This window comes from Nitratireductor sp. XY-223 (assembly GCF_004959855.1).
GTDB lineage: Bacteria > Pseudomonadota > Alphaproteobacteria > Rhizobiales > Rhizobiaceae > Hoeflea_A.
The window spans coordinates 115343-171982 of sequence record NZ_SPNT01000006.1 but is presented as its reverse complement, the minus strand read 5'-3'; the positions used below and the strand labels follow the sequence as shown (position 1 = coordinate 171982).

Here is a 56640-nt window from a genome sequence, read left to right as displayed (position 1 = left end):
TCGGCGCCGGCGGGCCGGCCGGGCATTTCGATCCGCGCCGGGCCGGCAGCCGCCTGGCCGTCGATGACGGTCTCAGCCTCAAGCGCGCAACGATTGCCGGCGCCGGCATTTCGATCAACTCCATCTGGAGCGTGCATGCCGAACTCTCCGACGGATCGCTGGTCCGCGTCCTGCCGGACTACGAGGTCGGCGATCAATCGGTCCTGTGGCTGCTTTATCCAAAATCCAACGTGCTGACCGCCAAGGTCAGGGTCTTCATGGACTACCTGCTGGACAGGATCGGCAAGGAACCGGTCTGGAGCCGGTGATCAGAGTTTCTTGAAATAGCGGGCGACCGGCCAACGGTCGTACCCCGCCGCCTCGTAGGCGGCGCGCGCCGGCTGGTGTCCGGTGTCTCCGCCTGTTTCGACCATGACCATGCCCATGCCCGCTTCGCGGATCTGCCGCTCGGCGAACGCCATCAGCATCGCGCCGATGCCCTGGCGCTGATGATCGGGATCGACCGCAAGGATGAAGATCTCGCCCATCCTGTCCTCGGGATGGAGCCGCAGGCCGACATAGCCGAGGACCGTCGCCGCGCGGACCGCCACCCACGTCTGCACATCGTCGATGTCCAGATAGGCTTCTACATCGGCCCTTTGCCGCACCTGCCAGCCGTCCGGGTAAAAGGCCTCGTAAACATAGGCTTGCACGTCCGGCTTCATCTTCCGGAAGACCGGTTCCCATGTCCGCATGGAAAGCGCCAGGATGTCCGGTTTCATGGCGGCCGCGTAGGGCACGATCTCAAGATCAGCTTTGTCGGTCATCCTTATTCGCCCCGCATGCCGGCACTTGCACTTGTCCGGTCATATCAGTTCAAGCTGGCTGTCGACAATCAATCGAGGGTAGTGGGAAAGTCCCAGAGGGTGGTGCCGGGTTCGTTGTAAACGCCGTTGCAGATCGCCCTTGCGCTCAAGGCTTGCCGGTCCCGATCCGGAGGCTATAAGAGTGGGCCGGATTGCCGGTCACCTTTCGGTCCACATGATCCCCTGCCGGAGCAATAAGCACGTGAAAGCCATCACCTACACGAGATACGGGCCGCCCGAAGTCCTGCAAGTGAACGACGTCGACAAGCCGGCACCGGGCGACGACGAGGTGCTCATCCGGGTCCGGGCGGCGGAGGCGACCAAGTCCGACTGCGAGCTGCGCGGCTTCCGCTTCTCGGTCAACTGGTTCTGGCTTCCACTGCGGATCGCCGTCGGGGTGACCCGGCCGAGGCGAGAAATCCTCGGCGGCTATTTCTCAGGCGAGATCGCGGCGGTCGGTAAAGACGTCACCCGCTTTGCCGTCGGCGATGCGGTGTTCGGCACGGCGGGCCTGCGCATGGGCGCCTATGGCGAATTTGCCGCGCTGCCGGCGGCCTACACCATTGCCGCGAAACCGGCGAATATGAGCTTCGCCGAGGCGGCGGCGGTGCCGCTCGGTGGCCTCAACGCCCTGCATTTCATGCGCCTTGCAAAGATAAGCCCAGGCGACCGGGTGCTGATCAACGGCGCCGGCGGCAGCATCGGCACACACGGCCTGCAGATCGCCAAGAGCATGGGCGCCGAGGTCACGGCGGTCGACAAGGCGGAAAAGGCGGCGATGCTGGAGCGCCTCGGCGCCGACCGTTTCATCGACTATCAACAGGAAGACTTCGCGCGCGCGGGCCGGACCTTTGATGTCGTCTTCGACATGGTCGCCCGCAGCTCCTACAGGGCCTGCCTGTCGGTGCTCAAGCCCGGCGGCCGCTATTTTAGCGGCAACCCGCGCCTCTCGGTCATGCTGCGCACGGCGCTGACCAACCGCTTCACCGACAAGAGCGCGAGCTTCGCCTTCGCGAAGGAAACCATGGAGGAGTTGGAAACGCTCAGGGAAATGATCGAGGAAGGCCGGATCGTGTCGATCGTCGACCGGACACTCCCGATGAGCGAAGCGCCAGAAGCCCACCGCCTTGTCGAGACCGAGAAACGCAACGGGGCGATCGTACTGCTGATCGGAGAGCCGGACGAGGCGGGTGAAGAAAGCAAATAGATTGGGGAGCCGACATCCGAATCTTGAAGGCTGACCCTCATTACGCGCCTGGCCGATCAAGCCGAATGACGGCTAAGAGCCCTTCCATGCCGCTCGGATGGTGCCGCAATCCGAGCAGCCAGATAATTCTTCAATTACCGAAGATGACCCATAGCCGACATTCAATAAGCCAGCCGTTCTGATTGTTCGCTATAGTTGGGTCTCAAGTTCACATCAGTTTTGTTCATATCTCGTTTTGAGCTATTGTTTGTTCCATCGGGAGATTTTGGACAACACTGGTCAATGCCTCCCTTCGGGGCCGGAGGGAACGAATTGTCAGATATTGAGGGTTGGCTCGCGGAGCTTGGATTGGACAAGTACGTCTCTGCTTTTGCGGAGGCCGAAATAGAGTTTGCCGATCTAGCGCATCTTACCGATGAAGACTTGAAGGAACTCGGGTTGCCCCTTGGTCCTCGCCGCCGTGTGAATGAGGCAATCAAGAGCCTTAATGCCGGCTCTGAATCACCTACCCAAGCACCAAGGAATATCGAACCCAAACAAAGGGATTCTGCCGCAACGCCCTCTGCATCGTCCTCCGAGGCTGAACGACGTCATCTGACGGTAATGTTCGTCGATCTTGTGGGATCCACGGAAATCGCAAGCAAGACCGATCCTGAGGACATGCGCACTGTCATTACGAGTTATCAAGATACTGTTGCCGGGATTGTCTCTCGCTTTGAAGGGTTCGTTGCCAAGTTCATGGGCGATGGAGTTCTGTGCTATTTCGGATGGCCTCGGGCCAATGAAGACGATGCTGAACGAGCTGCTCGTGCGGGCCTGGCGATGATTGATGCAGTCAAGCGGATAGTTGGTCCGGATGGCACACCACTTTCAACCCGCGTGGGTATTGCAACCGGTGTGGTTATTGTCGGCGATCTGATCGGCCGTGGAGCAACACAAGAGGCGGCAGTTGTGGGTGAGACCCCCAACCTGGCCGCGCGCTTGCAGGCGATTGCGGAACCGAACCAGTTGGTTTTACCAAAGGAAACGCAGCGTTTGCTGGGTAACGCCTTTGATTTGATATCCATCGGCGCCCAGGAGCTGAAAGGTGTCGCTGCGCCGGTCGAGGCTTTTGTCGTCAAGGGTGAGATATCTGTCGAGAGCAGGTTCGCCGCGCACCAGTCGGGAACGCTGACGCCCATCGTTGGCCGGGACCGGGAGATCGAGTTGATGCTCGAACGCTGGGCGCTAGCCCGTTCTGGTCATGGGCAGATAGTCCTTGTGAGCGGTGAGGCCGGCATCGGCAAGTCTCGCATCACCCGCGCTGTGATCGACGAGATTGCGCAGGATGATCTTACCCGCATCACGTATCAATGTTCGCCCTATCACACTGACTCTGCATTCTATCCTGTCATTCAGCAGCTGTCATTTGCAGCCGGGTTTACGCCAGCGGACAGTTCGGATGCCCGATTGGACAAGCTGGAGGCTCTGCTTGGTGCAGAGAACGACACGCTGAAACTAGTCGCGCCCATGATGGGATATGGAGCCGAGCGGTACGGCGAACTTGACCTGACACCTGCACAGCAAAGAGCGCAAACGATGCAGGCGTTGACCAGATTGCTTGTACAACAAGCTCAGAATCGACCCGTTCTGCTGGTCTACGAAGACCTGCACTGGATCGATCCGACATCTCTGGAGCTCGTTGACCTCTTGCTGGACGCGATTGCCGACCAGCAAATTATGATCCTTGCCACGGCACGTCCCAGCTTTGACTACGGCTTTGGCGGACACCCCATCGTCACGCGATTTGCGTTGAACCGGTTGGGCAAGGAAATGATCGGGGCCATTACCTCCAAACTGGCTGGGGGCAAGGCATTACCCGATGAGATCATGGAGGTTATCGCCCAGCGCACCGATGGCGTACCACTGTTTGTCGAGGAACTCACCAAGACGATCCTTGAATCCGGTGCCCTTAAGGAGGACGGCAACCGTCTCGTTTTGAACGGCCCGCTGAGTACAATCGCCATCCCCACCACGCTGCATGACAGTCTTATGGCGCGGCTGGATCGGCTTCAGCCTATCAAGGAGGTGGCGCAGACTGCCGCATGTATCGGACGCGAGTTCAGCCACGGCCTGCTGGCTCAAATCTCCGGTTTGCCAGACACCGAACTGGCCGCGGCTCTGGACGGTCTGATCGAAGCGGAACTGATCTACCGGCGCGGCCTGCCGCCAGAAGCGACCTATCTCTTCAAACACGCGCTGGTGCGGGATGCGGCTTATGAAAGCCTGCTGAAGGAAAAGCGCAGGGCGGTCCACACCCGGATACTTGCGGCACTGGAAACAGACACTGATATTGCACCAGAAGTCCTGGCCGTTCACGCCGAGGCCGCAAACCTTACCGACCGGGCTATTGATCTGTGGGAAGCGGCCAGCAAGGCAGCCCTCGCACGGCCTGCGTATGACGAAGCCATCTCGCATCTAGGACACGCCATAGCGTTGATCTCCCCCCAGCTGGAGGACGACGCCTCCCTGTCAACTGAACGTGCGTTGTCATTGCAGGTCCCGCTGGGCATGGCGTTGCTTGCCCGAAAAGGTTACGGCGCAGATGAAACCGTGGCCGCGTTCCAAAAGGCGCTCGCTCTGGCGGACAGGATCGGCGAAACTCCGATGCGATACTCAATCCTTTATGGCCTATGGGTCAGCACCGCAATCAGGGGCCAGCACGCCGACGCTTTGCGGATCGCAAGAGCGCTTGTTGAGCAGTCGGACAAGTCGCCGGATTCTGTGTCTCTTGTCGTCGCCAATCGTGTTACCGGCCTTTCGCACTGGTTCATAGGCGATTTCATGGAGGCAGATCGATATCTCGATGCCGCGCTGGCACACTTTGACCCGGTCGCGCATGCGGGCCTCGCCCATCGGTTTGGGCAGGATATCGGCGTCGCGATTCACATTTTCAAGGCATGCACCTTGTTGGTACTTGGCGAAACGAAACGCGCCTTGGAGCACGCAGAGGAATGCGAGCGTCTCGCTAAATCGACAGGCCATGGCCAGACGGTTTGCTATGCGTTTGTCGTGCGGGCCGTTTTCGATCTGACGGCCGGTGACCAGGCCGGTGTCCGGCGTTGTTTGTCCGAAATTGCACCAATTGCCCAAGAGCATAGTCTTACACTCTGGCTCGCCTATGTATCGGTGGTCACCGAGATCACCACGGCTCAAGATGGTGATAGAACCAGCGTACAGAGATACAAAATCGCCGATGCAGCCATAGTCGCGGAAAAGTGCACGTTCTTCGTATCTCAGTTTCGCATCAATGTCGGACGGTCGGCCTTGGCCATGGGGCTCAAGGAGGAAGCGGCTGAACTAGCCAGCATGGCTCACGACATCATCGAGCAGACGGGTGAGACTTACGCGTTGGCGGATCTACACCGTTTGAATGCGGCTTTGGCACATGCGGATGGCGACAGTGTGGCCGCCGAAAGTCACCTCAGTTCCGCGCTTGACGTCGCCCGAAAGCAGGGTGCCAAACTCTGGGAATTGCGCGCGGCCATTGACCTTGCGCGCCTTTGGCAGGAACAGGGCCGCACAGATGAGGCCATAGCGTTGCTGGATCCAGTTCATGACAGCATCACAGACGGCGGCTGCCCCGATGATCGGGCCGCTGCCAAAGATTTGCTTGCAGTTTTGAAGGGTTGAACGAAGCGCCAAATAACCGGGAGCCGAAGGGCCCATTGCGCCACTCTAATCGCGTCGTTTGCGGAACAACACACTGAGCAAACTGATGTCGGTTTGTCCGCATAGCGGATTTATCCCAAAGCCCGGGACCGATCCATCACAACTCTGGATCATGGCGTCTAAAGCTTGTTGATCGGCACCTTCAGGAAGACGTCGCCGTCCTCGTCCTTCGGCGGCAGCTTGCCGGCGCGCATGTTCACCTGCAGCGAGGGAATGATCAGCTTCGGCATGGCGAGCGTCTTGTCGCGCGCCTCGCGCATTTCGACGAATGTGTCCTCGTCGATGCCGTCGCGCACGTGGATGTTGTTGGCCCGTTCCTCGGCGACCGTCGTCACCCAGCGGATCTCGCGGCCGTTCGGCCCGTAGTCGTGGCACATGAAGAGCCGAGTCTGCGGCGGCAGATCCAGCACCCGTCGCACCGACCGGTATAAGATGCGCGTCACCGCCCGGAAAATCGGCCCGCGCGGAGCCGCCGTCCGGCATGAACAGCGTATCGCCCACGAAAGCCGCGTCGCGGATGACATGGGTCATGCAGGCGGGCGATACGGTTGCATCCCTTCCACTTCGATCAACTCCTCAGCGGTTCATCTGGACTTACCTGATCGACAGAGTCGGATTATCGATCATTTTTTGCTACGATCACCGCAACTACCGGTGCAAGAGCTTGACATGAATTCCGGACGCATGCCGCGGGAGCCGCTCCTTTGACAAGCCATTCGCAGTCTCGGTAACGCGGCCTTTGTAAAGGTAGGAGGCAACCGATGGAGAGAGCGCCAGGAGCAGCCTTGGCAGTCCTCTATCTCGTTATGATGTGGATGCCCATTCTTCTTGGTGCCGCGTACGGTAATGCGGTGGGCGCAAGATTGGCGGGAGACCGGTCAATCGGTAATACGATCAATCTGATCTTCAGCGGGATCGTGCTCGTAGCCATATTAGCCGTGACGCTCGTCTACAATGCGGCACCACGCGGTTTGGACCTTACGCAACTCGACGATGCCGGCGACGCGACGCTCGCGGTCGTGCTATCGGTCGTTGCCTGCATCATAGCGGCGTCCATACGAGCAAAGACAGGCGGCCGATCGTACATGGCCATGGCACTCGCACTTTGGTTTGCCTTCACGATCATCTATTTGTTCACCACAGCGGACAATTGGTCAGCACAGGCCCTCGACGCCGCGACGCGCAGCATGTTCGAAGGCGGTGAAAACGTAAACCTGACGCACGAGCAAAGGCTGCAGGGAGTGACTTACCAGATGCCCGGAAGCACGGCGCTCTTTTATCTGTTTGGATCCATTGTCTCTTTTTGCGTCGGATGGGCAATTGCACTTGCCGGCGACGATCCGTAATGCCGCCGCCTCGGTTGCAGCTGGGCCGGCGTTGATCGGTGACCCGGACGAAGCGGGTGAATAATACAAATGGATTGGGGAGCCGCCGTCCGAACGTTGAAGGCTGACCGCATTGCGCGCCTGTCCGATGCCGAATGACGGCTTAGAGCCCTTTATGACCGCGACGACCTGCCGACAATCCGCTCTGCAACCTTTGTCATGTATTCTCGTCAACGAGAGGTCGCGACTTCCGATGTCATCCGAAATTACATTTACCAGACTACCGACGATATCGACCGATGAGATTCTGTCCCATATGTCGGATCCTCGTGTGGCCGAGCACATGCCCCTCCTGACTTCTCGTTGGGGCAAGGCGGAGGTCTCCAGTTTTATCGCGACGAAAGAAGCATGCTGGAGGCGCGACGGACTTGGCCATTGGGCCATTTTGTTAGACAAAAGCTATGTCGGCTGGGGCGGCTTCCAAAAGGAAGGCGACGAATGGGACTTTGGCCTGGTCCTCAAGCCGGAATTCTTCGGATTGGGCCGCCGTATTTCGCAAAAGGCAATCGAATTCGCGATTGCAGATGACCGGATACCCTTCTTCACCTTCCTCCTCCCGCCGTCTCGCAGGAGCCTTGGGGCTCTTGACAGGATCGGAGCGACATTCGTGAGCGATGTGGAATATGACGGCGCGCGCTTTCTCAAATACCGTCTTGAGACTCCGTAGAGCTATCGCGCGTCCGTGGCAGCAAAGCAGACGCGGATTGGACGAAGGCCTACGATCGCTTTGTCCGCCCAGCGGCCCCATCCATCGCAGCCCCCGTCCGCAACCTAAAGCTTGTTGATCGGCACCTTCAGGAATACGTCGCCGTCCTCGTCCTTCGGCGGCAGTTTGCCGGCGCGCATGTTCACCTGCAGCGAGGGGATGATCAGCTTCGGCATGGCGAGCGTCTTGTCGCGCGCCTCGCGCATTTCGACGAAAGTGTCCTCGTCGACCCCGTCGCGCACGTGGATGTTGTTGGCCCGCTCCTCGGCGACCGTCGTCTCCCAACGGATCTCGCGGCCGTTCGGCCCGTAGTCGTGGCACATGAAGAGCCGTGTCTGCGGCGGCAGATCAAGCACCCGTCGCACCGACCGGTATAAGATGCGCGCGTCGCCGCCCGGGAAATCGGCCCGCGCGGAGCCGCCGTCCGGCATGAACAGCGTATCGCCCACGAAGGCCGCGTCGCCGATGACATGGGTCATGCAGGCGGGCGTGTGGCCGGGCGTGTGCATGACATGGGCCGTCATGGTGCCGATTTCATAGCTGTCGCCGTCGGAAAACAGCCGGTCAAACTGCGAGCCGTCGCGCTCGAACCCCGTACCCTCGTTGAAGATCTTGCCGAACGTGTCCTGCACCACGGTGACCTGGTCGCCAATGCCGATCCGGCCGCCGAGCTTTTCCTGGATATAGGGCGCCCCGGACAGGTGATCGGCATGGATGTGGGTCTCGATCAGCCACTCCAGCGTCCAGCCCTCGTCCTCGATCCGCTTGATGATGGTATCCGCGCCGTTGAAGGTGAGCCGCCCGGCTGCGTAATCGATCTCCATCACCGCATCGACGACGGCGCAGGCCGTGGAATCCGGATCGCGGACGATATAGGAAATCGTGTTGGAATCCGCGTCGAAGAAGGCGATGACTTGCGGTTTAACGGAAAGGTCGGGCGTAAACGGTAGCGTCATGATGCGATCCTCGAAGTGCTCTTGGCCAAGACTGCATCCTTGAAATATATTCCGTTTCCCCCGCATTTTCGAGACATGCCGCCGCCAAATACATTGGCTTGCGATACCGCTACGACTTGATCCATTCCTTCGCGGCGTCGAGATCGCTGCTGTCGAACACATGCAGCTGCGCCGGGATGAGCGGCCCGAAGATCCTGCAGCCATGGCGAATCCAGTCGATGTCCGACACGACCGCCAGCTTCGAGAAGGCCGCGATGTGGCCCAGCCCCAGCCAGGCGTCGTCCCACAGGGCCGAAGCCGTCGCGCCATCGAACGCATCGCCGAACACGGCCAGGATCTTGACCTTGTCGTGTGTCTTGAGCTTTTCCTCGACCAGCGGCGTGAGCACGTCCTTGTAGTCGTGCGAGGACAGCGTTCCGACCACTTCATAGGCAATGACGTCCGCCGGCATCCCGTCGATCATCTTGATTGCGCTGGTGTAGTCGTCGACGGTCTCTGCCCACTCGACCGCCTTGTTCATGTCTTCCTGGGGAAAATGGCGGACCTTGGCCTTGACGAAATGGTCCACCAGCGAGGGCATGATCGACAGGGCCGTGCTGTCGCTGACCAGCGCCACTTTCGGCAGGACGTTCTGATGATCGCGGACCAGCTTGAAATGGGCGAACAGCGCGGCCGCGTTCTTCCAGTGCGGGAGGTCTTCGGCGTTGAGGACGATGCCGGGCGCCCGGTCGGTGCTGTTGATATAGTCATTGATCGTATCGGAGAGATTTTCGAAATCAGCCTCCGAGAGCGTATCGCGGGCCGTTGCGATGATCAGATTGTTTTCCCTGTCGATCGTGGTTTCAATCATCGCGTGTCCTCCCGAATACATAAAAAAATCGCCATGCCGGTAAAGCCGGACCCGGCCCGTCCACCGCGTAGCGGCCGCCGTGAATTCGGCCGGCCCCGGGGGTGACCGGCGACACGCTAACAGAAAAACAGGGACAAAACATGTTGATAGTTGTAATTTTCGCCCGGACACGCACATGGATATCAACCGGAAACGCCATCAGTCATTACGGGTGATCATGAGGAAACTGCCACTATTTGCCGCCGCATTTCTGTGGGTGGCCGGATCAGCGGGCAGCGCGAAAAGCGCCGATCTCGACGATCTGGTGGGATGCTGGGTGACACCGGACCCCAGCCCGGTTTCGCGCCTGACGGACGGTACGGACCCGAACAGTGCCGCGACCGCCGAAACCATGTCGCTGCTGCTCTTCAACCGTATCAGGGACACGGATTACCTGGTTTTCGGCTCGCTGTTCGAATGGAGCGAGGATTCCCGGTCCGTCAGCGGACCGGTGTTCAAGAACGGCGTCTTTGACCCGCTGTCCGAAACGTTGACGTTCGGCTCGCCGGGCGGCGGTTTCGCCCGCGCCCATCTGACCGAGGACGACACGTTGATCTACACCTGGACCGTCTCTTCGGCCGAAATGTCGGTCATGTCGGTGCGCGAGATGGAACGCGTCGAATGCGACGACGCCCGGCAGCTTTCCGAGGCGTTGCTGGAGCGCCAGCGGGTCAGCGCCGACTAGAGCTGGATACGTTTATGCCTCGACCGGCTCGATCGCCGGATTTGACGGCCGCCGGGCCGCATGCGGGGCTGTTTCCGGCATGAATAATGCGAATGTCAGCAATCCGACGACACCGACCGATGCCAGGAACAGGAACCCGGTCGAATATCCGGCGAGTTGAACCACCTCCTCCGCCACGAGGTTGCTGCAGGCGGCGCCGATTCCCAGCAAAGTGGCAAGCGCGCCCTGCACGAGATTGAACCGCCCCGTGCCGGCTGTGACATCGGCGAGTATCAACAAGAACAGCATCGCGAATATGCCATTGGCAACACCGTCGAGCGCCTGCACGGCAACGAGATAGACGGAATGGTCCGACAGCGTGAACAGCACGCCGCGAATGGGCAGCATCGCGAACGCGATCAGGAACAGCGGTTTGCGACCCCAGCTGTCGGCTTTCCAGCCGCAGAACAAAGCCATCGCCACCATCACGATCTGGGCGGCAACGATACAGGCGGATGTGAAGGCGATCCCGTGCGCGGCGTCACTGTTGGATGCAAGTTTCTGGCCGACCAGCGGCAGCATCGCCGCGTTGGCGAAATGAAACAGCACCACGCAAACTGCGAAAACCAGCAATCGCCTGTCTTCAATCAGCAATTTGAACCCGGAGGGTTTTGGCCGTCCCGGACGGATCTCGGATCCGGCGTCCAGACCGCGCGCGACCTCATGATCGATTTCATCGGGCCGCAGCATCGCGACGCACGCAAGCATGCCGACGGCCATCGCGGCCACCAGCCAGAAGACACCGAGACTGGAAACCCAAAGCGCAAGCCCCGCCGCCGCAAGCGCCGCGACAACGTTGCCGGCATGGTTCCACGCCTGGTTTGCACTGGTCTGGGCGGTGAAGTTTTCACGGCCGACAATGCCGAGCGTCAGAGCCGCGATGCTCGGGCCCATGAAGGCCATGGCCACGCCCAATGCGATCTGTGCCGCGTAGATCGCGGTCGCAGACTTGAAAAGGATGATGGAGACGGCACCGAGGGCGATTGTGACAATGCACAGCGCGAGCACCGCACGCTTGAAGCGCGTTGCATCGATAATCGCGCCCGCCGGCGTTTGCGCAAGGACCGTCGCGATGCCGCCGACCGCCAGAACCGGACCGATTTGTCCGGGCGACCATTTCAGCATCGTGAGCAGATAGATGGCGAGATAGGGTCCGAGCCCTGCCGCAACATCGCCGGCGAAAAAGTTCATGCCCAGGAGTGGTCTATGCAACCGCACACTGTTTCTCACTATCAGACGTCGCCGGCTCCAAAAGACACGCTGGAAATTAACAAACAATTATCGGGTTCGAATGTAGTTGAACCAGGGGCGATTTTATTGGGATTTTCGACATGACCGTGAGCCTGGCGGTAGCGATCGCAATATTCTTCGTCATCTCAATTCGCCAATGGCTGCCTTCCTGGGTCCGCATCTGGCAGGTCATGCTGGCCGGGGCGGTCGTGCTTGTCGCCACCGGCCGGATAGCGCCGCTGGATGCGTTCAAGGCCATCGACTGGAACGTCATCGGCTACCTGTTCGGCGTGTTCTCGATTGCCTCCGCGCTCTACGATTCCGGTTTTCCGCACACCGTCAGCGAGAAGATCGCGGGCTCCCGTGCGTCCCTGCCGCGCGCCCTGCTTCTCTTTGTGGTGCTGGTCAGCCTTATCTCGATCGTCCTCACCAACGACGCCGGTGCGGTGATCGGAACGCCCATCGCCCTGTCGCTTGCGATCGCCTACCGCATCCGCCCGGCCGTGCCGCTGGTCGCGCTGTGCGTCATCGTCACCGTCGCCAGCATGATGTCCCCGGTCGGAAACCCACAGAACATCCTCATCGTCGCCGACGGGCATTTCTCCAATCCCATTGGCACATTCGCGCTTTGGTTGACCGTGCCGACTCTCGTTTCCCTGGCCTTCGCCTACATTTGGCTGCTTTGGTGCCTGAACCGCGAGACGCCGGAGCAGCAAGGCAATGGGGACCTTCCCGCACCGACGCGGCGGCTTGCCTGGCCCGCCTATCTTGGCGCCGGCCTGCTGGCGGTCCTCGTGGTCGGCGACAGCCTACTGCAGGAACGTTTTCCGGCGCTGGACGTTCCGCTCGGCTATCTCAGCCTCGTCGCCTGCCTGCCCGTCTTCGTGTTTTCACCGCACCGCATCAGCCTATTCCGCGCGGTAGACTGGCACACGCTGATCTTCTTTGTCGCCATGTTCGTCGTCACCGGCGCTGTGCTGCAGTCCGGCGCCCTGCAATCGATGCTCGGCTCCTGGCAAACGCGCCTTGACGAACCGCTGGTGGTCACCCTGATCGGCTTCTGGGCGAGCCAGCTGTTTTCGAACGTGCCGGTCGTCGAGATTTATCTCAACCTGCTGACCTCGAGCGATGCGCGCACGCTGATGCTTCTGTCGGCCATGAGCACGCTGGCCGGCAACCTGTTCATCATCAGCGCCGCGAGCAACGTGATCGTCGTGCAGCAGGCGGAGAAATTCGGCGCCACGCCGTTCAGCTTCTGGCAGTTCACGCGGCTCGTCATTCCCGTGACGATCGTCTCCGTCGCGGTCAGCTATGCCTGGATCGTGTGGGTGATGCCCGGCTAGCAGCAGGCTTTCGCTCAGGGCCCTTTCAGGACGGGAAGAACAGCGAGCGCAATGCATAACCGACGACCGCGATCGTCACGACACCCGCGCCCCACAAAAGGACGAACCACAGGAGCCGGTTCCATAGCGGCGGCCTCGGGTCGGGGCTGTCCATCAGTGATGGTAGCCGCCGTGCCGGACCTTGCCGCGGAAGATCCAGTAGGCCGCCGCGGTGTAGACCAGGATTAGCGGCACGAGGACGACCGCTCCGACCAGCAGGAAGCCGAGGCTCTTGTCGGGCGCGGCGGCCTCCTGAAGGGTGATGGCGGTGGGCACGATGTCCGGCCATACCGAAATGCCGAGACCTATATAACAAAGCAGGAACAGGATCTCCGTCGCCAGGAATGCCCGCAGCGCCCAGCCCTGTTTCAAAGCCTGCCACAGCGCAAACACGGTCAGAGCGACCAGCACCGGCACCGGTATAGCGTAGATCATGGTCGGGAAGGTGAACCAGCGCACCCAGTACCGCTCGTTGAGAAGCGGTGTCCACAGGCTGACGACGACGATGAAAGCCACGGTCGCGGCGGCGAGCGGAATAATGAAGCTCTGAGCCCGCTCATTCAGCGCGCCTTCCGTTTTCAGGTTGATCCATCCGGCGCCCAGCATTGCGTAGCCGAAGACGAGCGCCAGGCCCGTGGTGACGGAAAACGGGCTGAGCCAGTCCCACCATCCGCCCGCATAGGCACGGCCCTCAACGTCGATGCCCTGCAGCCAGGCGCCGAGCGCAATGCCCTGCGCAAAGGCCGCAACGAGCGAACCGCCGAAAAACGCGTGCTCCCAAAACCACTTGTGGCCGCCGGAATGCACCCGGAATTCAAACGCCACGCCCCGGAACACGAGTGCCAGGAGCATGACGATCAGCGGCACGTAAAGCGCCGGGAAAATGACCGCATAGGCAAGCGGGAAAACGGCGAACAATCCGCCGCCGCCGAGGATCAGCCAGGTCTCGTTGCCGTCCCAGACAGGCGCGATCGCCCCGATCGCCGTATCGCGCTCCGCTTCGTCGCGCAGCAGCGGAAAAAGGATGCCGACGCCAAGATCAAACCCGTCCAGCGCCACGTAGACGAAGACGGCGATGGCAATGACAAAGCCCCATATCAACGCGAGATCCATTTCTAGGCCCCCCTGCCCGGTATCAGCAGACGAAGGATCCGCACCGCACGCGCGCCGCCCTGATCGAGCAGCCCACGGGTCTGCGGCTCGGGACTGTCGGGCGGCACTTTCGCCAGCAACCGCACCGTGTAGTAGGTGCCGAGACCGAAGATGAACAGGTAGATCACCACAATCGCCGCCAGCGACGTGGCAACGGCGGGCGTGGCAACCGGCGAAGCGGACTCCGCGGTCCGCAACAGTCCGTAGACCGTGTAGGGCTGGCGCCCGACCTCGGTCGTCACCCAGCCGCTGAGGACGGCAACGTATCCGGTCGGTCCGAGCAGCAGCGCAAACCGTGCCAGCCAGGGACTGTCATAGAGGCGGCCGCGATAGCGCTGCACCAGGCTCCAAACGCCCAGCCCCAAAAACAACAAGCCAAGACCGACCATGATGCGGAACGACCAAAAGACAATGTGCACATTGGGCCAGTCTTCGCGCGGGAAAGCATCGAGACCGGTGATCTCCGCGGTGAATTCATGGGTCAGGATCCAGGAGCCGAGATAGGGAATGGCAATGGCATACTCCATTTTGCCCGCTTCGACGTCCGGCCAGCCGACCACATAGAACGGCGCCGCGGCTTGGCTATCGAAATGCCCTTCCAGCGCAGCGATCTTCGCGGGCTGGTGCTCATAGGTATTCAGCCCGTGCTGGTCGCCGGCAAGGATCTGCAGCGGTGCCAGGATGGCGACGAACCACATCGCCATGGAGAACATCGTACGGGCGGTCTGGTTCTGGCGGTCGCGCAGCAGGTGATAGGCACCGGTGGCGCCGACCACCAGCGCGGTCGTCAGGTAGGCGGCGAACGCCATGTGCACGAAGCGGTACGGGAACGAAGGATTGAAAATGACCTTGAGCCAGTTCTCGGGAACGAACTGTCCGGCTTCGTTCATGCTGTAGCCGGCCGGTGTCTGCATCCAGCTGTTGACGCTCAATATCCAGAAGGCCGACATCAGAGTGCCGGCCGCCACCAGGAAGGTGGCCATGAAATGCAGCCTCGGCCCCACCTTGTCTCGCCCGAACAGCATGACGCCGAGAAATCCGGCCTCGATGAAGAACGCCGTCATCACCTCGTAGCCGATCAGCGGTCCCAGCACCGGCCCGGTCTTGTCGCTGAAGACGCTCCAGTTGGTGCCGAACTCGTAGCTCATCATCAGGCCGGACACGACGCCCATGCCGAAGACGACGGCAAAGGGTTTGATCCAGTAATCGAAGAGCGAGAGATAGACTTCCTCGCGTGTTCTCAGCCAGCGCCACTGCACAAAGGCGAGGAAACTGGCGAGCCCGATCGAGGTGGCGGGAAAGATGATGTGGAAGGAGACCGTGAACGCGAATTGAATGCGGGCAAGCAGGACGGGATCCATCGATTCAAGCATCGCAGGCACTCCGCTTCAGGCATGGGTCACTGTGGCGGCCATTATCGGCATGGCCCGAACAAATTCAATCGCAAAGCGTGTAAATTATTGTAGCGTGCAATTATGCCGCACACGCTTTGGTAGGTCTTTCCCGCCGCTTCCGCTAGGGATTGAAGATCAGCACGATATAGACGACGAAAATAACGAGGTGCACGGCGCCCTGCAGCATGTTGGTGCGCGTGCCGCCGAAGGTCAGCGCGCTGACGAACATGGTCAAGATCAGCAACGTCATGTCGGTATTGCCGACCCCGAGCTGGATTTCCTTGTCGAAGAAGATCGAGATGGCGAGCACCGCTGGAACGGTGAGGCCGATGGTCGCCAGCGCCGAGCCGAGACAGATATTGACGGCGCGTTGCAGGTAGTTCTGGCGCGCGGCGTGAAGCGCGGCAAGCGCCTCCGGCGCCAGCACCAGCGCGGCGATGATGATGCCGCCAAGAGCGGCCGGCAGCTGCCACGTTCCGATGCCGAAGTCGACAAGCACGGCGAGCTTTTTCGACAGGAGCACGGCGGGAACAAGCGTCAGGATCAGGAGCACCGCGTGGTAGGGCACCGTGCCGCCGCCCGCCACATGGTGATGTCCGCCCTGCCCGTCCTCGTCGCCCGGCTGCACGAAATACGACCGGTGGCGGACCGTCTGGATGGCAAGGAACGTCACGTAAAGGACGATGGTGATGAAGGCGAACCACTCCGACTGGATCCGGCTGAGGCTCGGATCCGGTGTCGACTCGGTGAAATTAGGCAATATCAGCGTCATCGTCGCGAGCGTGACGAGGACGGTCAGAAAGGCGCTGGCACCGCGCAGGTTGAACTCCTGTTCGGTGTGCTTGAACGCGCCGACCAGGAGCACGAGGCCGACGACACCGTTCATGACGATCATCAGGACCGCCATCATGGTATCGCGCGCAAGGGTGGGCTGTGCCTGACCGCCCAGCATGATCGCCGAGATCAGCGCCACCTCGATGGTGATTACCGCGATGGTCAGTATCAGCGTGCCGTAAGGCTCGCCAAGCAGTTCAGCCAGGTGGTCCGCGTGCCGAACGGCGGAGAATGACAAAAGCAGCATCGTGCAGAAGAGCACCGCGAACAGTACCGCGAACAACCCCGGCGTGAACGTTTCGCCGAATAGCGGGGCGAGCGGTCCGTAGGCAAGGGCCGTGAGAACGAAGCCCAGGATCAGGGCTATTTCGGTGCGGATAAAGCGGAGCATGAAAGCGCGGCGCGGCCTCTAAGTGGTTCAATGTCTGCGACAATCTAGCATCGATACGTTTCAACACAATGCCGGCTGGACAATGCCGGACCGCCGCGGTCGAGACGCTCGATACCGGGCGATTGCGGCCCGAATCTGACGGTCCGGCCGCGGATCGTTCAGGCGCCCAGCCGGCTCGCCGTCAGGATGACGATTGCCGCGACAACCCACGACAGCACCGTGAAGATACCGTTCCAGCGCCATGCGTGCGTCATGCCCGAAATACCGACCACCCGCGACAAGAGCAGCGATGTGGCACCGAACGGCGAGCCGGTCAGGTTGAGCGCCCAACCGGCAAGCAACGACAGGCCGAGCATCGTCGGATCGAGCCCCAGCTGGGGGATCGAAACCAGCAGCCCGCCGAGGAAGGTCACCAGCATCATCGGCGGCAGACCGATGCAGGAAGCGAGCGGAATGAGGCCGGACACGGTGATATAGACCGCTGCCGGCGTCAGATGTGCCCCGTTGAGCAAGCCGGCAAACCAGCTGCGGTCGACCAGGGTCGCGCCCAGTATGCCGATATAGCCGGCAAGCCCGAGCGTGGCGGCTTCCGGGCTCCCCGACGGGATGGCGATGCGCGGAAGCTGCCACACCTTGCGCAACAGGCGACCGGCGTCCATGGCGCCGGCGGACGCCGACTGCGCGATCATCCACAGGACGGTCAGGGGCAGCGCCGAGATCATGATCGCTGAAACGAACGGAATGGCGCTTAGTCGATAAACGATCCAGGCAAGCGTCAGCAGCCCGACCGCCACGGTCAAAAACCGCGTGAGGGCGCGGAACGGAAACGGCGGAACAGCGGAAGGTTCGACCCGAAATCCCTTTTCCGCAAGACCCATTCGCGCCCGGTGGCCGGTGACGCGGTCCTCCGCCCACCCAACCCACAACAGGATGAAGGCGATCGTGATGCCGATCAGCGCGATGGTTCCGGCGCGGGAGCCCGGCACGGTTGTCAGCACCACCGCTTGTGCAATCGCGGTCGGCGCCCAGATATTGAACCAGGAAAAGCCGCGGCTGAGGGCACTGATCTGCCGCCGCAACCGGATTTCCGACAGTTCCGGCGGACTGCCCTCCGCCTCTGCGGCCCGCACCCCGCGCAGGACCAGCGGTCCGAGCAGGCTGACCGCGCCGAAATTGAGAAGCGTTCCAATGAAATGACCGCCGATATGGAGGGCGAAATAGCGCCGGCCGGGCGGCTGGTTGGTCACATATCGTCCGATCTCCAGCACCGAGCGTGAACTGTAGGCGCCTTCCCGCATTGTCGTAATCAGCATCATGAAGGTGCCGAGATAGGCGGCGCGCGACATGTCCTCCACGACCGGCTCAACGGCGTCATTGCCGAGTTTTAAGAAGGCCGTGCCGGTCACCAGAAGTGCAAAGAACATCAGCACCCGTTCGCGCATGCCGAAGCGGCCAATGCCGAGGGCGCAAAAGAGCGCGAACAGGATTGCCGAGGCCCAATGCGCCGCATCGCGATCGCTCAGCGTCGCCCACACGACGGCCAGGCACAGCGCGCAGCTTACGAATGCGAATATCGCGCCCGGCTTGCGGGCGACCGGCAGATCCGTCGCCGAGGCGCGCGGACTTTCAGTAGCCAATGGCGCATCCGTCCTTGCGCGGATCGGATGCGCCGGTCAGGACATTGTTGTGCCAGTCGATGGCGATGGCCTGCGAGCCGCCGACCGGTGCGGCCGGGCTGACGATCTCGTGGCCGCGGCGCACGAGTTCGGAACGCACATTCTCGCCAATGGCACCTTCCAGTTCCACGACGCCGTTGAACGGATCGGCCATGAACCGGGGCAGGTCCATCGCCTCCTGGAGGTCGAAGCCGAAATCGAAATGCCGGGTCAGGAACTGCATCTGGCCGAAGGCCTGGTACTGGCCGCCCATCACGCCGAAACACAGCCCCGCCCGGCCGTCCCGTGTCGCCATTGCGGGAATGATCGTATGCAGCGGTCTTTTTCCCCCGGCGATCCGGTTCGGGTGTCCGGCTTCCAGGGTAAAGCCCTGGCCGCGGTTCTGCAGGAGGACCCCCGATGTCGGCGCGGTGATGCCGCTGCCGAAGCCGAAAAACAGCGTGTTGATAAAGCTGCAGGCGTTGCGGTCCTTGTCGACGACGGAGATGTAGACCGTGTGCCGGTGTTGCGGCAGTGCGATATCCGGCGCCGCGCTCGCGGCGCGGGCCGGATCGATCTGGCCGACCAAGTGCCGGGCATAGTCCTCGGACAGCAACGCTTCGACCGGAATATCGGAAAACGCCGGATCGCCGACATAGTGATTGCGTGCCGCGTAGGCCAGCCGGCTGGCCTCGATCTCGAGGTGTATCCGGTCGGCCGTGAGCGGGCCGTCCGGTTCGATGTCCATTTGCTTCATCATGTTCAAAAGAAGCAGCGCGATCACGCCCTGTCCGTTCGGCGGGCACTGGTGGATCATCCGCCCGCGGAACTCGGACGCGATCGGCGTGACATATTCGCCGGCGGCGGAGGCAAAATCCTCCATCGTGTGGAGCCCGCCAAGGCTCTGCAGGTGTTCGACGATGTCGCGGGCGATCCATCCGGTGTAGAATTCGTCGCGGCCGCCCTCGGCAATCGCTTTCATGGCGTTGGCGAGCAACGGCAGCCGCAGGACGGAGCCGACCTGTGGCGCCTCGCCTTCGTTCAGGTAGATCGCCGAGGTGATGGGGTCGTCGCGCAGGAACTCGGCCTGCCCGGCGAAATCGCGGTGAACGCGCGACGAAATCGGAAATCCGTTTTCGGCATAGTCGATGGCCGGCGCCAGCACGTCGCCCAGTTGCAGGCGCCCGTGGTCGGCCTGAAGCCGCGCCCAGGCATCGATGGCGCCGGGAACGGTCACCGCATGCGGCGAATGCCGTCCGATCTCGGTGACGCCCCGTGCTTCCAGGGTCTCGGGATCGGCCGCCGCCGGCGCCCGGCCAGACCCGTTATAGGCGACAAGGTCGGTCGACCCCTCCGGCGCATACATGCAGAAACAGTCGCCGCCGATGCCGGTCGATCCCGGCTCGACCACGCATTGCACGGCGCAGGCCGCGATCGCTGCATCCATGGCGTTGCCGCCCTGCTGCAGGATACGGATGGCCGTCTGTGTGGCCAGTGGATGGGAGGTCGCCGCCATGGCCTTCGTGCTATGGACCGGCGAGCGCCCCGGACGCGACAAGTCTCTCAATTTTACCCCCGCGTGAAATGGACATTCAAAATCAACCGCCTGTGCGGGCGCTTGCACGGGCTGCTCCTTAACTTCGACGTATGGCGACGCTTGTCAAGCGCCGAGGCGGCAACCCGGCACACGCGGGCCTAACGATAGTGTGTATAGCCGTGAATGGCATTCCGGCGGTGCCGGCCGTAGTTATAGCCGAGAGCTAGGAACATCCAACGGGAGACACACAATGTCCTTACGCACAACAGCGATTGCCCTGACCCTGCTTGCCGGCAGCGCTTTCCCTGCCCTGGCCGGCGACCAGTATGTCGACAGTTCCGGTTATGCCGTATCCGGTTATGACGTCGTCGCCTATTTCGATCTCGATCAGAGCCCGGTCGGCTCGGCCCAGCCCGCCGCCGTTCGCGGCAACGCCGCCTATACGGTCGATCATAACGGCGCGAAATGGGCTTTCTCGTCGGCCGAGAACCGCGACAAGTTCGCCGCAAACCCCGACAAATATTCGCCGCAATATGACGGCCACTGCGCCTACGGCGTCGCCCAGGGCGGCAAGGTTCCGGCAAACCCGCACCTGTGGCGCATCGTCGACGGCAAGCTCTACCTGAACATCACGAAGAACGTTGTCGGCTTCTGGGAAGAGGATGTGCCCGGCAACATCTCGACCGCGACGACCAACTGGACCAAGCTGGAAAAGAACGCAGCGTCGGACCGTGAAATTCCGCAATATGACGGTGTGATCGGACCGGTCACCAACTAAGCGTGTGATCCCGAAGCGCCATGCCGGCCCTCCCCGGCAGGCGGTTCAAGCCCCCGGATCCCCTCCCGGGGGCTTTCTTTTGCGTCGTGAGGTCTGCAGCTACCACCTTTCCCCGAAAGGCCTGAGATCCTGTTCGAAGGTCCAGGCGTCGCGCGGCTGGCGGTAGAGGTTCCAGTAGGCCTCGGCGACGGAGTCCGGGTTCATCAGCGTATCGGGCGGCAGCGCGTCGGGATCGCCCCCCGCCTCGCGCATGCGTTCGCGCACGAAATGCGTGTCGACGCCGGCATCGATGACGAGATGGGCGACATGGATATTCTGCGGCCCCAGCTCCCGCGCCATGCTCTCGGCGAGCGCCCGCTGTCCGGCCTTGGCGCTGGCGAAGGCGGCATAGCCGACGCCGCCGCGCATGCTCGCGGTCGCACCGGTGAAGAAGATCGAACCCTTTTGTCTCGGAACCATGTAGTCGGCCGCCTCGCGGCCGCACAGGAACCCCGCGAAGCAAGCCATCTCCCAGACCTTGCGGAAGACCCGGCTGGTCGTCTCGCGGACCGGAAAACGCACGTTGCCGCCGACATTGCAGATCACGATATCGAGCGGGCCGACCGTGTTCTCGATCTCGGCGAAGACCTGCTTGACGCTTTCCTCGTCGCGCGCGTCGAGCCTGTACGGGTGTACCGTGCCGCCCGATGCGCTGATGTCCGCCACGAGCGGCTCCAGCTTGTCGGCATTGCGGCGTCCGATGCACACGGCAAAGCCCTCTGCCGCAAAGCGTTTGGCAATCGCCGCTCCAATGAAATCTCCGGCGCCGACGATGAGTGCGACTGGCTTGGTCTGCGACATAGTTCCTCCCGAACCGAAAAATCCAATTGCGCGGACAGTACATCATCGACGCGCCTCTCGGCCAATTAATACAACCCTTGAGAGACACCGCCACCTCTGTCAGTGTGGGTCGAAATCTCTGCCTCCTTGCTTCAATTCTTCCGGGAGTTCCGCATGACCTTCGAGACCCTCAAGTTCGAGATCGCGTCCAATGTCGCGACCATCACCATCAACCGGCCTGACGACGCCAACGCCCTCAACGCGACGATGGCCATGGAGCTGCTGGAAGCATCGGTGCTGTGCTCGGAAAGCGAAGAGGTGCGCGCCGTCCTGATCACCGGGACCGGATCCATGTTCTGCGCCGGCGGAGACCTGAAGGAGATGCATGAACGGGGCGACGACAAGCCCGCGCACATCATCCGAATGGCAAGCGTGCTGCATTCGGCCATCACGCGCTTCGCCCACATGGACGCGCCGGTGGTGATCGCCGTCAACGGCACTGCGGCGGGCGCCGGGTTTTCCCTGGCGCTGGCAGGTGACTACGTCCTCGCCGCGGAGGAAGCCAAATTCGTCTCGGCCTATACGGCCTCCGGGCTGACGCCGGACGGCTCGTCCACCTATTACCTTGCCAAGCATGTCGGCCTGCTGCGCGCCAAGGAGCTGTTGTTCACCAACCGCCGGCTGACGGCATCCGAGGCCTGCGACTGGGGCATGGTCAGCAAGGTCGTTCCCGCATCGCGGCTGATGGAGGAGGCCCAGGAAGTGGCGACCAATTTCGCCGGCGGCCCGACCAAGGCCTATGGCGGCCTGAAAAGGCTGCTCCTGACCGCCTATTCCGACACGCTGGAGACGCAGCTCGAGCGGGAAACGCAGGGCATATCGGGCATGATGCGGACCCATGACGGCCCGCACGGGCTGGAATCCTTCCTCGGCAAGACGGCACCGGAGTTCAAGGGCCAGTAATACCGCCAAGCACAGTTCGCATTCAGATTTGATCGCTCCGACATTTTCTCAGCCCTTCGCGCATGTCATACTTCTCCAGACAAGAAGAATACTTGGAGAAATACTCAAGAACGGGAGGATCAAATGGCAGTAAATGGCAATGGTGGACCCGGCTACGCCTCGCCGCAGGAGGCCATGCAGGCGGAACGGGAAAAGCTGCTCTATACGGTCGCACTTTATGTCGGCACCGGTGTTGAAAAGCCCGATTACCTGGCAACCGTTGATGTCGACCCCGACAGCCCGACCTATTCAAGCGTGATCGCCCGCACCGAGATGCCGCAAATCGGCGACGAACTGCACCATTCGGGATGGAACGCCTGCTCGAGCTGCCACCACGACGGCTCAAAGAACCGCCGGTTCCTGCTGATGCCGGGTGTTCGCACGTCGAACATCAACGTCATCGACACGAAGGATTCGACAAACCCGAAACTGCACACGGTGATTTCGGGCGACGACATCAAGGCAAAGACGGGCCTGTCGGGTCCGCACACGGTGCACTGTCTCGGATCCGATATCATCATCTCGATGCTCGGCGATGCGGACGGCAACGCGCCGGGCGGCTTCCTTCATCTGAATGAAAAATTCGAGATCGTCGGACGCTGGGAGAACGACATCACCGGAATGAACTACAATTACGATTTCTGGTACCAGCCGCGCCACAACATGATGGTCAGCTCCGAATGGGCTGCGCCAAATACGTTCATGCCCGGCTTCGATCTCGACGACGTGGCTGCCGGCAAATACGGACAGTCGGTGCATTTCTGGGATTTCGAGGGCAAGCGCATCGCCAAATCCGTCGATCTCGGCGGCGAAGGCATGATCCCGCTCGAGGTGCGCGGGCTGCACGACCCGGATTCGAACCACGGCTATTTCGCCGCCACGCTGTCGTCCAACGTCTTCCATTGGTGGAAGGACGACAATGGCGATTTCCAGCTTGAGAAGGTGATCGACATTCCGACGATCGATGTCGAGGGCTTCCCGGTTCCGATGCCGAGCCTGATCACCGACATCCTCATCTCGATGGACGACCGCTACATCTATTTCGCCAACTGGCTGCACGGCGACCTGCGCCAGTACGACATCAGCGACCGGTCAAACCCGAAGATGACCGGACAGGTCTGGCTCGGCGGCATGCTCGGCAAGGCGCCGGAGGTCAACGGCGTCGCCGTCCAGGGCGCGCCGCAGATGATCCAGCTCTCACTCGACGGCAAGCGGCTCTACGTAACGACCTCGCTGTTCTCGTCCTGGGACAACCAGTTCTATCCCGGCATGAAGGACAAGGGCGCGCAGATGTTCCTGGTCGACTGCGACACCGAGAACGGCGGCATGACCATCAATGAGGGATTCCTGGTCGATTTCGGCAAGGAGCCGAACGGGCCGGCCCGCTGCCACGAGATGCGCTATCCGGGCGGCGATGTCACGTCCGACATCTGGCTGTGACGCCGACGACGGCGCTATGAGCGCTGCGAAATCCCACAAGGTGACGGTCGCCAATCGGGGCGGCCGCACCTTTGATGTGCGCGAAGACAGGACCATCCTGGATGTGTGCGAGGAAAACGGCCTCATCCTGCCGGTCGCCTGCCGCTACGGCGGCTGCATCACCTGCGCCGGGCGGCTATTGTCGGGCGCGGTCCGCCAGCCGAAGGGCACCGCGCTCAACCGGCGCCAGGCAAAGGCCGGTTACATCCTGATGTGCGTCGCCCATCCGCGTTCTGACTGCGTGATCGAGGTCGGTGTGGAAAGCCACGGCGATCTCTATCAGAACCCGTTCTCGGTTCTCCGGTCGCCGCTGGGGAAGTGACGACGGCGGCCACCGCTTCCGCATCGACGGGCCGGGGTTCCTATTCGGAATTCGGCCGCGTTTCCGAGGACGGCGGCCATCCGAAATAGCGCCTGTATGCCCTGCTGAACGCGGCTTCGGAGCTGTAGCCCACGGACGCTGCGACTGTCATGAGGTTCTCACTTCCCGACAGGATCGCCCGTTGAGCAAGCTGCATCCTAACGGACATCAGGTAGTTGCCGGGAGTGACCCCCAACTCGCGCTTGAACCTGTTGCTGAGGCTGGAGCGGGAAACCGCGGCCTCCCGGGCAAGTCGGGCGTTGGTCCATGGGGCGTCCGGCTGCCTGTGGATCAGTGCGATTGCGCGGCTGAGCCGGCTGTCGTTGAGCGCGCGCAGCCAACCGCTGTCGAACGCCGCGGAGCCTTCCACGTAGGAACGCACGGCCTCCGTGAACAACACTTCGGCTATCTTTGCCAACAGGACGTCGGATGCCGGTCTCCCGCGAGAGACCTCATCCACGGCATAGCGCAGCGACGACTGTACAAAATTGCGGGATTCCGATTCCCTGCAATCGTGAGTGAAAACATCGGGGAGCTCGCGGATCACCGGGTTCCGCTTCAGATCCCGTCCGCCGAGAAAACCGCAGATGACCCTGCAGGCGGTTTCTCCGTCTCCGATCCTCAGCCGCGAGATTTGACCGGGCCCCGGCAGGCCGGTCATTGAGTCCGGCAGTTCCTGCGGATGGATATCGTCCAGGGTACCGGTCAGGGTGTGCTTTATGTTGGTCGGAAAAACAACAGTTTGCCCCGCCGACACCTCAACGTCCTCGCGATCCGGGATGCAAATTCTCATCGATCCTTCAAGAACATGATGAAAAAGCACGATCTCGTTTGCCGGACCGAGTATTTCGGTGCAGTCGCTGGCGGTGATCCGTGTTTCGAACGACCACGGCTCCGAGAAATCCGCGCGCAGGAACACCCCGCCGGACAACTGGGCGGACCGCAATATCTCAGAAAGCGCGTCCATCGGCTTTCCATAATGTTTTGCACGTTCGATCAAACACCGTGGATTCTCGATCATTCACTCCGCAGCCGCGCAAGCTAGTTTCGGTGCGACCTCCCTCGCCCCCAAGGCAGAGGGATAAACGCCAGGTGCGCATCAGGAGTATGTAAATGACAAAACCGATGACACAAGTTTTTCCGGTCGCGACGACTTACAATCACGCGGCGGATACATTCGACGCGGCACCCTTGGGCTTTTGGGAGCGTCACGGCAAGAAGGCCGTCGAACTTGCTCGACTACGGCACGGCGAGTCGGTGCTGGACATCGGATGCGGGACCGGCGCATCGGCCTTCCCGGCCTCACAAGCCGTTGGCCCGACAGGCAAGGTAACCGGCGTCGATTTCGCGGAGAAGATGATTGATGTTGCAAGGCGCAAGGCCGACGAAGGACGCAGACGGAATGTCGAGTTCCGGTGTCTGGACATGCGGTCGATGCCGTTTCGGGAGCGCAGTTTTGACGCGGTGATCAGCGTCTTCTCGGTATTCTTCGTGGACGACATGGAAAAGCTGGTGGCCGATCTCTGGAGTCTGCTGAAACCCGGCGGTCGCCTGGTGGTGACCGTGTGGGGTCCGCACGCGTTCGAGCCTGGCGGCCCGGTATTTTTTGAAGAACTCGAGAGGCTGGGGGGCAGCGCGCCTCGAGGGCCGGTGCCCTGGGCACGGTTGACGACCCCGGATGGCCTGGCGGATCTGCTGGTGGGCGGCGGCGCCGCCGATCCCGAGATAACCAGCGCCGAGGATTATCAGGCGTTGATTGAACCGGGTGATTTCTGGACTTTGGTCATGGGGTCGGGATTCCGGGGAGAGGTGGAAAATCTTGATCCGTTTGCCCAAAGAAAGCTCAGAAAGAGCGTGACCGGGCGCGTCGCGGCCAAGGGTTTCAGCAGTATCGCGACGCACGCGATCCACGCCGTGTCCAGCAAGCGGCACTGAAAGGAACGCTATCGACTTGATCCTGTCGTTGATCGGTTTCGAATGTTCATGTAATGTTCTCCTGTTGCGCGAACCCTGAGACAAGGAGAACCGGCGAGATGATTGAGGGAAGCTGCTGCTGCAAGGCGGTGAAATTCGAGCTGTCGGCCAAACCGTCAATGATGGGCACATGCCACTGTTCCCGCTGCCGCAAGGCCGGTGCAAGTGCCATCGTCTTCATCCGGAAACAGGACCTGAAATGGATTCAGGGAAAAGAACACGTCGCGCTCTATCAGCCCGAGGCGCCGTACAAGTATGGCAGGTGCTTTTGCAGGATTTGCGGAACGTCGCTTGGCGAGATTCTGTCGCAGGAGGACAGTTTTCCCATCGCGGCCAACGCCCTGGACACGGAAGTCGGACTTGAAAACCGGTTTCACGAATTTGTTTCCGAAAAACCCGCCTGGTACGAGATCTGCGATGACGCGCCGCAGTATGAGGGGCATCCGCCGTCCTAGACGCCCGGCACAAAGCAGACCGGAACGAAGTTCCGTCATACTATGTTTGCAAGGTCGATTTCATGAAACGCATTCTTGTTGTTCTGGTTGCAATCTACATCATCGGCTATCTGACACTTCGAATAATGAATTCAGAGGTTTGGGACGAAGACGGCCGCACATACGTTATCTATCCTGAAGGAGCGATCGCACTCTATTACGTGTTCCGTCCCGCCGCCTATGTGGACGATCTGCTGACCGGAACCGGTGCGCATATCGGACCTCACCAATGACGGCGGCTGACGGGAATTGATCGGCCTCCGCGTCTATTGATTCCTCAGACGCTGGTGATCCAGTTGAACGCCCGGCCGACATCTTCCCTGGCGCCGCCTTTCACGCAGTGGCCGTGCGCGATGATGAGATTGTCGAAATCCCAGCTCAGAATCGTGTCGATGCTGCGCCGCATCGCCGCCCTGTCCCGAATGCTGAGCCTTATGTCCCGGGGGACGCCGCCTTCTCTTCCCAGCACACCGACCAACTGCTTGACGCCACGCCAGACCAGCGGCGCGCCGGCGGCCTCGTGTTTCTGGATCAGGTCCGTGAGGATCAGCGTCCCTGAGGGCCTGTGAAGAAACGCCACCTCGTCCAGAACGGCATGCCCGGCGATCACGCAATGGTCGATTTCACCGCTCCAGGGCGTTTCGACATCGTTCGAGAGTGCGGCATCGACGGCAATATCGGGATGGCGCTGGCTGAACGCCGGCGACGTCCAGACCCGGGCCGAAGGATACAGCGCCTTCCAGGGCTTGATGCCGAGGCTGTGGATCTTGTTGGGGGCGACGAGATGCTCGACCGGCCCCAACCGGTCAACGGCGCGTTGCCGTTCCGGCGACGGCTGCACCGGTGAAAGGATCCAGACCGCTCCCGATTGCAGCCTGACGACAGTCATGCGTGTGGTGAAAGGCAGCAACTTGAACATGCGCACATCGTCGCCGTCGATTGTCCATATGTTCTCGCCAAAAGACTGCATAACCGTGCGTTCAGGCTCCATCCGGGGCATCGTCGAACGACAACGCGTAGAGCACAAGTTCATGCGCGGGACCGCAGGCCCGACCCGTGATTTCAAATCCAACCCGCTTCAACAGCCGGTGCGACCGCCTGTTCGGTTCGTCCACCGCCGCGACAAGACGCCGAAGCTCAAGAAAGGAGCGTGCGTAGGCGAGAATGGCCTTCAACGCGTCGAAAGCCAGGCCCGTTCCCTCGTGTTCCGGGGCGATCGCGATGGTCGGCTCGATACCACCGGTCATCTCGTCGGACACCGAGGCCTGCGGCGAAACCGGCGCAAGGCCCATCAGGCCGGCAAAGCCGCGTGTGTGATCCTCGATGATCCACAGCCCCAGCCCATCGGCATCAAGCTCGATGCTGTCGGCGAGCATCGCGTCGACTTCCGATCGGGCAAGTGTCCGGCCATCGCACAAAAACCACCGCACGGAGGGCGAACGCAACAGGGCGAGCACCTTGCAAGCGTCGTCGGCTGTCGCCGGCCGCAATCGGCCCGATTCGAGTGGCAGGATCGGTTTCACGGCCGCGTCCTCACTGACCTCCGGAAAGACAATGGCTGCGCGCGCCCGAGCGGACGGGCGCGCGCCGGGTCTACGATGTCGCTTTCGGCAGGGCGGGATCGCCGCCCCATTCCGCCCACGAGCGATGGTAGACCCGAACCCGCGGAAAGCCCAGCAGCCGCAGCGCGACATAGCTGTGCGACGAGGCGAGCCCCACCTGGCAATGCATCATGACATCGTGCGCCGGCGTGACGCCATGGGCCTCGAAATGCGCCATCAGCGGGTCAGACGGCAGGAAGCGGCTGGCCGCGCCGAGGTTCTTCGACCACGGGATATTGATCGCCCAGGGGATATGACCCTCGTCATACATCTTGGGCGGGCGCACATCGATGAGGACCCCGTCCGGCACGTCCCTGTGCTGCAGGACATCCTCCGCCGTCGCGTGACGCCGCGGACTGGGCGCCGACTGGAAGCGGGCGGGAAACGCCCTAGCGGCGTCCTTCGTCATGGGACCGCCGGCAGACTGCCATCCCGTAAGCCCGCCATTGAGGATGGCGACGTTCTGATGGCCGAGATACTCCATCAGCCACAGCATGCGCGCGGCGTGGAAGCCGCCGCGGTCGTCGTAAAAGACGATGCGCCGGTCCGCCGCGACCCCGAGCGCGCCGAGCAGGCTCTCGATCTCGGCCACCGGGCGCAGCGAACCGGAAACCGGGCTGTGCTCGGCCGCGACCGCATTGGGGTCCAGATGGCGGGCGCCGGGAATATGGCCCTCGTCGAAGGCATCCCTGGGACGCACGTCAATGACGATCGCGTCGGCCCCGCCGCCCGCGGTGATGGCGGACTGCGTTGCTGAAACCATCCCCATCAGTTCGCCCGGCTCGATCAGGAGCTGCGGATTTGCGTAGGCCGACGGCTGAGCGAAGGTCAGCCGCGGAAGGGCGAGCGCCGCCGCCCCGGTGAAGGCGCCGAAAGTCCGGCGCGTCATATGGGTTTTCATGTTCGTGTGTTCCTGTTCAGTAGCTCAGTTGGGCATCTCGACAAGACGCAGATAAGGAACCGGTGCCCGCCAGCCTTCCGGGAAGCGCTTGCGCGCCTCCTCGTCCGACACGGACGGCACGATCACGACGTCGTCGCCCTGTTCCCAGTTGGCCGGTGTCGCCAGCTGCTGGCGTGCGGTCAGCTGCAGGCTGTCGATGGCGCGCAGCACCTCGTTGAAGTCGCGCCCCGTCGTCATGGGGTAGGAGATCGTCAGCTTGATCTTCTTGTCGGGGCCGATGACGAAGAGCGTGCGTGCCGTGGCGTTGTCCATGGCCGTGCGACCCTTGGCCGTGTCGCCCGCATCTGCGGGCAGCATGTCGTAGAGCTTGGCGATGCTCAGATCGGTGTCGCCGATCAGCGGGTAGTTCGGTGCCTGGCCGGTGGCGGTCATGATGTCGTCCGACCAGCGGTCATGGTCCTCGACCGGATCGATCGACAGGCCGATGAGCTTGACGCCACGGCGGTCGAATTCCGGCTTCATGCGTGCCATGACGCCGAGCTCGGTCGTGCAGACCGGGGTGAAGTCCTTCGGGTGCGAGAAGAGAACGCACCAGCTGTCACCCATCCAGTCGTGAAAACGGAGCGATCCCTCGGTCGACTGCGCCATGAAATCCGGCGCCGTGCTATTGATGGCAAGTGGCATTTTCTATCCTTCCTTGATTGACAGGCGCGGACCGGCCCTTGTCGGGTCCGGTTCCGGTCCAGTCACCATCTAGGCGCGGAAGGGCGCCTTATCCTGAAGGATTTCTGAAGGAGTCCTGAAAGCCAGAGCGAATCAGGCGGCGAGGAGATCGGCCTGCAGCCGGTGCAGCCGCTCATCCGACTGCAGCGGCCTGAAGCCGTCATCCTTGTCGAGGATGCAGGCGTGGCGCCAGCCGCGCATGCCGATGAAATCGAGTCGCTCCAGCGCCGCCGTGCTGTCGCCGATCTGCGCAAAGCCGATGGCGCGGTAATATTCCAGCGGGCTGTCGTGATGGGTGACGCTCTCCAGCGCTACGCGCGCGGCGCGGTGGTCGCCAAGCTGCGCGAGCAGCGGCCCCTGCGCATAGAGCGCCCGCATCGAATAGGGGTTCATGGCAAGTTCCGCCTGCACCTTCTGCAGCGCTTTCTGTGCGGCGAAGCGCCCGCGCACCGGGTCGCTATACTGGAAGAGCCGCGCCGCCAGAAGGTCGGCGCCGAAATCATGCGGCGCAAGCTGCGCCGACCGGACGGCAAGCGCGCCGGCGGCCTTGTGGTTACCGATCGACAGGAGCAGGATCGATGCCTCGAGATGCAGCCCGGCATCCTGCGGCGCCAGCGCCAGCGCCCGCTCGAGGGACTGAAGGCCCGTCTCGTTCATGCCGATGGCAACGCGGATCGCCGCGTCGGTGAGATGCGCGACGGCCAAATTCGGGTCGAGCCGCAGCGCCGCGGCAATCTCGTCGAGCGCGGTCTCCAGGAGCAGATGGCCCTCGGACCAGAAGATATGCCGTTTCAGGAGCGCCAGCCCGTGCAGAGCGCGCGCATCGGCAAAGCCGGGCGACAGGGCCGCGGCCTCCGCCGAAAGATCGACAAAGGCGCGTTGCGATCCTTCCACACCGCTCTGGAAACATTCTCTCGCCTCGATGCAGAGCGCATAGGCGTCGATGGTGAAGGGCGCCGGCTCAAGCGCCGCCGATTGCGGGTCGGCGATGCGCAACAGGGGCTGCGTCAGGCGGTAGCCGCCGCGCGCGACGGTCGAGATCAGTTCTCGGTTGCCGAGCTTGCGGCGCACCTCGGAGACCACTTGCGTCAGGCTTTCATCGCTGACGAAGACATTGGGCCACACGCGGTCAAGCAGGTCAGCGCGCGAAAGCACTGCCCCGTCCGCCTCGGCGAACACCTGGAGCAGGCGGATCGCCCGCGGAGAAAGCTGTTTGACCTCGTCGCCCCGCCGTGCCTCACGCGCATCGGGGTCAACGCGCCAGCCATCGATTGCCAGCTGCATTGCATCACCTTCTGTTCTGCGCCGTGGGTCGGCTGCATATATGCGGGTGCTCGGCAAACTGCAAGCCCGGCCTGCCACCGCGCACGAAATCGTGACCGAGCGGACACAGTCACTCCCCCGATTGCGCGCAGGCCCGAAACGCCGGGATCACGAAATCCGCGGTGCCCGCTCCGAAGGCGTTGAAGGTCTCCTGGAACCGCACATCGGCCTCGTACATGTCGGCAAGCGGGCCGAGATGCGATGCATCGCAAGGATAAAACCAACGGTCGATCAGCGCCGCATAGGTCTTCGCCGCTTCTTGCGCCTCCTTACCGTCAGGCGCGGCGCCGGCGGCGGCCAGTTCGGCAAGCCGCTCGCAAATGGCCCCGTGTTCCGTGTGGTAGCTGCGCCAGTCCTCCGCGCTGTATTGCGACGTACGCTTCGCCTGTTCCCGCCAGGCATCCGTGTCGCCCCAGCGGGCCTTTGCCTCGTCTTCGAATTTTGACGGGTCGAACCCGCCGAAAAGGGTGGCCATGTCCATGTCCTTTTGCAGTGCGTTGTCGATAAGGGCGAGCGCCTCGTCGATGCCGCGAATGAGGGCTTCGCCTTTCGTGATCTGCGCAACGACCGCCTGACGCTGCGCCAGCAGCGCGTCGTGGCGGTCGAAGCCCGGATCGTCGAGGATCCGGGCGATCTCGTCGAGCGAAAGGCCGAGCGTGCGGTACAGCATGATCTGCTGCAGCCGCAGTGCATTGTCCCTGTCATAGAGCCGGCGCCCGTTGGGAGATCGTGCGGCCGGTGTCAGCAGGCCGATCGCATCGTAATGGTGCAGGGTCCGCACCGTAACGCCCGAGCGCCTGGCCAGTTGACCGACGGTATGCAGCTTCATTCGTGACATGGCACCCTCCCTACACCCTGACGCAACGTCAGGTTCAAGCCCTTTCGTCAATGAAACGGCTTTTCCCGCGCGCCAGCCGCACGCTATCCTTGCCACACCACGGTAAAAGACAGGTGTTTTCCGATGCAGGAATCCGATGCCGGCGCGTTGATCGAGGAACTGAAGACCTGCGAGATCGCGGTCTGGGAGGCGCTGAAGCGCGGCGATGCCGAGTCCGACGCCGCGGCCCTTTCGGATGACTTCCTCGGTGTCTATGCGGACGGTTTCGCGGGCAAAACCGATCATGTCGGCCAGCTCGCGGACGGCCCCAGCATCGCAGCCTACGATCTGAGCCGATTTCACATGCGTGAGTTGGGCGAGGAGCATGCGCTTCTGTCCTACCGCGCCACGTTCCGGCGCATCGGCGCAACCGGTCCGGAAACCATGTATGTGAGTTCCATCTGGCAACGCGCGCCATCGGGCTGGATCAACATATTCAGCCAGGACACGCCCGAAACCGGGCCCTAACCGCACCGCGCATTTGACCAGTTTCAGGTCTTTTTCACATCCCTTTCAGGTATCCGCCGCGCCGGTCGGCCATATGCGTTCTCGAACCATGTCTTTTCAGATGACGGCCGGGAACCGGCCGAACCCGAGAGCCGGAACGATGATCCACGCCATCCTCAGCAGCCTGCGATTCGCCGCCGTTTCGCCGAAACGGCCAAAACCCCTTCGCCTTTATCTGTCTGTGTGGCGACAGCGGCAGGCCTTGCGCGCACTTAACCGCGAAGACCTGGAAGATATCGGCCTGACGCGGGAAGACGTCGAAAAGGAAGCCAACCGCCCCTTCTGGGACCTGAACGGCATCGACGAGTAGTCAGTAAGATCCTACTGCGCCCGCGCCTGCGTCAGGGCCTCGACGAGTTCGGCCTCCGTGGCATGGGTTTTCACCGCGTTGCGCTCGTGGACGAAGCGCCAGACCTCGCCGCCCGAACGTCCGTAGACCACGACCGTCGGGATCCGGTCGATATTGCCGAAGGCCTTGCGGATGTCCTCCGATCCCTTCAGCAACGGGAACCGCGGAGCGGTGCGGTCGATGAAGCGGGCCATGCGCTGCGGGTTCTTCACCCCGCCGAAATCCTCGTAGAGATTGATCGCGATGATCTGTGCGTCGCCGTATTCGCCGCTTTCGGCGATGCTGTTGAGATGTTTGAACTCGTCCGTGCATGGCGGGCACCAGGACGCGAAGAAAGTGACAACGACCGGGCCGTTCTCGGTCGGCCGGTAATCGTCGCTTGCGGCAATCGCCGGCGCCTTGGCGACCAGCGCATGCAGTTGCTGCCAGGTCGCGGTCTTGTCCGACGCAGCGGCTCCCGCCAGCGCGGTTGCGGTGAACACCAGTGCAAGTAATATCCGTTTCATGGCGCAACCCTATCGGCCACACCTGCCCCGGCCAAATCAAAACCCCGTAAGCGCCCTGTGAACGGCTAGGAGCCCGGAATGAAGATCCTCATCATCGGCGCCGCCGGCATGGTCGGACAGAAGTTCGTTGCACGGCTCTGTGCCGACGCTGAACTCGGCGGCCAGGCCATCGATGCTTTGAGGCTATATGATATCGTCCCGCCCGAATTGCCCGATGCGCGGTTTCCGGTCGAAACCGGGGCCGGCGATCTGTCCGTCCCGGGCGAGGCCGAGCGCCTGGTGGCGGACAGGCCCGACGTCATTTTCCACCTCGCGGCGGTCGTCTCCGGCGAGGCCGAAACAGATTTCGACAAGGGATACCGCATCAACCTTGAGGGTACCCAGCGCCTGTTCGAGGCGGTGCGTGCGCTGCAATACATGCCGCGTCTGGTCTTCAGTTCGTCGATTGCCGTTTTCGGCGCGCCGTTTCCCGAAAAGATCGGCGACGAGTTCCTCAGCGCACCGCTGTCCTCCTACGGCACGCAGAAGGCCTGTTGCGAATTGCTGTTGGCGGATTACAGCCGCAAGGGCTTCTTCGACGGCCTCGCCATTCGCCTGCCGACCGTGGTGGTGCGGCCAGGCCGGCCCAACAAGGCGGCCTCCGGGTTCTTTTCCAACATCCTGCGCGAGCCGCTCGCCGGCAAGGAGGCCGTCCTGCCGGTTTCGCGCGACGTGCGCCACTGGTTGGTCAGCCCGCGCACGGCCGCCGGCTTCCTCGTTCACGCGGCGACGATCGACACACAGGCCGTCGGCCCGCGCCGCGCGCTGACCATGCCGGGCGTGTCCGTCACCGTCGCTGAAATGATCGCCGCGCTCGACCGTGTCGCGGGCGAAAACCGGTCGGCGCTCATCCGCGAGGCGCCCGACGAACTGGTCGACCGCCTGGTCAGCGGCTGGCCGCGCGATTTCAACGCCGAAAGGGCAACGAAACTGGGCTTTGTCGCCGACGGGTCGATCGACGAGATCATCCGCATCCACATCGACGAGGAAATGGGTGGCAAGCTGGGCTGACGCGTGTTAACGCCCCGCCAGTTCCAGCATCGGATCGTCGAGGCGCAACTCGAACCGGTCCGGCACCAGCCCCTGGTGGAACCAGCGCACGAAACTGTAGATCGAAAAGACCGGAAGACCGGTCAGCTTGCGGATATCGAGCGCATAGGGCGTCATGTTCGTGCATTCGAGCACGATGGCGCCGATATCGTCATGGGTGGTAACAAGTTCGCGCGCCGCATCGAGCAGGTCGAGCCGGCAGGCGGCGAAGTCGATGCTCGGCTGGTCGTCGAGGATGCCGTGGGTAAAGGCGCGGCCGTTGTCGGTTCCGACAATCGGCGTGTCGAGCGGCGCATTGGCGGCGCGCAGATGCGCTTCCGACAGATTGGTCTTCGATATGGTGATCACGCCGACGCGTTTGCCGCGCGGCAGCATCTGCCGGACCAGCGGGATCTGCATCAGGGACGAGGTCGCAACCGGCACAGGCACCGCCTCGGAAACCCTGTCCTGGATGAGGGCGAGAAAGCCGCAATTGGTGGTCAGCCCGTCGCAGCCGGAGGCGACCAGGTCCCTGGCCGCGTCGATAAAGTGATCGACCAGTTCCAGCGGATTGTTGCGCACCACCTTGTCGGGCGTTGCGCCGCGCACGATCCGGTACTGCACCGGGAACGGCCACGTGTAGGCGTTGGCGATATCGCCATGGATGCGCGGAAACTGCGTTTCCAGCATCATGATGCCGACATTGGCGCCATAGACCGTTTTTCCACCGAATTCGACGGACATGCATATTCTCCCTCGGGGTTTCCCTTAAATGCGGATCAGTCCGCCGGGACATAAAGCTGCGAATAGGCGATACGGACGGCCTCGGTCGCCTCCTCGCGCCTGCGTTCGATGTGGCTGCGCATCGCGGCGACGGCGCCTTCCCCGTCGCGCGCCGCCAGCGCATTGAGAATGACCCTGTGCGCGGATAGCTTCGCGCCCTTGTTTTTGGCGATCTGTTTCTTGGCGAGGATCATCTTCAGGTCGACCAGCCGGACATAGCGGATCCGGTCATTGATGTTGCGCAACAGCCGCACTAGTTCGGTGTTCTTCGAAAGCTCGGCCAGCCGGATGTGGAAATCCTCGTCCATTTCAAGGACCTCCACGGTCGATTTGCTGGTGTTGTAGCGCGGTTCCGTCTCGTCGAGATAGGCGACGACGGCGGCAATCTCCTCGTCCGACGCCCGCGTGACGGACCGCCGAAGCGCTTCGCACTCGATCGCCTGGCGCGCCTCGTAGAGGTCAACGATCTTTTCGGGACTGAGCGAGCGGCAGAAGAACCCGCGGCCGTTCTGGAAGGTAAGGAATCCCTCCGCGACGAGCCGGTTCAGGGCCTCCCGCAGCGGCGTGCGGCTGGCGCCGAGCTTCAAGGACAGCGCGCTCTCGTTGATGCGCTCGTCGGGCTTGAACTCAAAGTTCGCAGCCATGTGCCTGACCCGGTCATAGACCCGGTCGACGCTGCTGCTCGCTTTGCTCATGTCCAACACCTCACTGATCATCATCCGCCCGGACCTTCATGAGATGACACATTTTTTGAACCGCCGCAAATTTTTTGTCTTCACTTCTGCATAAGATGCTGTATACAATTCTGTATGAAGTTCGGCAAGGGCCGAGTTTGCGAAATCCTGCTGCCCAGGCGAAGAAGGACAATCAAAGCGTGACGAACACCCTCAACGGCGCCGAGGCCATGGTGCGCATGCTGGAGGCGCACGGCGTTCAGCACATATTCGGACTCTGCGGCGACACCACCCTGCCCTTCTACGACGCGCTTTACCGGCTCGACCACGGCATCAACCATGTGCTGACGCGCGACGAGCGTTCGGCCACCTATATGGCCGACGCCTATTCGCGGGTGACGGGGCGCGTCGGCGTGTGCGAGGGGCCGTCCGGCGGCGGCGCGACCTACATTATCCCAGGCCTCATCGAGGCAAGCGAATCCTCCTACGCCGTGCTCGGCATAACCACGGACATCTCCGTCGCCTCTTACGGCAAGTACCCGCTGACGGAGCTGGACCAGGAAGCGCTGATGCGCCCGCTCACCAAGTGGAACACCGTCATCCGCCGCGCCGATCATATCCCGCGCATGGTGCGCGCCGCCTTCCGGGCCATGACGACCGGGCGGCCGGGCGCCGCCCATCTCGGCCTGCCCTACGATATCCAGTACGACGCGGTCGACCCGGAGGACGTGTGGGCCGACGGCAAGCTGAAGACCTATCCGGCCTACCGCGCAGCGCCAGAGCCCGGGGCTGCGGAAGCGGCCATCGACGCGATCCTTTCGGCAAAGAACCCGCTCATCGTCTGCGGCGGCGGTGTCGTTATCGCCGGCGCAATGGACGAGCTCGACCGCCTGGCGAGGCGCCTCGACATACCTGTTGCCACCTCGATCTCAGGCCAGGGCTCGCTTGCCGACACCCACCCGAACTGCCTCGGCGTGGTCGGCTCGAACGGCGGCACGGACGAGACCTGGGAACTGATGGAAGCCGCCGATCTGGTGGTCTTCATGGGCTGCCGTGCCGGCTCAACCACCACCTCCCGCTGGGAAGCGCCGAAGCTTGGCGCCCGCATCGTCCATTTCGACAGCGACCCGATGGTCATCGGCGCCAATTACGAGCCGGAAGTGGGCGTGTGCGGCGATCTGAAGCTGTCGCTCGCCGCCGTCAACGCGGAACTCGACCGCCGCGGCCAGGGATCCGACACCTTCGGCGGCGCCGAGGCGATCGCCGATATCAAGCGCCGCAAATTCGCGATCTTCGACCGGCTTGCGCAAAGCGGCGAGCGGCCGATGCGCCCCGAGCGGGTCATCGACGCGATGATGAAGGTCCTGCCCGAGGACGCCACGGTGCTGTCCGATCCCGGCACCAGTTGCCCCTATTACTCCGCCTACTACCGCCAGCCGAAGGAGGGCCGCTACTTCATCACCAACCGTGCCCACGGCGCTTTGGGGTACTCGCTCTCGGCGGCCCTCGGCGCCTGGTACGGCCGTCCCTCCAGCAAGATCGTCGCCATGATGGGCGACGGCTCCTTCGGCTTCACCTGCGGCGAGCTCGAGACCGTGTGCCGCGCCCGTGCGCCGATCACCTACATTGTCTTTTCCAACTCGAATTTCGGCTGGATCAAGGCCAGCCAGCACGCCGATACGGACGCCCGCTACTACAATGTCGATTTCAGCCGCACGGACCAGGCCGCGGTCGCCGCCGCCTACGGCGTCAAATCCTGGCGGGTCGAGGATCCGCAGGACCTGGAGCGTGTTCTGACGGAAGCGGTGAACCACGACGGCCCGTCGCTGGTCGATGTCATCTGCCAGCCGCTCGAGGAAGCCAACGCGCCGGTGCGGCGCTGGATGGGATGACCGCAGCCATGCAGCGCTTTGCCGACCAGCTTCTTGGACGTCCCTTGCTACCCGCCTTGCGGAACGGTATGGAGCCGGAGCTCATCGAGCAGCATGTCCAGAAACTGGCGGCCGAGCGCCGACAGCGGCCGGGCTCGCGACGTGATGACGGCAAGGTCGAGCAGAACCGCCGGTCTGAACGGCCGGGTGACAAAGCCGCCCTCGAAGTCGAAATGCAGCGTGAACGGATCGAGAAGCGCGACGCCCATGCCCTCCTGGACGAAGCTGAGGACATTCTTGAAAAGATGCGTGTGCACCTTTGTGCGCCACGGCACGCCGGCCGTGTGAAACACCTCGCGCGTCCGCCGATGGGTCATGTGGTCCGGCCCCATGACGATGAACGGCTCGCCAACGAGAAGATCGGGCGTCAGTACCTCGTGACGCGCCAGCGGACTGTCCTCGGGCATCGCGAGCAGGGTCTCCACCTGCACGACGTGGCTGTCGAAAGCATCATAGATCAGCGGCATCTCGCACACGCCTATTTCGAAAAGACCGGCAAGCACCCATTCCTGGATCTTCGTCGAATACTGCGACTGAAAAGAGATCGACATGTCGGGGCGGTCCTTAGCGAACCGCGCGATCAGCTTCGGCATGAAACCGAAGGACAATGCGTGCGGCGAGGCGACCTGCAACTGGCCCGCCTGCTTGTTCTGCAGATCGGACACCGCCTGCGCGACGTGATCGAGGCCGCGAACGACCGTATCCACTTCCTGGAAGAGGACGCCGGCCTCCGGCGTCGGCACCAGCCGGCCTTTCGACCGCTCGAAAAGCTTAAGGCGCGTCTGCCGCTCAAGCTGCGACAGGAGATTGGAGATGCCGGGCTGCGATATGCCGAGCTGTTCCGCCGCGCCGGTCACCGTGCCGGTTTCGACGATGGCGTGGAAGGCCTGCAGCTGGCGGAAGCGAAGCGACATGTGTCCATGTATCACCTAAAGTTATGAGTTGTACAGATGTTAGTATTTGAAATGATGACCTGCGACTGGCAAGCTGAGCTTGCGGGTTTTGCCCGTCGGGCCGGCGCGGTCCGGCGGCAGCCGGTGCGACGGGCGCACCTCACGCGGCATTGACGGATACAAAATGAGCGTTGCGAAACACATCGTCGTCGTTGGAGCCGGGATCGTCGGGGTCTCTGCAGCGATCTGGCTGACCCGCGCGGGCGCGAAGGTGACACTCATCGACAAGAACGCTCCCGGACAGGGAACCTCCTTCGGCAACGCCGGTGTCCTGGCATCCTGCTCGGTCGTGCCGGTGACGGCGCCGGGCCTAGTTCTCAAGGGCCCGAAGCTGCTGCTCGATCCGGGTTTCCCGCTGTTCATGCGCTGGTCCTACCTGCCGAAACTCGCGCCCTGGCTACTGCGCTATCTGAGCCACGCGAACGACAACGATACGCGCCGTATTTCCAAGGGCTTGACCCCGATCGTTGCCGACAGCGTCGAACAGCATAAAGCACTTTCCGAAGGCGGCGGCGCAAGCCGCTACATGGTCCCGTCGGATTACAGTTTTGCCTATGCGGACCGCGCGGCTTTCGAAGCCGATGCCTATACCTGGCAATTGCGGCGGGTCGCCGGCTTCGAACCGGACATCCTCGAAGGCGAAGCCGTCCACGAGTACGAGCCGGCATTCGGGCCGGCGGTCGGACTGCTCGCCGTGATGCGCGATCACGGCTACATCACCGATCCCGGCGGCTATGTTGCGGCCCTGGCCGAGACCTTCGCAGAGATGGGTGGGCGCGTGGTCACCGCCGAGGTAACCGATTTCGACCTGGTTGGCGGCACCGTTCAGGCGGTTCTGACCGATCAGGGGCGCTTCGATTGCGACCACGTGGTTCTGAGCGCCGGCATCTGGTCGAAACCGCTTGCCGCCAAGCTCGGCCTGAATGTCCCGCTGGAGTCCGAGCGGGGCTATCACATCGTCTTCAAGGAGCCCGTATCGGCGCCCAAGTCGCCGACCATGGTGGCGGCGGGAAAATTTGTGGCAACGCCCATGGAAGCCGGTTTGCGCTGCGCCGGGATCGTCGAATTCGGCGGCCTCGACGCCGGACCGTCAAGGGCGCCGCTCAAGCTGCTGCGCAAGACGGTCGAACAGACATTCCCGGACCTGACCTACGCCGATACCGAAGAATGGCTCGGTCACCGCCCGGCGCCGACGGACAGCCTGCCGCTCATCGGCGAAATCGGGCAAAGCGGCGTGTATACTGCCTTCGGGCATCATCATATTGGGCTGACGGGTGGGCCCAAGACGGGCCGGCTGGTTGCCGGCCTCATAACCGGCGACAGGCCGAACATCGACCTGGCAGCCTACAACCCGAACCGATTTTAACCAGCATCGAGTGCTTCAAACTGGGAGGACCAAATGAAAGCATCAATCGCAAAACACACGGCAACGCTGATGATCTCGGCAGCACTGGCGGTCACCGCCGGCGCCGCCTTCGCGGAGAAATGGGACATGCCGCTCGCCTATTCGGCGACGAACTTCCACTCGGCGACGGCGGCGGCGTTCGCCCAGTGCATCACGACCGGCACTGGCGGCGAAATCGAAGTCGTCACCCATCCGTCGGGCTCGCTGTTCAAGGGCGCCGACATCAAGCGGGCGATCCAGACAGGCCAGGCGCCGATCGGCGAACGGCTGCTCTCCGGTCACCAGAACGAAAACGCCGTATTCGGCGTCGACTCGGTGCCGTTCCTGGCCACCTCGTTTGAAGATGCCGGCAAGCTCTGGAAAGCCGCCAAGCCGACCATGGAGAAGATTCTCGACGAGCAGAATCTTGTTCTTCTGTATTCGGTTCCCTGGCCGCCGCAGGGGCTTTACTTCAAACAGGAAGTGACGGCGGTTGCCGACATGGAAGGCATCAAATTCCGCTCCTACAACAATGCCACGGCACGGCTTGCCGAACTGACCGGCATGCTGCCTGTTCAGATCGAAGCCGCCGAAATCAGCCAGGCCTTTGCCACCGGCGTTGCCGATGCCATGGTCTCGTCGGGTTCGACCGGCTACGACCGCAAGGTCTGGGAGAGCCTGACGCATTTTTATGAGGTCGACGCCTGGCTGCCGCGCAACTACGTCATGATCAACAAGGACGTATGGAACGGCGTTGACGAGGCCCAGAAAAACATCATCAAGGGCTGCGCAGAACTCGCCGAATATGCCGGCACCTGGCGTGCTGTCGAATACACCCAGTTCACACTGAACGGGCTTCGCGCCGGCGGCATGACGGTCGGACCGGCAGGCGAGGCCCTGCAGGCCGAACTCAAGGAGATCGGCGCGATCATGGCGGCCGAGTGGCTTGAGAATGCCGGCGATGACGGCAAGGCCATCATCGATGCATACAATTCCATGCAGTAGGCACGGCCGCTGCTGTTGCAGCCGTTCGATGATTGACATTGCCCGTCGCGTTTCTGCGCGGCGGGCACCCGGGCATCGTTTAGGAGGAACGGCGCCGTAATCGAAAATATGGAGGGGTAAATGGCCGCACTCAGACAATTGCGCAACGGCCTCGACTTCATCTATCTGGCGTCCGGTGTGTTTGCGGCGTTTTTTCTCATCGCCATTTTGCTGCTGATTGTCATTCAGATGCTTGCACGCTGGACGGGAGAAGTGTTCGCCGGCGCGCCGGACTATGCGGGATACTGCATGGCCGCGGCCTCGTTTTTCGCTTTTGCCCATGCCCTGCACCGCGGTGCCCATATCCGCGTTTCGATCGTGTTGAACGCGGTTCCGGATGGCGTGCGCAGGATCCTCGAAATCTGGTGCTTCGGCATCGGCGCGGCGATCGCCTGGTATTTCTCCTATTACGCCTACCGCTTCGTCTACTGGTCCTGGAAGTTCAACGAGGTCAGCCAGGGGCAGGACGCTTCGCCCTTGTGGATTCCGCAATTGTCGATGGTCATCGGCGCTGTGATCCTGGCGATCGCGCTGACCGACCATCTGATCCATGTGCTGTTTGCCGGCGACCATCGCATCGAGACCGATCTGGTCGAGCAGAGCCACGGGGAGTAGGACAATGGAAGATATCTCAGTCATCGTTCTGTTTCTCTTCGTCCTGTTCCTGCTGCTTGGCACTGGCGTCTGGGTCGGCCTTGCGCTCATGGGCGTCGCCTGGGTCGGCATGGAACTGTTCACCTCCCGCCCCGTCGGCGACGTCATGGTCACCACCATCTGGACCAGCTCGTCGTCATGGACCCTGACGGCGTTGCCGCTGTTCATCTGGATGGGCGAGATCCTCTACCGCACGCGGTTGTCCGAGGACATGTTCCGTGGCCTTGCCCCGTGGATGGCGCGCCTGCCGGGCGGCCTCGTTCATACCAACATCGTCGGCTGCACGGTCTTTGCGGCGGTGTCGGGGTCGTCTGCCGCGACGCTGACCACGGTCGGAAAGATGTCGATCCCGGAGCTGCGCAAGCGCAACTACCCGGAAACGATGGTCATCGGCACGCTCACCGGCGCCGCGACGCTGGGACTGATGATACCGCCCTCGCTGACGCTGATCGTCTATGGCGTGACCATCAACGAGTCCATCACCAAGCTGTTCTTCGCCGGCATCCTGCCGGGCCTGGTCCTGGCGCTCATGTTCATGGGCTACGTGGCCATATATTCGAAGATCTCGTCGAAATGGCAGCCCAACGAGGAGCCGAAACTGAGTTTGGCTGAAAAGGTCAGGAACTCGCGTTTCCTGGCACCGGTCATCCTGCTGATCCTCGTCGTCATCGGATCGATGTATCTGGGCTACGCGACGGCGACCGAGGCCGCCGCCTTCGGCGTCATCGGCGGTTTGATCCTCGCGGCATCGCAGGGATCTCTCAACTGGAGCACCTTTACGGCAAGCCTGATGGGCGCGACGCGGACATCGGCGATGATCGCGCTGATCCTGGCCGGTGCGGCTTTCCTGTCGCTCGCCATGGGATTTACCGGCCTGCCGCGCGGGCTTGCGGATCTCATCGCAACGCTCGAATTAACCCGTTTCGAGTTGCTGATGGTGCTTCTCGTCTTCTACATCATCCTCGGCTGCTTCCTCGACGGCATCTCCTCGGTGGTGCTGACCATGGCGGTGGTCGAACCGATGGTCGTCCAGGCCGGCATCGACCTGATCTGGTTCGGCATCTTCATTGTCGTGGTCGTCGAAATGGCGCAGATCACCCCGCCGATCGGCTTCAACCTCTTTGTCATGCAGGGCATGACCAACCACGAGATGAACTTCATCGCCAAGGCGGCGATCCCAATGTTCCTCATCATGGTGCTGATGGTCTTTGTGTTGATCGTCTTTCCCGACCTTGCAACCTACCTGCCTGAAAATCTCAGGCCGGGCCCCAACGCCTGACCGGGAGATACCCTGGCAAATGAGGCCGGCGCCCAGCGCCGGCCTTTTTTGTGCCACGCGCGGCAGGCATCGGCCCTGAAGCGCTCGACGGCAGATCGCCACCTGTGATACGTGTTGAGTGTCGTGGCGACTGCACGAAAGCTGTTGGTATTGTCATAAATCAGTAACACCGTGGATGAGCAGCACAGAGCTTGAAGTCAAACTCCAGATTGGCACCGGTGCTGTTCGCAGGCTGCGGAAGAACTCGGCGCTGCGGGACATGACCATCGGCAAGCCGGTGCAGCGCAAATTGCGATCCATCTATTACGATACGGCCGATCATCGCCTGCGCAGCGAACGCGCATCGCTGCGGCTTCGCTGGGACGGCGACGGCTGGGTCCAGACCCTGAAATACGGCACCGGACTGAAGAACGGCCTGTCCAGCCCGAAGGAGATCGAGGAGCCTGTGGACGGCCCGCAACTGGACCTTAAGAAGATCAAGGACAAAAAGGTCAGGCCGTGGCTCAAGAAGATCGTCGCCAAGGCACCGCTGGAACCCGTATTCGAGACGGACATCAATCGCGACATACATCTTTTGAGCTGCAGCGGCGTCGGCACCGCCGAATTGGCCATCGACAAGGGCAAGGTCAGCAACGACACCCGATCCGAAGGCATCAACGAGGTCGAGATCGAACTGAAATCCGGTCTCCCCCACACATTGCTGACCATCTGCGAAAGGCTGTTCGAGGGGGAATGCGTTTCGCCTTCCACCAGCAGCAAGGCTGAACGCGGCTACGCGCTGCTGGACGCGCGAACGTCCACGGCGCCGGCGGACGGCGCCTTTACGTTTCGCAAGCCGGATCTCGACCCCGGCATGTCCGTGGAGGAGGCATTCAAGGCCATCGGCGGATCGGCGGCTGAAAAGGTCCTCTCGAACTGGCGCCTTCTATATACGCTCGACGATTCCGAAGTCCCCCATCAGTTGCGCATCGGATTGCGCAGGTTGCGCACGGGCCTGCGGATAGTCGGCACTGTTGTCGCCGACAAGGACTTCAGGCGCCTGTCCAAAGCGGCCCGCGATCTGGGGCGGGTCGTCGGCCGGTTGCGCAATGCGGACGTGCTCGTTGAAGATATCGCCGAACCGGCGATCGCCGCTCTCGGTGCGAACAAGAACCACGAGGCACTGCTCGTTCACCTGGCCGAGGCGCGCGTCGTCGAGCGGCAGAATGTCCGGGCGCTCGTTGCCGGCGAGGAATGGACCCGGCTGAAGCTCAATTGCATGCTTTTCGACCAGGCGGTCGAGCGGGCGCTTCACCGCGCGCCCCAGCGCGCCGCGCGGCGCGCGTTTCCGGATGTCGCCGCGGAGGCGCTTGAGGACGTCTGGCAACTGGTCAGGCAGCGCGGTCGGGGATTTGCGAAACTCAAGATTTCAGAGCGCCACGAATTGCGCAAGACATTGAAGACGATGCGCTATGCGAGCGACTATCTGATGCCGGTTTACCCGGGATCAGACTCCAGGACTTTCTTCGAAAGGCTCCGCGGCCTGCAAAACGTGTTCGGCTACCTCAACGACGTTGCCATGGCCGAGGAGCTGGCGCGAACGCTCGCTGCCGATCACCCGAAAAGGCCCGATCTGAACAAAAGCGTCAAGCTCATCTGCAAGTGGCACGCCAGGCGCGCGCAAAAGCAGATGCGCAAGGCGGACGGCCGCTGGCGCAAACTGCGCAAGAGCACCAAGTTCTGGCGCTGAGGCCCTGCGCCGGCGACCGCATCCCGGCTTTTGTTGGCGAACGCGCAACAGGGGCGATGTCCGCCCGCCGGAATACGGACAACGCGCTTTCCTTTTGGATTCCCATGGACCATAGTGCACACGCGCAACGGATTCTGTCGGGATGGAAACTCAAAAGATGAAGCTTTTCGCCGGGTTAGGCACACTCCTCATCCTTGCTTTCGCGCCCGCGCACAGCGCGGCGCAGGACACGTCCGAAACCAAACCGAACGTCACCGTCGCAACGGTGGTTAGCCAGCAAAGCGGAAACAGGGGATTCTATGTCGGCCGGGTCGAGGCCGTCAGCACGGTCGACCTCCAGGCCCGCATCGAGGGTGTGCTGGAGCAACGCAATTTCACAGAAGGCGGAACCGTCAAGGAGGGCGACCTTCTCTATGTGATCGAGAAGGGCCTGTATGAGGCAAGTGTCGCCAGTGCGCAGGCTACACTTGAAGGTGCGCAGGCGACGCTGAAGAACGCCACTGTCGAACTGGAGCGGCAGAAGTTTCTTCTGGACAAGGGCGACGTGTCGCAATCGACCTACGATTCGGCGGCCGCGACGGTCGGTGTGGACCAGTCCAAGGTCGACCAGGCCAAGGCCAGCCTCGACACCGCCAATATCAATCTCGGCTACACCGAGATTTACGCCCCGATCGATGGCCGGATCAGCAAATCCAACATCGATGTCGGCAATCTCGTCAGTTCCAATTCCGGAACCCTTGCGACGATCACCAGTGTCGATCCGATCTATGTCAGCTTCTACATGGGAGAGAAGGACCTGATCGCCGATCGCGAGAAGGGACTTATCGGTACCGACTCAGCCGCGCTGAAAATCAGCCTGACGCTGGCGAGCGGAGATCCTTACGAATCGACCGGATCGGTCACCTATGTCGGCACCGCCGTCGAGGAAGCGAGCGATACGGTCGAGGTACGGGCGACCTTCGACAATCCGAAGAACGTCCTCATCCCCGGGCAGTTCGTCAATGTCACGGTGGCCGAGGCCCAGCCCCAGCAGGTGCTTGTCGTGCCGCAGTCGGCCGTGCAGCTCGATAGCAGCGGGCATTTCGTTTACCTGGTGGACGCCTCCGACAAGATCGAGCGCCGCGACGTCAAGCTCGGACGCCAGGTCAGTGGGCTCTGGGAGGTCACATCGGGGCTCGAGGAAGGCGACAAGGTCGTCACCCAGGGTCTGCAGCGCATAAGCCCCGGTGTAACGGTCAACGCAACTGAATTGAGCCAGTAGGCGGGTCCGGTCACGATGTTGTCGAGATTCTTCATAGCCCGACCGAAATTCGCGCTGGTGATTTCGATCATCTTTTCGCTTGTCGGCGTAATCGCGATCGTGCTGATCCCGATCGCCGAATACCCGAATGTCACGCCGCCCCAGGTCGTCGTCACGGCCAATTATCCTGGCGCCGATTCCGGTCTCGTCGAGAAGATGGTGGCCATTCCGATTGAAGAACAGGTCAACGGCGTCGACAACATGCTCTACATGTCTTCGACCAGTTCGAACAGCGGCACCTACACGTTGACGATCACGTTTTCGGTTGGAACCGATCCGGACATTGCCGCCGTCAACGTCCAGAACAGGGTCTCGCTCGCACAACCCCAGTTGCCAAGTTCCGTCACACAACAGGGCGTGTCGACGAAGAAGCAGTCCTCGAACATGCTGCTTGTGATCAATCTGATCTCGCCGGACGAGACCCGCGACGCGATCTATCTCAGCAACTATGCGTCCCAGAATATTCAGGATGCGCTGTCGCGCCTGCCCGGCGTCGGCAGCGTTTCCCAGTTTGGTCCGCTCGATTACAGCATGCGGGTCTGGATGCGGCCGGACATCATGACCGCTTTGAACCTGACGGCCTCCGATCTGTCCCAGGCCATCCAGGCACAGAATGTCCAGGCGACCGCCGGCCAGATCGGCGGGGCGCCGTTCGCCGGGGAAACAGATTTCCAGTTCACGCTGCGCGCCGAAGGCCTGCTTCAGACCGTCGAGCAGTTCGGCAATATCATCGTCTCCGGGGATTCCTCCGGCCAGCTCGTCCGGCTCCGTGATGTTGCGGATGTGCAGCTCGGATCACGCTCCTATGCGGCCTCAGCCGCGCTCAACAACAAACCGTCGACCGCCATTGCCGTTTACCAGGCGCCCGGCGCCAACGCGCTGGACGTCGCGACAAGCGTCTACAACGCACTCGAGCAGATGAAGGGAAGCTTCCCATCGGGTGTCGAGTACCAGCTTCTTTACGACGTAACGAAAGCGGTGCGTGCTTCGATCCAGGAAATCGTTGTAACGCTTTGCATTACCGCCGCGCTGGTCGTCGCCGTTGTTTTCCTCTTCCTGATGAGCTGGCGCGCCGTCCTCATTCCGGCGATCGCCATACCGGTTTCATTGCTCGGCACGCTGGCGATTCTCTACCTGATCGGCTTCAGCGCCAACCTGATCACGCTGTTCGGCATCATCCTCGCAATCACGCTGGTCGTGGACGACTCCATCGTCATTATCGAGAACACCGAGCGCATCATGGAGGAGGAGGGTCTCGAGCCGCGCGAGGCGACGATCAAGGCCATGGACCAGGTGACAGGGCCGATCATTGCGACGACATTCGTCCTCCTGGCGGTGTTCGTTCCTGTCTGCTTCTTCCCCGGCATAACGGGCCGCATATACTTGCAGTTCGCACTGACGATCACCGTCGCCTTCAGCCTGTCGGCGGTCAACGCGCTAACGCTGGCGCCGGCCCTATGCGCGACAATGTTGCGGCAGAAAACCGGCAGGTCGAAAGGGATTTTGCATATTATTCCGGCTGCGGTCGACAAGACCCGCGACGGCTATGTCTGGCTGGTGCGCATACTCCTGAAAAACGTTTGGGTCTCGCTGCTGATTTTCGTCTTTGCCGTGGCGGCAACGATCTTCATGCTGCGCGCGACGCCGACCGGTTTCATTCCGCTCGAGGACAAGGGTGTCCTCTTTGCCAATGTGCAGCTTCCCGATGGTGCATCGCTGCAGCGTTCGCGCGCCGTTGCCGAAGACATGACGACGTTGATGCAGGAGGTCGACGGCGTCACGGACGTCATCTCCGTGTCCGGATTCAGCCTGATCTCCGGCGACGGGTCCAACTATGTCACACTGATTGCGGTGCTTGCGCCCTGGGACGAGCGCAAGAGCTCGCAGACCCAGTGGTACAACATCCTGGCCGAACTCGATAAGAAGCTCGCGACCGTGCAGGAAGCGACCGCCTTCGTTTTCCCGCTGCCGCCGATTGACGGCCTCGGAATTTCCGGCGGTATCTCGGCGCAGATCCAGGACAATCGCAATGAAAGCGTCGAGCAACTCGGACAGGTGACGAACGCCCTTCTATCGGCCGCCAGCGCGGATCCCGTGTTCCTCCAGGTCTTCAGCTCGCTTTCGACGGGCTCTCCGCAATACAGCGTATCCATCGACCGCGACAAGGCGGAGGCGCTGGGTGTCAATATCAGCGACATTTTCACCGCGTTGCAGGCCAATCTGGGTTCCATGTTCGTCAACAATTTCCTGCTCGATGGAAAGATCTACTGGGTGATCCTGGCCGCCGAAGCCTCCTACCGCCAGACGCTCGACGACATCGGCAATATCTACGTCAAGGGCGGCAGCGGCGACATGATCCCGCTGAGCACGCTGATCGGCACCCAGCCGGTTCTCGGTCCCGAGGCCGTCACCCGATACAATCTCGTGCGCTCCGCCGCGGTCCAGGGGCTGACCAGCACCGGCCACAGCACGGGCCAGGGCATCGAAACGTTCGAGGCGATCGCCGCAAAGACCCTTCCCGACGGCTACAGTGTCGAATGGACGGGCGTGTCGCTGCAGGAGATCGAGGCCGGTTCCTTCGTCATCTACATCTTCCTGCTTGCCTTCACCTTCGCGTACCTGTGCCTCGTCGCCCAGTACGAGAGCTGGTCGCTGCCGATATCGGTGATGTGCTCGACCGTCTTTGCCGTCTTCGGCGCGCTGCTGCCGCTGTTTCTCATCGACGTGCTCAACAACAACATCTATGCGCAGATCGGCATCGTTTTGCTGATCGGCCTTGCCGCCAAGAAGGCCATTATGCTCGTCGAGTTCTCGAGAACCAGGCGCGAGGCCGGCGAGAGCATCGTCGAAGCCGCCATCAGCGCCGCGCACACCCGGTTCCGGCCGGTTACCATGACGGGCCTGTGCTTCATCATCGGCGTTCTTCCGCTGGTTTTCGCGAGCGGTGCGGGATCGTCCAGCCGCATCTCCATCGGCCTGCCCGTCTTTGCCGGCATGGTGATCGACAGCACCATTGGCCTGCTGATGATCCCGGTGCTTTACGTTGCCGTGCAGCGTCTGCGCGAGCGCCGCAAAAAGTCGCCCCCGGCGGCCGGCGGCGAGAAATCCGTCAGCCCGGGCTGAAGTCACATCGGCCTTGGATGGTCCCGGTAAACCGCCTGGATGTCGGCGAGCACGTCCTCGCTCAAGGTCACGTCCTTAGCCGCAATGTCGGTCTTGAGCTGCTCCATGGACGTCGCCCCGATGATCACCGACGCCATGAACGGCCGTGTCAGGCAGAAGGCCAGGGCCATCTGCGCAAGGTCAAGCCCGTGTCTTTCGGCTACGCCCGCGTAGAGCGCGATCACCTTCTCCGATTGCGGGACATAGCGGCCGTTCAGGTTGGGCTGCATCGACCGTCGCGAACCTTCCGGGATGGACCCGTCGAGATACTTGCCCGACAACGCCCCGGCCGCCAGCGGCGAAAAGGCCATCAGGCCCACCTGTTCGTGAATGCTGACCTCGGCCATGTCGAGGTCGAACAGCCGGCAGATCAGACTGTACTCATTTTGAACGGAGGCGATGCGGGGCAGGCCGTGTTTGCCGCTAACCTCCAGGAATTTCATCAGGCCCCAGGCGCTTTCGTTCGACAGGCCGAAGGCCCGGATCTTGCCCTCCTCCTGCAGCGCCGCGACTTCGCCGAGCATGTCCGCGACCTCCTGGTCCATGTCCTCCGGCTTCAGCGTCGTCGCATCGTAGGTCCAGTATTTGCGGAAATGGTACGATCCGCGGTTCGGCCAGTGCAACTGGTAGAGATCCACGTAGTCGGTCCGCAGCCGCTGCAGGCTTTCATCCAGCGCCTGCCGCACGGTTTTGCCATCCACCCGCGCACCGCCGCGCACATCGCGGTTCCCCTCCCCGGTCACCTTGGTTGCAACGATCAGCTTATCCCTGTCCGCCCTGCCGCCCAGCCACGAACCGATGATTTCCTCGGTCAGGCCGGTCGTTTCCTTCAACCGGGGCGTCGTCGGGTACATCTCCGCCGTATCGATGAAATTGACGCCTTCCCCGACGGCATAGTCGATCTGCTGGTGCGCCTCGGCCTCCGAGTTCTGTGAGCCCCAGGTCATCGATCCGAGGCAGATTTCACTCACCGTCAGGCCGGTGCGGCCGAGTTCGTTGAAACGCATGGGCTGTCTCCAAAAGGCAGGCAAGGCCGGACGGTGCAGCGGGAAACCCGTGTCCGGTGTCGGTTGGTGTCCGATCCTTAACGCCAAAGGGCGAAAAAGAGAAGGCGCGGACCGCCCGGGTGCCGACGAAACAGATCCCGCCCTTGCGCCGGGCCGGCGTCAGGATTGTTTTTACGGGGCTTTTTGCGATGGCATTCCACCGGCCGGCGCCGAACCGATTCTCACGGCTGGTTTTCTTACGACTCCGAATGTGACCGCGACTTTGGCCGCTCGCCCCGATTTTCGACCGAGTTATGATTTCAGATGCAGTTGTGTGGTGGTGCCTGCAGCTCCTCGGGGCGAGCCGTCACGCAGGCAAATAGTGACTGGAGTGAGAGTTCATGGGTAGACAAGCAAGAACGACACAGCGCCGGCCGAGGGCAGCGGCGCAACCGGTAAGGCCGCGCAGCCCGTCGCGGCTGATTGCAATTGCCCTGGTGGCGGCATTCGGCGGCGCCGCGGGCGCCGTTCTCGGTGCAGCGCTTTACAACACGACGCAAAACGCACAGCAGCAACCGGTCGAACCGGCAACGGCCGTTGAAACTGCCGCGGCGGACAAGACCCCGATTGTGGAGCTGCGAGGCCAACAGGTCGCCACGGCGGCGACAGCCGGACCGGAAGTTTCGGCAGACAAAGCACTGCCTGCGGCGAAGAAAAACAACGCGCTGAACGCCGAGACTGTCACGCCGCAGCTCGCGGCCTCCGGTTTCACCGACGGCACGCAAGTCGCGTCGACACGGGCATTCCTGCCGCCGGCCCCGAAGGCCCAGGATGACCTGCCGTCGATCGCCTCGGCCCGGTTCGATTCATCCTTCGCCTCGCTGGAAGAGGAAAAAGCCGAGCGCCCGAAAAAGAAGAAAATGACGCTGCCGAGCCTGATGGAAGAAAGCGTTGTGCGGGTCGATCAGGCCGAGACCGGATCGATCGTTCCGCCCGACGTCGCCGTCGAAGTGGCGGAGACGGAGGCCGAAATCGCCGAGATGGAACAGAAGATGGCGGCGCTTGATGCCGAGAACTTCAATGTGACACGGCAGCCGGCCCTGCTGGAGGAGGCAGCACCGGCGACCGGATCCGGCATGGTCAAGAGCAAGGCCCGGAAATGGGTGAACCTCAGGGCGGAGCCCAACAACACCGCGGCTGTGGTGGATATTGTTCCGGCCAAGGCGACCATTCTGGCCGACCAGAACTGCACGCGCTGGTGTGGCGTCGTCTACAAGGGTCAGAAAGGCTACATCTACCGCACATTCATCATTCGGCCCGAGCGCAGCAGCCAGGCCACCCAGCTTGCATCGGCGGATTCGGACTTCAAGCCCGAGCGCGCTGCCGAGAAGGACGAATTGAGTGAAACGGCGAAATCCGTATCGGCCTACCCGGTCACGGAAGCCGAGAAGCTCGGTTACAAGAAAAGCAGCGCCACCAAATGGGTGAACATGCGGGCCCGCCGCAGCAGCAAGAGCAAGGTGCTTGCGATTGTTCCGCAGAACGCGAAGTTCATGGCCGAAACCAACTGCAAATGGTGCCGCGTCGTCTACGGTGACAAGAAGGGTTACATCTACAAGACCTTCATCAAATACACCGAGAGCTGACGCCCGCCCGCGATCCGGCATCCCGCCCGGCAGCACCCATCCCTGCCGGGCGGGTCCTGTTCCCGCTGCTGGAAAATCGCCGCATCTTTCCTTTAAGCATCGGACTCGTTCCAATCAGGAGCCGATGTCACCATCGCGTTTTGGACGCGGTTGCTGAAAACGGGAGGCTGAAGACAGATGCTCAAGACGGTGCTCATAGCCACGGACGGGTCGAGCCACGCCAGCAAGGCCGTCGAATTCGGTTCCGACATCGCCGCCAAATACGATGCAGAGGTTGTCCTGGTCCATGTTTTGCTGCGCGACCATCTTTCGGATGCGTTGAGGCACATGGTGGAAGTGGAATATCGCGCGGAGGACAGCCAAACGCCGGTCTCCGACATCATCGCCGCATCGCCATACGGACGGTTCCCTCTCACACACATGATACCGAAAAAAACGACCGACCCGAACAGCGCACTACAGGCCATTGCCGATATCGTTCTCTCGGAGGCGGAGGTGATAGCCAAGAAACGGGGCGTCGGAAAGGTAACAAGCCGTGTCGAGGACGGTCACGTGGCCGCCCGCATCCTCGATGTGGCCGAGGAGGTCAATGCCGACGTCATCGTCACCGGTGCGCGTGGCCTGTCGGATCTCAAGTCGCTGATGACCGGAAGCGTGTCCCATCGCCTGGCAAATTCCGCGCCGATGACCTGTATCGCCGTGCGGTGACCCCTATATGATGGTGCAACGAACGGCACCACAGGGAAGGAAGGGCGATGAATTCTGAACAGGTCGAGGGCGGCATCCTGGAGACATGGACGGTCGACGAGGTGGCGCAGGCCTATGACCGGGGCGACATCGCCCTGATCGATGTGCGCACGCCTCAGGAATACATGTTCGAACATATCGAGGGGGCGCTGCTCCTGCCGATGTCCTTCGTCGATCCCGACAAGCTGCCCTCACAGGAAGGCAAGCGCCTGGTCATCTATTGCGGCTCGGGCGTGCGTTCCGGCAAGGTCGCGCGGACCTGTATCGCGACAGGTGTCGCGCCGCTTGCGCATATGGAAGGCGGCTTCGGCGCCTGGAAGAAGGCCGCAAAGCCGTATATCGGCACCGACATGTCGACCGGGGCGCCGAAGCGGTTCCAGCCGAAGGCTGGTTAAGCGGGCCTTCAGGCCGGCTGGCGGCCGCGCCAGATGCTGGCGATCAGGATCGCCAGCACGACAAGATCGATGGCAATGAAGACCCAGACCAGCCAGACGGCGACCGCCGCACTGCCGAGCGAGATGTAGGCGGCAACAATGCCGACCAGTGTCACGATAAACGCCAGGTAACGGATCGTCCGGATCCGATAGAAGAGGCCTGCGCCCAGGGCGATATAGACCAGGCCGAAAGGAATCAGCCGCATCGTATCGCCGCTCCAGCCGCTGACGATCCAGGCAAGGCAGTGCAGGATGCCGGTGATGATCAGGAGCCGGCCCGCAAGGCGCAGGCCACCGGGAAATGCTTGCATCGGTAGCTCCCCTATTCCGTCGGGCACGGCGTGCCGGCCGCCGCCCATTTCATCAGCGCATCCATGGAGGCCTGGAGCGAGTGCGGCGCCGGTTCGCGGTTGCCGCCCGGGTTCCACGCCCAGTGCAGGATCAGGTCATGGTCGAGATGCGAGGCGACCTCGCGGATGGTCCGGTTGCCGTTTCGCTCCGGGTCCTTCAGCTGTTCGCAGATATAGGCGGACGATTTTCCGAACCAGTCCGCCTCCACCGGCGCCAGCTGCCAGCCCATGGCGACCTGCGGGGCCGCATGCGGTGTGTCGTTGGAGGCAGACTCCATGGCGCTGACATCCGCATGGCAAGTCGAGCAGGGCAGCGTCTCGGCACCAATGCGGCTTTCGCCGGCATTGATGTTCATGCCGTGCGGCCGTGTCTTGCCGTAGCTCGGCCCCGACCACATCGGCTTGTTGTCCGCCCCGACATGGCAGTTGGAGCAGCGCGGGTGCGAGGCGACCTCGTAAAAGAGCTGCCAGCTTGCCAGCCCCTCTTCCCGCGAGATCGACCCTTCCTCGAAATCGTTGATCACGCGCCCGGTGCCCACCGGTTCGGCGGCGAGCGCAAGCGAAGTCAGGGCTGCAAGGCCCGCAAATGCGGCGATGATTTTTCTCACGGCGGCGTTCCTCAAACGAAGTCGATATGCTTGTTGAACGGCATTTCGCGGATGCGCTTTCCGGTCGCCGCATAGATCGCATTGGCAAGCGCCGGCGCGGCCGGTGGCACCGGCGGCTCGCCGATGCCGCGGATCTTGTCGCCGTTTTCAAGGCCCCTGACCTCGATCTGCGGACACTGGTAAAGCCGCATGCCCTCGAAGGCGTGGAAATTGTCCTGCTCGGCAATACCGTCCGAATAGGTGATTTCGCAGTTCATCGCGTGACCGAGGCCCCAGATGACCCCGCCCTTGACGAGGTTGTCGAAATTCACCGGATCGACCACGCGTCCGACTTCCGCGGCAACGAAGACCTTGTCGATCTTGATGCCGTCATCCGTGTCGGTGACCTCGACGACCTCCGCCGTCGCCACACCGAAGGACATGCAGAAGGCGACACCGCGGCCGCGCTTCGGCCCGAGATCGCTGCCCCAGCCGGACATTTCGCCGACCGCTTCGAGGACCTTGCGGGAATTGTCGTGCCACATCAGCCGGATGCGTTCTTCCAGCGGATCGGCGCCCGCCGCGACAATGAGCTCGTCGAGGAAACAGTCGTGGAAGAAGCCGTTGCTCGACGCGCCGACCGAGCGCCATGAACTGATCGGTGCAAGGTCGGGCGCGCGGTAGCCGGTCATCCGGTAGTTCGGGATCGCGAAGGGCTGCTCCCAGGCGCCGGCGATGATCTGTGTATCCGGCCCCGGCAGGGAAAGGCCCTGCCGGCCCATCTGCGAGGCGATGACCGACGGCATGGCGATGCCGAGATCATAGGTTTCGACCTTGCCGTCCCTGACCGCTCCGCGGCCCCGCGCCATGGCGATCTGCCGCGGAAAGTCGTGGATCATGTCCTCTTCGCGGCTATAGGTCAGCTTGACCGGCGTGCCTTTCATTTCCTTTGCAATTTCAACGGCCTGCTTGACTACCTCGTCCTCGAGCCGGTGACCGAAGCTGCCGCCGACATAAAGCACATGCACGTGAACGTCGTCGAACTCGACGCCGGTCATCCTGGCGACATTGCCCTGCACGAAGCGCGGGATCTGCGTGCCGGTCCACACGTCGACGCGGTCGTCCTCGACCTTGACGATGGCGCTGATCGGCTCGAGCGGCGCATGCGCGAGATAAGGCGCGCGGTATTCGGCCTCGATCACCTCGGCGCCGGCGAGCGCCGCCTCGACATCGCCGTCGTCGCGGTTGCGGGCCTCTATCTGATCGTCATTGAAGGACTTGCCGAGCGCTTCCCAGTGGGCGTCCATCTCCGGCGGGTAGGACGCCGGGCCCCAGTCGAATTCGATTGCATTGGCGGCCTGGATGGCGCGCCATGTGTTGTCGGCGACAACGCCGACGCCGCCGGTAATCGGCACGATCTCATTGACGCCGCGCATCTTTTCCGCGGCACTCGCGTCAAAGCCGTTCATCGCGCCGCCCTGGCGCGGGTTGAGCTTGACGGTGGCATGCATCATGCCGTCGATCTTGAAATCGACGCCGTAGGGCAGCGTGCCGGTCGATTTGGCGACGATATCGTGGCGGCGCATCGGCTTGCCGAGCAGGCGCCACTCGCTCGGATCGCGCAGCGTGACATTGGTCACCGGCCTGATCGTCGCAGCGACCGGGGCGAGTTCCACATAGGTGAGTTCCGATCCGTCCGGCAGTTGCACGGCGCCCTTCGCGGTCTTCAACTGCCCGACCGGCACCCCGGACTGCTTGGAGGCCGCCGCTTTCAGGGTCTCGCGGGCGACCGCGCCCGCCATGCGCAGCTTCTCGTATCCGTCCGGTACCGAGGTCGAGCCGCCTGTCACCTGCATGCCGAGGAACTTCATCAACACGTCCATGACGCTGCGCACCGATTCGGCCATCATGCTTTCATCGGTCGAGCGGAACGGCGCGCCTTCTTCCGAAAGCGCCGTGTTGTAATAGGCCGGGCTCGGCCTGCCGGGATCCACCCGCACCTGGTCGAGATCGATGTCGAGTTCCTCTGCGATCAGCGCCGCCTGGACCGAATAGGCGCCCTGCCCGAGATCGGTGCGCGGGGTGATCAGCGTCACGCCTTCGGAATCGATCTTCACGTAAGGCGTGATGACCGCCTCGCCTTCCGCGAGGTTCGCCATCAGCGGGTTTTCACCTGGGCGCTTGTACATGTAGGCGCCGAAGGCGACGCCGCCGGCAATGGCGACCGATCCGATGAG

At 62.3% G+C, this 56640-nt stretch carries 54 protein-coding genes and 1 pseudogene (2 of these 55 only partly in view); 28 read left to right on the top strand and 27 right to left on the bottom strand.

The genetic code is table 11. From position 1 onward, the window contains the following. A protein-coding gene (locus tag E4M07_RS19985; protein WP_136660163.1) for a LysR family transcriptional regulator crosses the window boundary here: on the top strand, window positions 1-308 show its end. The gene continues 598 nt to the left of window position 1, outside the view; the window shows 308 of its 906 coding nt (coding positions 599-906); its start codon lies beyond the left edge, outside the window; its stop codon occupies window positions 306-308. On the opposite strand, the gene E4M07_RS19980 is transcribed toward E4M07_RS19985, so the two are convergent. Beyond that, a complete protein-coding gene (locus tag E4M07_RS19980) occupies window positions 309-806 on the bottom strand; it encodes a GNAT family N-acetyltransferase (protein WP_206057323.1) in 498 nt (165 codons plus the stop codon). It lies immediately after the preceding gene. A 241-nt stretch (window positions 807-1047) separates the two neighbouring features. On the opposite strand from E4M07_RS19980, the gene E4M07_RS19975 reads away from it, so the two are divergent. Both E4M07_RS19975 and E4M07_RS19970 read left to right on the top strand, forming a co-directional pair. Continuing rightward, the gene (locus E4M07_RS19975) at window positions 1048-2052 is read left to right on the top strand and encodes an NAD(P)-dependent alcohol dehydrogenase (protein WP_136660162.1); all 1005 of its coding nucleotides are present in this window, start codon (window positions 1048-1050) and stop codon (window positions 2050-2052) included. 312 nt (window positions 2053-2364) lie between these two features. Then, window positions 2365-5724: an adenylate/guanylate cyclase domain-containing protein gene (locus tag E4M07_RS19970; protein WP_169054306.1), complete on the top strand. Its 3360-nt coding sequence runs from the start codon at window positions 2365-2367 to the stop codon at window positions 5722-5724. Between the two features lie 158 nt (window positions 5725-5882). On the opposite strand, the pseudogene E4M07_RS19965 reads toward E4M07_RS19970, so the two are convergent. After that, window positions 5883-6306: pseudogene (locus E4M07_RS19965) on the bottom strand (MBL fold metallo-hydrolase); the annotation flags it as partial. Between the two features lie 242 nt (window positions 6307-6548). Here E4M07_RS19965 and E4M07_RS19960 point away from each other — a divergent pair. Both E4M07_RS19960 and E4M07_RS19955 read left to right on the top strand, forming a co-directional pair. After that, window positions 6549-7109: a hypothetical protein gene (locus E4M07_RS19960; RefSeq protein ID WP_136660160.1), complete on the top strand. Its 561-nt coding sequence runs from the start codon at window positions 6549-6551 to the stop codon at window positions 7107-7109. Window positions 7110-7341: 232 nt separating this feature from the next. Next, entirely contained in the window at window positions 7342-7815 is a 474-nt protein-coding gene (locus tag E4M07_RS19955; protein ID WP_136660314.1) for a GNAT family N-acetyltransferase, read from the top strand. 104 nt (window positions 7816-7919) lie between these two features. On the opposite strand, the gene E4M07_RS19950 is transcribed toward E4M07_RS19955, so the two are convergent. Beyond that, window positions 7920-8810: an MBL fold metallo-hydrolase gene (locus E4M07_RS19950; protein ID WP_136660159.1), complete on the bottom strand. Its 891-nt coding sequence runs from the start codon at window positions 8808-8810 to the stop codon at window positions 7920-7922. Window positions 8811-8919: 109 nt separating this feature from the next. Beyond that, entirely contained in the window at window positions 8920-9660 is a 741-nt protein-coding gene (locus E4M07_RS19945; protein ID WP_169054305.1) for an STAS/SEC14 domain-containing protein, read from the bottom strand. 217 nt (window positions 9661-9877) lie between these two features. On the opposite strand from E4M07_RS19945, the gene E4M07_RS19940 reads away from it, so the two are divergent. Then, window positions 9878-10384: a hypothetical protein gene (locus E4M07_RS19940; protein ID WP_136660157.1), complete on the top strand. Its 507-nt coding sequence runs from the start codon at window positions 9878-9880 to the stop codon at window positions 10382-10384. Window positions 10385-10396: 12 nt separating this feature from the next. Here the strand turns inward: E4M07_RS19940 and E4M07_RS19935 are convergent, their stop codons facing one another. Then, window positions 10397-11635 (bottom strand): MFS transporter, encoded by a 1239-nt coding sequence (locus E4M07_RS19935; protein ID WP_246660522.1) that lies wholly within the window; start codon window positions 11633-11635, stop codon window positions 10397-10399. Between the two features lie 119 nt (window positions 11636-11754). On the opposite strand from E4M07_RS19935, the gene E4M07_RS19930 reads away from it, so the two are divergent. Beyond that, window positions 11755-12996, top strand: coding sequence for an SLC13 family permease (locus tag E4M07_RS19930; protein WP_136660156.1), 1242 nt, complete (start codon window positions 11755-11757; stop codon window positions 12994-12996). 25 nt (window positions 12997-13021) lie between these two features. Here E4M07_RS19930 and E4M07_RS19925 read toward each other — a convergent pair whose 3' ends face one another. The 6 genes from E4M07_RS19925 to ggt all read right to left on the bottom strand — a co-directional run bounded on the left by E4M07_RS19925 (window position 13022) and on the right by ggt (window position 19977). Continuing rightward, complete coding sequence (locus E4M07_RS19925) at window positions 13022-13150, bottom strand: DUF2474 family protein (protein ID WP_136660155.1); 129 nt, start codon at window positions 13148-13150, stop codon at window positions 13022-13024. Continuing rightward, window positions 13150-14148, bottom strand: a complete 999-nt coding sequence (gene cydB, locus E4M07_RS19920; RefSeq protein ID WP_136660154.1) for a cytochrome d ubiquinol oxidase subunit II — start codon at window positions 14146-14148, stop codon at window positions 13150-13152. The genes E4M07_RS19925 and cydB overlap by 1 nt, the downstream gene beginning before the upstream one ends. 2 nt (window positions 14149-14150) lie before the next feature. Continuing rightward, window positions 14151-15560, bottom strand: coding sequence for a cytochrome ubiquinol oxidase subunit I (locus tag E4M07_RS19915; RefSeq protein WP_136660153.1), 1410 nt, complete (start codon window positions 15558-15560; stop codon window positions 14151-14153). 142 nt (window positions 15561-15702) lie between these two features. Further along, a complete protein-coding gene (locus E4M07_RS19910) occupies window positions 15703-16806 on the bottom strand; it encodes a calcium:proton antiporter (protein ID WP_136660152.1) in 1104 nt (367 codons plus the stop codon). A gap of 158 nt (window positions 16807-16964) precedes the next feature. Beyond that, window positions 16965-18443, bottom strand: coding sequence for a hypothetical protein (locus tag E4M07_RS19905; protein WP_136660151.1), 1479 nt, complete (start codon window positions 18441-18443; stop codon window positions 16965-16967). After that, window positions 18433-19977, bottom strand: a complete 1545-nt coding sequence (gene ggt, locus E4M07_RS19900; protein ID WP_206057321.1) for a gamma-glutamyltransferase — start codon at window positions 19975-19977, stop codon at window positions 18433-18435. The genes E4M07_RS19905 and ggt overlap by 11 nt, the downstream gene beginning before the upstream one ends. 271 nt (window positions 19978-20248) lie before the next feature. On the opposite strand from ggt, the gene E4M07_RS19895 reads away from it, so the two are divergent. After that, window positions 20249-20776, top strand: a complete 528-nt coding sequence (locus E4M07_RS19895) for a YHS domain-containing (seleno)protein (protein ID WP_136660149.1) — start codon at window positions 20249-20251, stop codon at window positions 20774-20776. 99 nt (window positions 20777-20875) lie between these two features. On the opposite strand, the gene E4M07_RS19890 is transcribed toward E4M07_RS19895, so the two are convergent. Next, entirely contained in the window at window positions 20876-21616 is a 741-nt protein-coding gene (locus E4M07_RS19890; protein WP_136660148.1) for an SDR family oxidoreductase, read from the bottom strand. A 153-nt stretch (window positions 21617-21769) separates the two neighbouring features. Here E4M07_RS19890 and E4M07_RS19885 point away from each other — a divergent pair, with 153 nt between their 5' ends. The 3 genes from E4M07_RS19885 to E4M07_RS19875 all read left to right on the top strand — a co-directional run bounded on the left by E4M07_RS19885 (window position 21770) and on the right by E4M07_RS19875 (window position 24398). After that, on the top strand, window positions 21770-22558 hold the full coding sequence (locus E4M07_RS19885) for an enoyl-CoA hydratase-related protein (protein ID WP_136660147.1): 789 nt from the start codon (window positions 21770-21772) through the stop codon (window positions 22556-22558). 123 nt (window positions 22559-22681) lie between these two features. Further along, window positions 22682-24037: a selenium-binding family protein gene (locus E4M07_RS19880; RefSeq protein WP_136660146.1), complete on the top strand. Its 1356-nt coding sequence runs from the start codon at window positions 22682-22684 to the stop codon at window positions 24035-24037. A 16-nt stretch (window positions 24038-24053) separates the two neighbouring features. Continuing rightward, window positions 24054-24398, top strand: coding sequence for a 2Fe-2S iron-sulfur cluster-binding protein (locus E4M07_RS19875; RefSeq protein WP_136660145.1), 345 nt, complete (start codon window positions 24054-24056; stop codon window positions 24396-24398). A 40-nt stretch (window positions 24399-24438) separates the two neighbouring features. Here the strand turns inward: E4M07_RS19875 and E4M07_RS19870 are convergent, their stop codons facing one another. Then, window positions 24439-25404 carry an AraC family transcriptional regulator gene (locus tag E4M07_RS19870; protein ID WP_169054304.1) on the bottom strand — a complete coding sequence of 322 codons (966 nt, stop codon included), beginning with the start codon at window positions 25402-25404 and terminating at the stop codon, window positions 24439-24441. A 146-nt stretch (window positions 25405-25550) separates the two neighbouring features. Here E4M07_RS19870 and E4M07_RS19865 point away from each other — a divergent pair, with 146 nt between their 5' ends. The 3 genes from E4M07_RS19865 to E4M07_RS19855 all read left to right on the top strand — a co-directional run bounded on the left by E4M07_RS19865 (window position 25551) and on the right by E4M07_RS19855 (window position 27138). Then, window positions 25551-26372, top strand: coding sequence for a class I SAM-dependent methyltransferase (locus E4M07_RS19865; RefSeq protein WP_136660143.1), 822 nt, complete (start codon window positions 25551-25553; stop codon window positions 26370-26372). Between the two features lie 98 nt (window positions 26373-26470). Further along, window positions 26471-26866, top strand: a complete 396-nt coding sequence (locus E4M07_RS19860) for a GFA family protein (protein ID WP_136660142.1) — start codon at window positions 26471-26473, stop codon at window positions 26864-26866. Between the two features lie 62 nt (window positions 26867-26928). Further along, complete coding sequence (locus tag E4M07_RS19855) at window positions 26929-27138, top strand: hypothetical protein (protein WP_136660141.1); 210 nt, start codon at window positions 26929-26931, stop codon at window positions 27136-27138. Window positions 27139-27182: 44 nt separating this feature from the next. On the opposite strand, the gene E4M07_RS19850 is transcribed toward E4M07_RS19855, so the two are convergent. From E4M07_RS19850 to E4M07_RS19825, 6 genes are all read right to left on the bottom strand, one after another. After that, window positions 27183-27896, bottom strand: coding sequence for a DUF4336 domain-containing protein (locus tag E4M07_RS19850; RefSeq protein WP_169054303.1), 714 nt, complete (start codon window positions 27894-27896; stop codon window positions 27183-27185). Then, entirely contained in the window at window positions 27886-28428 is a 543-nt protein-coding gene (locus tag E4M07_RS19845) for a GNAT family N-acetyltransferase (RefSeq protein WP_169054302.1), read from the bottom strand. The genes E4M07_RS19850 and E4M07_RS19845 overlap by 11 nt, the downstream gene beginning before the upstream one ends. Window positions 28429-28498: 70 nt before the next feature. Then, complete coding sequence (locus E4M07_RS19840) at window positions 28499-29407, bottom strand: sulfurtransferase (protein WP_136660138.1); 909 nt, start codon at window positions 29405-29407, stop codon at window positions 28499-28501. Window positions 29408-29431: 24 nt separating this feature from the next. Further along, complete coding sequence (locus E4M07_RS19835) at window positions 29432-30091, bottom strand: peroxiredoxin (RefSeq protein WP_136660137.1); 660 nt, start codon at window positions 30089-30091, stop codon at window positions 29432-29434. A gap of 132 nt (window positions 30092-30223) precedes the next feature. Then, entirely contained in the window at window positions 30224-31414 is a 1191-nt protein-coding gene (locus E4M07_RS19830; protein WP_136660136.1) for a winged helix-turn-helix domain-containing protein, read from the bottom strand. A 109-nt stretch (window positions 31415-31523) separates the two neighbouring features. After that, a complete protein-coding gene (locus E4M07_RS19825; protein ID WP_136660135.1) occupies window positions 31524-32291 on the bottom strand; it encodes a MerR family transcriptional regulator in 768 nt (255 codons plus the stop codon). Between the two features lie 123 nt (window positions 32292-32414). On the opposite strand from E4M07_RS19825, the gene E4M07_RS19820 reads away from it, so the two are divergent. Together E4M07_RS19820 and E4M07_RS19815 are read left to right on the top strand one after the other, a co-directional pair. Continuing rightward, window positions 32415-32798 (top strand): nuclear transport factor 2 family protein, encoded by a 384-nt coding sequence (locus E4M07_RS19820; protein WP_136660134.1) that lies wholly within the window; start codon window positions 32415-32417, stop codon window positions 32796-32798. A gap of 139 nt (window positions 32799-32937) precedes the next feature. Beyond that, entirely contained in the window at window positions 32938-33147 is a 210-nt protein-coding gene (locus E4M07_RS19815; RefSeq protein ID WP_169054322.1) for a DUF1127 domain-containing protein, read from the top strand. 11 nt (window positions 33148-33158) lie between these two features. Here the strand turns inward: E4M07_RS19815 and E4M07_RS19810 are convergent, their stop codons facing one another. Further along, complete coding sequence (locus tag E4M07_RS19810; RefSeq protein ID WP_136660133.1) at window positions 33159-33692, bottom strand: TlpA disulfide reductase family protein; 534 nt, start codon at window positions 33690-33692, stop codon at window positions 33159-33161. Window positions 33693-33770: 78 nt separating this feature from the next. Between E4M07_RS19810 and denD the strand changes: the two genes are divergently transcribed. Then, the gene (gene denD / locus E4M07_RS19805; RefSeq protein WP_136660132.1) at window positions 33771-34742 is read left to right on the top strand and encodes a D-erythronate dehydrogenase; all 972 of its coding nucleotides are present in this window, start codon (window positions 33771-33773) and stop codon (window positions 34740-34742) included. A gap of 6 nt (window positions 34743-34748) precedes the next feature. Here the strand turns inward: denD and E4M07_RS19800 are convergent, their stop codons facing one another. Both E4M07_RS19800 and E4M07_RS19795 read right to left on the bottom strand, forming a co-directional pair. Further along, on the bottom strand, window positions 34749-35504 hold the full coding sequence (locus tag E4M07_RS19800; protein ID WP_136660131.1) for an aspartate/glutamate racemase family protein: 756 nt from the start codon (window positions 35502-35504) through the stop codon (window positions 34749-34751). 35 nt (window positions 35505-35539) lie between these two features. Next, window positions 35540-36238: a GntR family transcriptional regulator gene (locus tag E4M07_RS19795; RefSeq protein WP_136660130.1), complete on the bottom strand. Its 699-nt coding sequence runs from the start codon at window positions 36236-36238 to the stop codon at window positions 35540-35542. Between the two features lie 179 nt (window positions 36239-36417). Between E4M07_RS19795 and E4M07_RS19790 the strand changes: the two genes are divergently transcribed. Further along, the gene (locus E4M07_RS19790) at window positions 36418-38109 is read left to right on the top strand and encodes a thiamine pyrophosphate-binding protein (RefSeq protein WP_136660129.1); all 1692 of its coding nucleotides are present in this window, start codon (window positions 36418-36420) and stop codon (window positions 38107-38109) included. A gap of 47 nt (window positions 38110-38156) precedes the next feature. Here the strand turns inward: E4M07_RS19790 and E4M07_RS19785 are convergent, their stop codons facing one another. Beyond that, complete coding sequence (locus E4M07_RS19785; RefSeq protein WP_136660128.1) at window positions 38157-39062, bottom strand: LysR family transcriptional regulator; 906 nt, start codon at window positions 39060-39062, stop codon at window positions 38157-38159. A gap of 163 nt (window positions 39063-39225) precedes the next feature. Here E4M07_RS19785 and E4M07_RS19780 point away from each other — a divergent pair, with 163 nt between their 5' ends. The 7 genes from E4M07_RS19780 (at window position 39226) to E4M07_RS19750 (ending at window position 49614) form a co-directional block, all read left to right on the top strand. Then, window positions 39226-40467, top strand: coding sequence for an FAD-binding oxidoreductase (locus E4M07_RS19780; protein ID WP_136660127.1), 1242 nt, complete (start codon window positions 39226-39228; stop codon window positions 40465-40467). Between the two features lie 33 nt (window positions 40468-40500). Next, window positions 40501-41490, top strand: a complete 990-nt coding sequence (locus E4M07_RS19775; protein ID WP_206057319.1) for a TRAP transporter substrate-binding protein — start codon at window positions 40501-40503, stop codon at window positions 41488-41490. A 120-nt stretch (window positions 41491-41610) separates the two neighbouring features. Next, on the top strand, window positions 41611-42144 hold the full coding sequence (locus E4M07_RS19770) for a TRAP transporter small permease (protein ID WP_136660126.1): 534 nt from the start codon (window positions 41611-41613) through the stop codon (window positions 42142-42144). 4 nt (window positions 42145-42148) lie between these two features. Continuing rightward, window positions 42149-43462: a TRAP transporter large permease subunit gene (locus tag E4M07_RS19765; protein WP_136660125.1), complete on the top strand. Its 1314-nt coding sequence runs from the start codon at window positions 42149-42151 to the stop codon at window positions 43460-43462. Window positions 43463-43637: 175 nt separating this feature from the next. Then, on the top strand, window positions 43638-45191 hold the full coding sequence (locus E4M07_RS19760; RefSeq protein WP_136660124.1) for a CYTH and CHAD domain-containing protein: 1554 nt from the start codon (window positions 43638-43640) through the stop codon (window positions 45189-45191). Window positions 45192-45348: 157 nt separating this feature from the next. Beyond that, window positions 45349-46452 carry an efflux RND transporter periplasmic adaptor subunit gene (locus tag E4M07_RS19755; RefSeq protein ID WP_169054301.1) on the top strand — a complete coding sequence of 368 codons (1104 nt, stop codon included), beginning with the start codon at window positions 45349-45351 and terminating at the stop codon, window positions 46450-46452. A 15-nt stretch (window positions 46453-46467) separates the two neighbouring features. Beyond that, a complete protein-coding gene (locus tag E4M07_RS19750; protein WP_136660122.1) occupies window positions 46468-49614 on the top strand; it encodes an efflux RND transporter permease subunit in 3147 nt (1048 codons plus the stop codon). Between the two features lie 2 nt (window positions 49615-49616). On the opposite strand, the gene E4M07_RS19745 is transcribed toward E4M07_RS19750, so the two are convergent. Then, window positions 49617-50660 (bottom strand): aldo/keto reductase, encoded by a 1044-nt coding sequence (locus E4M07_RS19745; protein ID WP_136660121.1) that lies wholly within the window; start codon window positions 50658-50660, stop codon window positions 49617-49619. A 380-nt stretch (window positions 50661-51040) separates the two neighbouring features. Between E4M07_RS19745 and E4M07_RS19740 the strand changes: the two genes are divergently transcribed. The 3 genes from E4M07_RS19740 to E4M07_RS19730 all read left to right on the top strand — a co-directional run bounded on the left by E4M07_RS19740 (window position 51041) and on the right by E4M07_RS19730 (window position 53427). Continuing rightward, a complete protein-coding gene (locus tag E4M07_RS19740) occupies window positions 51041-52285 on the top strand; it encodes an SH3 domain-containing protein (protein WP_136660120.1) in 1245 nt (414 codons plus the stop codon). Window positions 52286-52462: 177 nt separating this feature from the next. Further along, entirely contained in the window at window positions 52463-52993 is a 531-nt protein-coding gene (locus E4M07_RS19735; RefSeq protein WP_136660119.1) for a universal stress protein, read from the top strand. 47 nt (window positions 52994-53040) lie between these two features. Beyond that, on the top strand, window positions 53041-53427 hold the full coding sequence (locus tag E4M07_RS19730) for a rhodanese-like domain-containing protein (RefSeq protein WP_136660118.1): 387 nt from the start codon (window positions 53041-53043) through the stop codon (window positions 53425-53427). A gap of 8 nt (window positions 53428-53435) precedes the next feature. Here E4M07_RS19730 and E4M07_RS19725 read toward each other — a convergent pair whose 3' ends face one another. The 3 genes in view from E4M07_RS19725 to E4M07_RS19715 are tightly spaced (at most 11 nt apart) and all read right to left on the bottom strand, a layout consistent with a single transcriptional unit that may run on beyond the window. Beyond that, window positions 53436-53777 (bottom strand): hypothetical protein, encoded by a 342-nt coding sequence (locus E4M07_RS19725; protein ID WP_136660117.1) that lies wholly within the window; start codon window positions 53775-53777, stop codon window positions 53436-53438. An 11-nt stretch (window positions 53778-53788) separates the two neighbouring features. After that, the gene (locus E4M07_RS19720) at window positions 53789-54424 is read right to left on the bottom strand and encodes a hypothetical protein (protein WP_136660116.1); all 636 of its coding nucleotides are present in this window, start codon (window positions 54422-54424) and stop codon (window positions 53789-53791) included. 11 nt (window positions 54425-54435) lie between these two features. Beyond that, window positions 54436-56640, bottom strand: partial view of a molybdopterin cofactor-binding domain-containing protein gene (locus E4M07_RS19715; protein WP_136660115.1) — the 3' portion only. 36 nt of this gene lie beyond the right edge of the window; the window shows 2205 of its 2241 coding nt (coding positions 37-2241); its start codon lies off the right edge, out of view — the gene reads right to left on this strand; it ends in the stop codon at window positions 54436-54438.

Coding starts and splice junctions, on each gene's coding strand:
- E4M07_RS19980 (WP_206057323.1), bottom strand. CDS start 806: ATGACCGACAAAGCTGATCTTGAGATCGTGCCCTACGCGGCCGCCATG.
- E4M07_RS19955 (WP_136660314.1), top strand. CDS start 7,342: ATGTCATCCGAAATTACATTTACCAGACTACCGACGATATCGACCGAT.
- E4M07_RS19950 (WP_136660159.1), bottom strand. CDS start 8,810: ATGACGCTACCGTTTACGCCCGACCTTTCCGTTAAACCGCAAGTCATC.
- E4M07_RS19945 (WP_169054305.1), bottom strand. CDS start 9,660: ATGATTGAAACCACGATCGACAGGGAAAACAATCTGATCATCGCAACG.
- E4M07_RS19940 (WP_136660157.1), top strand. CDS start 9,878: ATGAGGAAACTGCCACTATTTGCCGCCGCATTTCTGTGGGTGGCCGGA.
- E4M07_RS19930 (WP_136660156.1), top strand. CDS start 11,755: ATGACCGTGAGCCTGGCGGTAGCGATCGCAATATTCTTCGTCATCTCA.
- E4M07_RS19925 (WP_136660155.1), bottom strand. CDS start 13,150: ATGGACAGCCCCGACCCGAGGCCGCCGCTATGGAACCGGCTCCTGTGG.
- cydB (WP_136660154.1), bottom strand. CDS start 14,148: ATGGATCTCGCGTTGATATGGGGCTTTGTCATTGCCATCGCCGTCTTC.
- E4M07_RS19915 (WP_136660153.1), bottom strand. CDS start 15,560: ATGCTTGAATCGATGGATCCCGTCCTGCTTGCCCGCATTCAATTCGCG.
- E4M07_RS19910 (WP_136660152.1), bottom strand. CDS start 16,806: ATGCTCCGCTTTATCCGCACCGAAATAGCCCTGATCCTGGGCTTCGTT.
- ggt (WP_206057321.1), bottom strand. CDS start 19,977: ATGGCGGCGACCTCCCATCCACTGGCCACACAGACGGCCATCCGTATC.
- E4M07_RS19895 (WP_136660149.1), top strand. CDS start 20,249: ATGTCCTTACGCACAACAGCGATTGCCCTGACCCTGCTTGCCGGCAGC.
- E4M07_RS19890 (WP_136660148.1), bottom strand. CDS start 21,616: ATGTCGCAGACCAAGCCAGTCGCACTCATCGTCGGCGCCGGAGATTTC.
- E4M07_RS19885 (WP_136660147.1), top strand. CDS start 21,770: ATGACCTTCGAGACCCTCAAGTTCGAGATCGCGTCCAATGTCGCGACC.
- E4M07_RS19880 (WP_136660146.1), top strand. CDS start 22,682: ATGGCAGTAAATGGCAATGGTGGACCCGGCTACGCCTCGCCGCAGGAG.
- E4M07_RS19875 (WP_136660145.1), top strand. CDS start 24,054: ATGAGCGCTGCGAAATCCCACAAGGTGACGGTCGCCAATCGGGGCGGC.
- E4M07_RS19870 (WP_169054304.1), bottom strand. CDS start 25,404: ATGGACGCGCTTTCTGAGATATTGCGGTCCGCCCAGTTGTCCGGCGGG.
- E4M07_RS19865 (WP_136660143.1), top strand. CDS start 25,551: ATGACAAAACCGATGACACAAGTTTTTCCGGTCGCGACGACTTACAAT.
- E4M07_RS19860 (WP_136660142.1), top strand. CDS start 26,471: ATGATTGAGGGAAGCTGCTGCTGCAAGGCGGTGAAATTCGAGCTGTCG.
- E4M07_RS19855 (WP_136660141.1), top strand. CDS start 26,929: ATGAAACGCATTCTTGTTGTTCTGGTTGCAATCTACATCATCGGCTAT.
- E4M07_RS19850 (WP_169054303.1), bottom strand. CDS start 27,896: ATGGAGCCTGAACGCACGGTTATGCAGTCTTTTGGCGAGAACATATGG.
- E4M07_RS19840 (WP_136660138.1), bottom strand. CDS start 29,407: ATGAAAACCCATATGACGCGCCGGACTTTCGGCGCCTTCACCGGGGCG.
- E4M07_RS19835 (WP_136660137.1), bottom strand. CDS start 30,091: ATGCCACTTGCCATCAATAGCACGGCGCCGGATTTCATGGCGCAGTCG.
- E4M07_RS19830 (WP_136660136.1), bottom strand. CDS start 31,414: ATGCAGCTGGCAATCGATGGCTGGCGCGTTGACCCCGATGCGCGTGAG.
- E4M07_RS19825 (WP_136660135.1), bottom strand. CDS start 32,291: ATGTCACGAATGAAGCTGCATACCGTCGGTCAACTGGCCAGGCGCTCG.
- E4M07_RS19820 (WP_136660134.1), top strand. CDS start 32,415: ATGCAGGAATCCGATGCCGGCGCGTTGATCGAGGAACTGAAGACCTGC.
- E4M07_RS19815 (WP_169054322.1), top strand. CDS start 32,938: ATGATCCACGCCATCCTCAGCAGCCTGCGATTCGCCGCCGTTTCGCCG.
- E4M07_RS19810 (WP_136660133.1), bottom strand. CDS start 33,692: ATGAAACGGATATTACTTGCACTGGTGTTCACCGCAACCGCGCTGGCG.
- denD (WP_136660132.1), top strand. CDS start 33,771: ATGAAGATCCTCATCATCGGCGCCGCCGGCATGGTCGGACAGAAGTTC.
- E4M07_RS19800 (WP_136660131.1), bottom strand. CDS start 35,504: ATGTCCGTCGAATTCGGTGGAAAAACGGTCTATGGCGCCAATGTCGGC.
- E4M07_RS19795 (WP_136660130.1), bottom strand. CDS start 36,238: ATGAGCAAAGCGAGCAGCAGCGTCGACCGGGTCTATGACCGGGTCAGG.
- E4M07_RS19785 (WP_136660128.1), bottom strand. CDS start 39,062: ATGTCGCTTCGCTTCCGCCAGCTGCAGGCCTTCCACGCCATCGTCGAA.
- E4M07_RS19780 (WP_136660127.1), top strand. CDS start 39,226: ATGAGCGTTGCGAAACACATCGTCGTCGTTGGAGCCGGGATCGTCGGG.
- E4M07_RS19775 (WP_206057319.1), top strand. CDS start 40,501: ATGAAAGCATCAATCGCAAAACACACGGCAACGCTGATGATCTCGGCA.
- E4M07_RS19770 (WP_136660126.1), top strand. CDS start 41,611: ATGGCCGCACTCAGACAATTGCGCAACGGCCTCGACTTCATCTATCTG.
- E4M07_RS19765 (WP_136660125.1), top strand. CDS start 42,149: ATGGAAGATATCTCAGTCATCGTTCTGTTTCTCTTCGTCCTGTTCCTG.
- E4M07_RS19760 (WP_136660124.1), top strand. CDS start 43,638: ATGAGCAGCACAGAGCTTGAAGTCAAACTCCAGATTGGCACCGGTGCT.
- E4M07_RS19755 (WP_169054301.1), top strand. CDS start 45,349: ATGAAGCTTTTCGCCGGGTTAGGCACACTCCTCATCCTTGCTTTCGCG.
- E4M07_RS19750 (WP_136660122.1), top strand. CDS start 46,468: ATGTTGTCGAGATTCTTCATAGCCCGACCGAAATTCGCGCTGGTGATT.
- E4M07_RS19745 (WP_136660121.1), bottom strand. CDS start 50,660: ATGCGTTTCAACGAACTCGGCCGCACCGGCCTGACGGTGAGTGAAATC.
- E4M07_RS19740 (WP_136660120.1), top strand. CDS start 51,041: ATGGGTAGACAAGCAAGAACGACACAGCGCCGGCCGAGGGCAGCGGCG.
- E4M07_RS19735 (WP_136660119.1), top strand. CDS start 52,463: ATGCTCAAGACGGTGCTCATAGCCACGGACGGGTCGAGCCACGCCAGC.
- E4M07_RS19730 (WP_136660118.1), top strand. CDS start 53,041: ATGAATTCTGAACAGGTCGAGGGCGGCATCCTGGAGACATGGACGGTC.
- E4M07_RS19725 (WP_136660117.1), bottom strand. CDS start 53,777: ATGCAAGCATTTCCCGGTGGCCTGCGCCTTGCGGGCCGGCTCCTGATC.